General features: G+C 44.1%; 54 protein-coding genes, 1 tRNA gene and 1 pseudogene (1 of these 56 running past the window's edge). 22 read left to right on the top strand and 34 right to left on the bottom strand.

Annotated elements, in window-relative coordinates:
- Window positions 1–1,139, bottom strand: the 5' portion of a protein-coding gene (locus tag KUG37_RS09050) for a DUF3336 domain-containing protein (protein WP_216934273.1). Its footprint begins 373 nt before the window's first position; 1,139 of the gene's 1,512 nt are visible here — the first part of the coding sequence; the start codon lies at window positions 1,137–1,139; the stop codon falls past the left edge of the window.
- Between the two features lie 190 nt (window positions 1,140–1,329).
- On the opposite strand from KUG37_RS09050, the gene KUG37_RS09045 reads away from it, so the two are divergent.
- Window positions 1,330–2,202: an ATP-binding protein gene (locus KUG37_RS09045; RefSeq protein WP_216934275.1), complete on the top strand. Its 873-nt coding sequence runs from the start codon at window positions 1,330–1,332 to the stop codon at window positions 2,200–2,202.
- An 83-nt stretch (window positions 2,203–2,285) separates the two neighbouring features.
- On the top strand, window positions 2,286–2,606 hold the full coding sequence (locus KUG37_RS09040) for a DUF6176 family protein (protein WP_216934277.1): 321 nt from the start codon (window positions 2,286–2,288) through the stop codon (window positions 2,604–2,606).
- A 114-nt stretch (window positions 2,607–2,720) separates the two neighbouring features.
- Here the strand turns inward: KUG37_RS09040 and KUG37_RS09035 are convergent, their stop codons facing one another.
- The 3 genes and pseudogenes from KUG37_RS09035 to tsaD all read right to left on the bottom strand — a co-directional run bounded on the left by KUG37_RS09035 (window position 2,721) and on the right by tsaD (window position 6,411).
- Complete coding sequence (locus KUG37_RS09035; protein WP_216934279.1) at window positions 2,721–3,767, bottom strand: hypothetical protein; 1,047 nt, start codon at window positions 3,765–3,767, stop codon at window positions 2,721–2,723.
- A gap of 470 nt (window positions 3,768–4,237) precedes the next feature.
- Window positions 4,238–5,191 (bottom strand): annotated as a pseudogene (locus KUG37_RS09030) (diguanylate cyclase).
- A 203-nt stretch (window positions 5,192–5,394) separates the two neighbouring features.
- Window positions 5,395–6,411: a tRNA (adenosine(37)-N6)-threonylcarbamoyltransferase complex transferase subunit TsaD gene (gene tsaD, locus KUG37_RS09025; protein ID WP_216934281.1), complete on the bottom strand. Its 1,017-nt coding sequence runs from the start codon at window positions 6,409–6,411 to the stop codon at window positions 5,395–5,397.
- 147 nt (window positions 6,412–6,558) lie between these two features.
- Between tsaD and rpsU the strand changes: the two genes are divergently transcribed.
- Together rpsU and KUG37_RS09015 are read left to right on the top strand one after the other, a co-directional pair.
- Complete coding sequence (gene rpsU, locus KUG37_RS09020) at window positions 6,559–6,774, top strand: 30S ribosomal protein S21 (protein WP_001136722.1); 216 nt, start codon at window positions 6,559–6,561, stop codon at window positions 6,772–6,774.
- Between the two features lie 33 nt (window positions 6,775–6,807).
- Window positions 6,808–7,254 (top strand): GatB/YqeY domain-containing protein, encoded by a 447-nt coding sequence (locus KUG37_RS09015; protein ID WP_216934283.1) that lies wholly within the window; start codon window positions 6,808–6,810, stop codon window positions 7,252–7,254.
- Window positions 7,255–7,327: 73 nt separating this feature from the next.
- Here KUG37_RS09015 and KUG37_RS09010 read toward each other — a convergent pair whose 3' ends face one another.
- The 13 genes from KUG37_RS09010 to KUG37_RS08950 all read right to left on the bottom strand — a co-directional run bounded on the left by KUG37_RS09010 (window position 7,328) and on the right by KUG37_RS08950 (window position 20,273).
- The gene (locus tag KUG37_RS09010) at window positions 7,328–7,684 is read right to left on the bottom strand and encodes a hypothetical protein (protein ID WP_216934285.1); all 357 of its coding nucleotides are present in this window, start codon (window positions 7,682–7,684) and stop codon (window positions 7,328–7,330) included.
- 106 nt (window positions 7,685–7,790) lie between these two features.
- Entirely contained in the window at window positions 7,791–9,233 is a 1,443-nt protein-coding gene (locus KUG37_RS09005) for a M48 family metalloprotease (RefSeq protein ID WP_216934287.1), read from the bottom strand.
- Window positions 9,234–9,349: 116 nt separating this feature from the next.
- Window positions 9,350–10,315 carry a D-glycerate dehydrogenase gene (locus KUG37_RS09000; protein WP_216934289.1) on the bottom strand — a complete coding sequence of 322 codons (966 nt, stop codon included), beginning with the start codon at window positions 10,313–10,315 and terminating at the stop codon, window positions 9,350–9,352.
- 21 nt (window positions 10,316–10,336) lie between these two features.
- Window positions 10,337–10,981: a hypothetical protein gene (locus KUG37_RS08995; RefSeq protein ID WP_216934291.1), complete on the bottom strand. Its 645-nt coding sequence runs from the start codon at window positions 10,979–10,981 to the stop codon at window positions 10,337–10,339.
- Window positions 10,982–11,185: 204 nt separating this feature from the next.
- A complete protein-coding gene (locus KUG37_RS08990; RefSeq protein ID WP_216934293.1) occupies window positions 11,186–13,075 on the bottom strand; it encodes a M48 family metalloprotease in 1,890 nt (629 codons plus the stop codon).
- Between the two features lie 89 nt (window positions 13,076–13,164).
- Window positions 13,165–14,700, bottom strand: a complete 1,536-nt coding sequence (gene purF, locus KUG37_RS08985; protein WP_216934295.1) for an amidophosphoribosyltransferase — start codon at window positions 14,698–14,700, stop codon at window positions 13,165–13,167.
- Between the two features lie 24 nt (window positions 14,701–14,724).
- Window positions 14,725–15,306, bottom strand: coding sequence for a CvpA family protein (locus KUG37_RS08980; protein WP_216934296.1), 582 nt, complete (start codon window positions 15,304–15,306; stop codon window positions 14,725–14,727).
- Window positions 15,307–15,311: 5 nt separating this feature from the next.
- Window positions 15,312–16,313, bottom strand: coding sequence for a quinone-dependent dihydroorotate dehydrogenase (locus KUG37_RS08975; protein ID WP_216934297.1), 1,002 nt, complete (start codon window positions 16,311–16,313; stop codon window positions 15,312–15,314).
- A gap of 90 nt (window positions 16,314–16,403) precedes the next feature.
- The gene (gene gspM / locus KUG37_RS08970) at window positions 16,404–16,883 is read right to left on the bottom strand and encodes a type II secretion system protein GspM (protein ID WP_216934298.1); all 480 of its coding nucleotides are present in this window, start codon (window positions 16,881–16,883) and stop codon (window positions 16,404–16,406) included.
- Window positions 16,883–18,022, bottom strand: a complete 1,140-nt coding sequence (gene gspL / locus KUG37_RS08965; protein ID WP_216934299.1) for a type II secretion system protein GspL — start codon at window positions 18,020–18,022, stop codon at window positions 16,883–16,885. The genes gspM and gspL overlap by 1 nt, the downstream gene beginning before the upstream one ends.
- A gap of 30 nt (window positions 18,023–18,052) precedes the next feature.
- Entirely contained in the window at window positions 18,053–18,508 is a 456-nt protein-coding gene (sixA, locus tag KUG37_RS08960) for a phosphohistidine phosphatase SixA (protein ID WP_216934300.1), read from the bottom strand.
- Between the two features lie 76 nt (window positions 18,509–18,584).
- Window positions 18,585–19,658: an NAD(P)H-dependent glycerol-3-phosphate dehydrogenase gene (locus tag KUG37_RS08955; protein WP_216934301.1), complete on the bottom strand. Its 1,074-nt coding sequence runs from the start codon at window positions 19,656–19,658 to the stop codon at window positions 18,585–18,587.
- Window positions 19,659–19,691: 33 nt separating this feature from the next.
- Window positions 19,692–20,273, bottom strand: a complete 582-nt coding sequence (locus KUG37_RS08950; RefSeq protein ID WP_216934302.1) for a nitroreductase family protein — start codon at window positions 20,271–20,273, stop codon at window positions 19,692–19,694.
- 259 nt (window positions 20,274–20,532) lie between these two features.
- Between KUG37_RS08950 and KUG37_RS08945 the strand changes: the two genes are divergently transcribed.
- Window positions 20,533–20,913: a hypothetical protein gene (locus KUG37_RS08945; RefSeq protein ID WP_216934303.1), complete on the top strand. Its 381-nt coding sequence runs from the start codon at window positions 20,533–20,535 to the stop codon at window positions 20,911–20,913.
- 58 nt (window positions 20,914–20,971) lie between these two features.
- Here KUG37_RS08945 and rhlB read toward each other — a convergent pair whose 3' ends face one another.
- Window positions 20,972–22,123 carry an ATP-dependent RNA helicase RhlB gene (gene rhlB / locus KUG37_RS08940; protein ID WP_216934305.1) on the bottom strand — a complete coding sequence of 384 codons (1,152 nt, stop codon included), beginning with the start codon at window positions 22,121–22,123 and terminating at the stop codon, window positions 20,972–20,974.
- Between the two features lie 101 nt (window positions 22,124–22,224).
- The gene (locus KUG37_RS08935; protein WP_216934307.1) at window positions 22,225–22,440 is read right to left on the bottom strand and encodes a cold-shock protein; all 216 of its coding nucleotides are present in this window, start codon (window positions 22,438–22,440) and stop codon (window positions 22,225–22,227) included.
- Between the two features lie 382 nt (window positions 22,441–22,822).
- On the opposite strand from KUG37_RS08935, the gene KUG37_RS08930 reads away from it, so the two are divergent.
- From KUG37_RS08930 to KUG37_RS08910, 5 genes are all read left to right on the top strand, one after another.
- Entirely contained in the window at window positions 22,823–23,056 is a 234-nt protein-coding gene (locus KUG37_RS08930) for a sulfurtransferase TusA family protein (protein WP_216934309.1), read from the top strand.
- 136 nt (window positions 23,057–23,192) lie between these two features.
- Window positions 23,193–24,062 carry an RNA polymerase sigma factor RpoH gene (rpoH, locus tag KUG37_RS08925; RefSeq protein ID WP_216934311.1) on the top strand — a complete coding sequence of 290 codons (870 nt, stop codon included), beginning with the start codon at window positions 23,193–23,195 and terminating at the stop codon, window positions 24,060–24,062.
- Between the two features lie 119 nt (window positions 24,063–24,181).
- Window positions 24,182–24,547 (top strand): DUF423 domain-containing protein, encoded by a 366-nt coding sequence (locus tag KUG37_RS08920; protein WP_216934313.1) that lies wholly within the window; start codon window positions 24,182–24,184, stop codon window positions 24,545–24,547.
- A gap of 35 nt (window positions 24,548–24,582) precedes the next feature.
- The gene (gene thiS, locus KUG37_RS08915; RefSeq protein WP_216934315.1) at window positions 24,583–24,780 is read left to right on the top strand and encodes a sulfur carrier protein ThiS; all 198 of its coding nucleotides are present in this window, start codon (window positions 24,583–24,585) and stop codon (window positions 24,778–24,780) included.
- A gap of 14 nt (window positions 24,781–24,794) precedes the next feature.
- Complete coding sequence (locus tag KUG37_RS08910; RefSeq protein ID WP_216934317.1) at window positions 24,795–25,577, top strand: thiazole synthase; 783 nt, start codon at window positions 24,795–24,797, stop codon at window positions 25,575–25,577.
- Window positions 25,578–25,631: 54 nt separating this feature from the next.
- Here KUG37_RS08910 and KUG37_RS08905 read toward each other — a convergent pair whose 3' ends face one another.
- Window positions 25,632–26,243: a glutathione binding-like protein gene (locus tag KUG37_RS08905; protein WP_216934318.1), complete on the bottom strand. Its 612-nt coding sequence runs from the start codon at window positions 26,241–26,243 to the stop codon at window positions 25,632–25,634.
- A 217-nt stretch (window positions 26,244–26,460) separates the two neighbouring features.
- Between KUG37_RS08905 and KUG37_RS08900 the strand changes: the two genes are divergently transcribed.
- Both KUG37_RS08900 and trmB read left to right on the top strand, forming a co-directional pair.
- Entirely contained in the window at window positions 26,461–27,906 is a 1,446-nt protein-coding gene (locus KUG37_RS08900) for a SulP family inorganic anion transporter (protein WP_216934320.1), read from the top strand.
- 151 nt (window positions 27,907–28,057) lie between these two features.
- Window positions 28,058–28,774 (top strand): tRNA (guanosine(46)-N7)-methyltransferase TrmB, encoded by a 717-nt coding sequence (gene trmB / locus KUG37_RS08895; protein ID WP_216934322.1) that lies wholly within the window; start codon window positions 28,058–28,060, stop codon window positions 28,772–28,774.
- 124 nt (window positions 28,775–28,898) lie between these two features.
- Here the strand turns inward: trmB and KUG37_RS08890 are convergent, their stop codons facing one another.
- From KUG37_RS08890 to KUG37_RS08870, 5 genes are all read right to left on the bottom strand, one after another.
- Complete coding sequence (locus KUG37_RS08890; RefSeq protein ID WP_367947470.1) at window positions 28,899–29,693, bottom strand: Rossmann-like and DUF2520 domain-containing protein; 795 nt, start codon at window positions 29,691–29,693, stop codon at window positions 28,899–28,901.
- 64 nt (window positions 29,694–29,757) lie between these two features.
- A complete protein-coding gene (locus tag KUG37_RS08885) occupies window positions 29,758–30,555 on the bottom strand; it encodes a thioesterase family protein (RefSeq protein WP_216934325.1) in 798 nt (265 codons plus the stop codon).
- Between the two features lie 63 nt (window positions 30,556–30,618).
- Window positions 30,619–31,290 (bottom strand): class I SAM-dependent methyltransferase, encoded by a 672-nt coding sequence (locus tag KUG37_RS08880; protein ID WP_216940374.1) that lies wholly within the window; start codon window positions 31,288–31,290, stop codon window positions 30,619–30,621.
- Between the two features lie 328 nt (window positions 31,291–31,618).
- A complete protein-coding gene (locus KUG37_RS08875; RefSeq protein ID WP_216934327.1) occupies window positions 31,619–33,307 on the bottom strand; it encodes an AMP-binding protein in 1,689 nt (562 codons plus the stop codon).
- Window positions 33,308–33,404: 97 nt separating this feature from the next.
- Window positions 33,405–34,040 carry a TetR/AcrR family transcriptional regulator gene (locus KUG37_RS08870; protein ID WP_216934328.1) on the bottom strand — a complete coding sequence of 212 codons (636 nt, stop codon included), beginning with the start codon at window positions 34,038–34,040 and terminating at the stop codon, window positions 33,405–33,407.
- Between the two features lie 147 nt (window positions 34,041–34,187).
- Between KUG37_RS08870 and KUG37_RS08865 the strand changes: the two genes are divergently transcribed.
- The 8 genes from KUG37_RS08865 to KUG37_RS08830 all read left to right on the top strand — a co-directional run bounded on the left by KUG37_RS08865 (window position 34,188) and on the right by KUG37_RS08830 (window position 43,671).
- Window positions 34,188–35,360: an isovaleryl-CoA dehydrogenase gene (locus tag KUG37_RS08865; protein WP_216934329.1), complete on the top strand. Its 1,173-nt coding sequence runs from the start codon at window positions 34,188–34,190 to the stop codon at window positions 35,358–35,360.
- 34 nt (window positions 35,361–35,394) lie between these two features.
- Entirely contained in the window at window positions 35,395–36,996 is a 1,602-nt protein-coding gene (locus KUG37_RS08860; RefSeq protein WP_216934330.1) for a carboxyl transferase domain-containing protein, read from the top strand.
- 12 nt (window positions 36,997–37,008) lie between these two features.
- Window positions 37,009–37,803: an enoyl-CoA hydratase/isomerase family protein gene (locus KUG37_RS08855; protein WP_216934331.1), complete on the top strand. Its 795-nt coding sequence runs from the start codon at window positions 37,009–37,011 to the stop codon at window positions 37,801–37,803.
- Between the two features lie 19 nt (window positions 37,804–37,822).
- A complete protein-coding gene (locus KUG37_RS08850) occupies window positions 37,823–39,817 on the top strand; it encodes an acetyl/propionyl/methylcrotonyl-CoA carboxylase subunit alpha (protein ID WP_216934332.1) in 1,995 nt (664 codons plus the stop codon).
- Window positions 39,814–40,716, top strand: a complete 903-nt coding sequence (locus KUG37_RS08845) for a hydroxymethylglutaryl-CoA lyase (RefSeq protein ID WP_216934334.1) — start codon at window positions 39,814–39,816, stop codon at window positions 40,714–40,716. The genes KUG37_RS08850 and KUG37_RS08845 overlap by 4 nt, the downstream gene beginning before the upstream one ends.
- A gap of 96 nt (window positions 40,717–40,812) precedes the next feature.
- A complete protein-coding gene (locus tag KUG37_RS08840) occupies window positions 40,813–41,517 on the top strand; it encodes a CoA transferase subunit A (RefSeq protein ID WP_216934336.1) in 705 nt (234 codons plus the stop codon).
- Between the two features lie 2 nt (window positions 41,518–41,519).
- Entirely contained in the window at window positions 41,520–42,158 is a 639-nt protein-coding gene (locus KUG37_RS08835) for a CoA transferase subunit B (RefSeq protein WP_216934339.1), read from the top strand.
- Between the two features lie 100 nt (window positions 42,159–42,258).
- Window positions 42,259–43,671 (top strand): short-chain fatty acid transporter, encoded by a 1,413-nt coding sequence (locus KUG37_RS08830; protein WP_216934340.1) that lies wholly within the window; start codon window positions 42,259–42,261, stop codon window positions 43,669–43,671.
- 55 nt (window positions 43,672–43,726) lie between these two features.
- Here the strand turns inward: KUG37_RS08830 and KUG37_RS08825 are convergent, their stop codons facing one another.
- The 4 genes from KUG37_RS08825 to KUG37_RS08810 form a co-directional block, all read right to left on the bottom strand.
- A complete protein-coding gene (locus KUG37_RS08825) occupies window positions 43,727–45,223 on the bottom strand; it encodes an OmpA family protein (RefSeq protein ID WP_216934342.1) in 1,497 nt (498 codons plus the stop codon).
- 182 nt (window positions 45,224–45,405) lie between these two features.
- Window positions 45,406–46,641, bottom strand: coding sequence for a dihydroorotase (locus KUG37_RS08820; protein ID WP_216934345.1), 1,236 nt, complete (start codon window positions 46,639–46,641; stop codon window positions 45,406–45,408).
- Window positions 46,642–46,651: 10 nt separating this feature from the next.
- Window positions 46,652–47,668, bottom strand: a complete 1,017-nt coding sequence (locus tag KUG37_RS08815; RefSeq protein ID WP_216934347.1) for an aspartate carbamoyltransferase catalytic subunit — start codon at window positions 47,666–47,668, stop codon at window positions 46,652–46,654.
- Window positions 47,669–47,894: 226 nt separating this feature from the next.
- Window positions 47,895–48,200, bottom strand: coding sequence for a hypothetical protein (locus tag KUG37_RS08810; RefSeq protein WP_216934349.1), 306 nt, complete (start codon window positions 48,198–48,200; stop codon window positions 47,895–47,897).
- A 272-nt stretch (window positions 48,201–48,472) separates the two neighbouring features.
- Between KUG37_RS08810 and rlmKL the strand changes: the two genes are divergently transcribed.
- Window positions 48,473–50,677, top strand: coding sequence for a bifunctional 23S rRNA (guanine(2069)-N(7))-methyltransferase RlmK/23S rRNA (guanine(2445)-N(2))-methyltransferase RlmL (gene rlmKL / locus KUG37_RS08805; RefSeq protein ID WP_216934351.1), 2,205 nt, complete (start codon window positions 48,473–48,475; stop codon window positions 50,675–50,677).
- Between the two features lie 97 nt (window positions 50,678–50,774).
- Here rlmKL and clpB read toward each other — a convergent pair whose 3' ends face one another.
- The 3 genes from clpB to crp all read right to left on the bottom strand — a co-directional run bounded on the left by clpB (window position 50,775) and on the right by crp (window position 55,519).
- Window positions 50,775–53,354: an ATP-dependent chaperone ClpB gene (gene clpB, locus KUG37_RS08800; protein ID WP_216934353.1), complete on the bottom strand. Its 2,580-nt coding sequence runs from the start codon at window positions 53,352–53,354 to the stop codon at window positions 50,775–50,777.
- A 235-nt stretch (window positions 53,355–53,589) separates the two neighbouring features.
- Window positions 53,590–54,639 (bottom strand): NADP(H)-dependent aldo-keto reductase, encoded by a 1,050-nt coding sequence (locus tag KUG37_RS08795; protein WP_216934355.1) that lies wholly within the window; start codon window positions 54,637–54,639, stop codon window positions 53,590–53,592.
- Window positions 54,640–54,811: 172 nt separating this feature from the next.
- The gene (gene crp / locus KUG37_RS08790) at window positions 54,812–55,519 is read right to left on the bottom strand and encodes a cAMP-activated global transcriptional regulator CRP (protein WP_216934358.1); all 708 of its coding nucleotides are present in this window, start codon (window positions 55,517–55,519) and stop codon (window positions 54,812–54,814) included.
- A 147-nt stretch (window positions 55,520–55,666) separates the two neighbouring features.
- On the opposite strand from crp, the gene KUG37_RS08785 reads away from it, so the two are divergent.
- Window positions 55,667–56,089 carry an OsmC family protein gene (locus KUG37_RS08785; RefSeq protein WP_216934360.1) on the top strand — a complete coding sequence of 141 codons (423 nt, stop codon included), beginning with the start codon at window positions 55,667–55,669 and terminating at the stop codon, window positions 56,087–56,089.
- 89 nt (window positions 56,090–56,178) lie between these two features.
- Here the strand turns inward: KUG37_RS08785 and KUG37_RS08780 are convergent, their stop codons facing one another.
- Complete coding sequence (locus KUG37_RS08780; RefSeq protein WP_216934362.1) at window positions 56,179–57,216, bottom strand: metallophosphoesterase; 1,038 nt, start codon at window positions 57,214–57,216, stop codon at window positions 56,179–56,181.
- Between the two features lie 332 nt (window positions 57,217–57,548).
- A tRNA-Val gene (locus KUG37_RS08775) sits at window positions 57,549–57,625 on the bottom strand.
- Between the last annotated feature and the right edge of the window lie 46 nt (window positions 57,626–57,671).

The following is a 57,671-nucleotide window of genomic DNA, read 5'->3' as shown; positions in this document are numbered from 1 at the left end:
CAACTCAAGGTACCCTTACGGAAACGCGAAATATCATCTTGCATAAATGGCACGATGTGCGGGTTAGTCTGACTGGCAATGGTATAATTGATATTATACAGGCGTGCCATTTTTTCCTGCGGGAAATCACTGCGTACACTGCCATCCACCCAGCGGGTTGACCCCATATAAGGCGTATATTGACCATCGTAACGCTTGCTGGTCAAACGGACAGGTGGAAACAGAATGGGCACTGCACAAGAGGCTAGCACTGCGCTCCAGACCAGCACATCCGGAGATGTATAGGCATTCATGATACGTGCATCCTGTGCCGCATCATAAGGCGCGACTGCAATGTTAATATGCAGGCCTGAGTTTTTTAAAGCTTCCTCAAAGGTCAGATCCCCTAAGTTTTCGACCAGAAATTTTTTCAGATATTTCACATCGGCCAGACCACCATTACCTTTCAGCAATTCGCTCATGGTACGGAAATGAAATGCCTCATGGAAGAAATTATGCCCTTTTAGAATATCGACATATTGTGATGGTTTGGACACGCCCAACATCGCGGTCATGATCGCGCCCGCACTAGACCCCGACATGACTTTTGGCAACAAATCCTGCTCCATCAGAGCCTTACATACCCCAGTATGAAACAAGCCCAAAGTCGAACCACCAGAAAACATCAAGGCTGGCTGTCCATAAGCACGCTGACAATGTTGAAAATATTCAATTTTTTCTTCAACACTCAGGCAGATACAGTCTGTTGAAGCAATATAGGCTAAGCCTTGGCTGACTTCTTCGACATAATCTTCAATAATTCTTTTGGTGCCGACATAGGCTTCGGTAAACAAGAGAGGATGGGCAATATTGGCAATATCGTAGCTTAGGCCTTCGCGCAAAATATACATCAGGTCACGGGTACGCTTTTGTTGTCGATAGCGTCTTAATTTACCCAGACGATGTGTAATTACTTCCGCATCAAAGTAGGGTGAGCTGTTATCAAGTTTCCATTCCTGCGCACCTGATTCTTCATCTATTTTCAGGGCAATATATTTCCATTCCTCATAGGACTCAGCCTGTTGCAGCTGCTGCTTGAGCTTTTTAATACGATAGGCCTGATGTGGATTCACATCCTGAGTAAAATCTTTAAACAGCATCTGCCTTCTTCCCTATATTTATTCTTGATACAGCTCGTACCCAGAGCCAGAAAATGTGTACAAACTTTCTATCCTCTACAATAACGAAAATTCTCTACTTTAAGCAAATTATCATACTTTCCCGGCTTTGACTGTGAATTTTGCAGTGGTACTATCTTAGGCATAATTTTAAATCTGTAATGCTTAGATCATGGCGAAAATTGAGTTACCTGACCATATTATAAATACCCTTTCGACTGTTCTGCAGCAGCTTCAGCAAAGCCTGCCCGAACTTAAAAAAACTCCTGATTTTTCTGCTCATGCCTATAAATGGCAACATGGTGAACTCAAGCCTATTCATCAGCTTAGACAGATGGAACTGTCCGATTTAAAAGGTATAGAGCGACAAAAAGAAAAAGTCATCCAGAACACTTTGCAGTTTTTAAATAATTTACCCGCCAATGATGTCTTGCTGACCGGCTCCCGGGGCACAGGCAAATCTTCTATTGTGCGTGCCCTGCTGACTGAATATGCAAACCAGGGTTTACGCCTGATTGAAATTGAACGGGATGATTTGTCTGACCTGCCTCAAATTCAGCAACTCATTGCAGACCGACCAGAGAAATTTATTGTCTATTGTGATGATCTGGCATTTAATGCCGAAGATGAAAATTATCGCAGTTTAAAAAGTGTTTTTGATGGCTCATTACAATCCGGTTCCAGCAATTTTCTGATTTATGCGACCAGTAACCGTCGTCATTTATTACCAGAATTTATGCATGAAAATACGCCTGTTACCCGGGTTGATGTTCCGCAATATACCGAGCTACATCCTCAGGAAGCCATTGAAGAGAAAATCTCGTTATCTGACCGTTTTGGTTTATGGTTATCCTTCTACCCAATGGATCAGAATCTGTATCTGGAAATTGTAGAGCATTATCTTAAAAAAGCAGGAATGGAATTGACCCCGGAAACCCGTGCTGAAGCCTTACGCTGGTGTCAGGCACGTGGTCAGCGTTCAGGACGTGCTGCTTATCAGTTTTCCAGGCACTGGATCGGGTCAACTCAACTTAATGCCTCTTAAAAAGCTTAAAAGCGACCGATTTAGGTCGCTTTTTTTATACAGATCGTTTATATAAAATCAGGTCAATCAAGAAAATAAAAAATATGGATGTTGGTGCAGTTCTCATTCAACTTAAGCCCTTGCACATGCAGCAGGTTCATGACTGGCAGCGCACTTTAAAAGCACGTCAAGCCGAAGTCATTGAAACCCTCAAGGCTGAACAGGTTCATGTAGAGTCTTGGTTTTATCTGCAACTTCACGGTCAGGACTATCTGATTGCATATATGCGCGCCGACAGCATTCAAAAGGCACAAAATATTGCGAAATTCAGCACTTTCCCGATTGATCAAGTACATAAACAGTTTAAAACCTCATGGCAAGCGGTTTATCCTGCTGAATTATTGTTAGATGCTATATCTATCTGAATTTTTACTTAGAGCATTTGAAGAGCTTTGCAGCAGGTTTTTTCAGCGAAAGGCCGATGAATCAAAAATAAAAAGGCTTCGCCCACATGCGAAGCTTTTTTTTAATATTCTGGATTATTTTTTATCACCAATAATGGTAGACCAGAGCAGGTCATCAATCTCGCTACCATTGAAATAAACAGTGGCCTTCAACGATTCTGGCTGGTTCTGCTTGACTTCAATTACCTGATCATATCTGTCAGTAATTTTAAGCATCCCCTCTTTCGGCAAATGCTTATAGTTATTTAATAGAGTTTCCTCCATCTTGAATGGGGTCGTGGTATCAAAATTAAAACTGTAACGATAATCTGCCAGATCAGGCTGCCCGATAATCGTGCCACGACTGCTTAAGGTACGAATACCATTGCTACCGCTACCATAATCATCGACCAGACTATAATTATAATTACGTACCTGCAAATATTCTTTGCTCTTTGTATTGAACGCTGTTCCAGAAGCCCCCGCCTGATCCGTCTCTGCTATACGCTGGAATTCCAAATGGTCAATTTGATAAGACTCAGATGTCCCCATTGCATCTTTGGTTTTACGATGCACAATCGTGCCAGAAATCAGATAGTCGTCCTTGAGATTAAAATCCACATTCGAACCATAACGGACATTATTAAAACTTAAAGTCGTCGAATCACCGTTCACCGTCTGAGTGATCGTTGAGCCTTTACGATAAGTTTTATCTAGAATAATACAGTTATCTCTATCCGTTTTTAATTTCAGGGTATTGACCGTGCCTGTGGTATTTACTTCCGAGCAGATCAGATTTGGATATTTAATACTATTGATGCCCAGATTATAAATCTTGATGATACGTGCAGTACGCCCATAAGGATAATCTGCAAATACTTCACCAATCATGTGACCTAGAGCAACGTTATAGTCGGTATCATTACTGGTATCTCCAGAAATTTTATCGCGAATTTTATCTACAATATCCTGATCTTCAAACGGGACAAACTCTTCTGAAAGCTCAGGGGAAATACTTTCCTTAGGAACATTGGGAGGTGTAGTAACGGTAGCACTGTCTGAGCCACTTCCGCCACCGCCACCACAGGCACTAAGCAGACCCGAGACAACAGCGAGTCCAAAGAGAGAAATCTGCTTTTTCATAAAATTTATTCCCTAAAATTTCTATGCATTTTTATTTGGTTATTTCTAAAGATTAGCTACCTCGAAAACAAACAGCTCGAACGCTCTGCTTGCCGGTGATATTTCTTTCTGGCAACCAGCTTTTTCCCTTGATAGCGCTTTAACTTTAAACAAAGTAAATTTTTGTTCTGTAATTTTAATGTATATTTCAAATAACACTTATCTTAATAAATTAAACGCTTATTTTGTCCTTAACCCTTACCAGAATCACTTTTCCACATAAGTTAAACGCTTTAAATTAGACCCATTTACTTTGCAACAAAGCTTATAGACTTTGTAATCCTTAAGTTAAAAATGTATTAAGTTTTCTTTGCGTGCCGATTTATGCTCAACCTTCATACATGAGTATTAAGAATAATGTTGCAACATACGCTGGCTTTAGCAGATGAAATATTGAATGATTTGCAGGAGATTTAGAGCATCAACTATTCTCAATTTATTACTGATTCATTAGATTTTTTCTGACGCTTATACTCAAACATTTTTTTATCTGCTTGGGCTAGTGCTTCAAACAAACCATGAGTTGGATGACGCATCGCCATACCAATCGCCGCCCCAATATTTGCTTGTGTAAAAGCCTCAATTAAACGTTCGAGCAGACTTTCAGTACCTGCCTCATCATTTTCCACACTGAGAACCACAAATTCGTCACCACCCAAACGAGCGACAATGTCGTTCATACGTACATTTTCCCGAAGTACCTGCGCCGCGTGCTGGATTAACTTATCTCCCTCATCATGACCCAAACTGTCATTCACTTTTTTCAGGTCATTCAGGTCAATAAATAATACAGCGGCTGGATGGCCATATTGTTTACAACGTTCTTCTTCTGCTCGCAGCAGCTTTTCCCAGGCACGACGATTATATAGCTTGGTCAATTCATCTTTACTGGCTTCTTCCTGTAAGAGTTCATGCTGTCGCACCTGCTCAATCTGACGCAATTCCGCCTGCAAGATAGAACTGAGTAATTACCCTAATAACTCGACCAATTGCATATCTTGAACAATAGCTTCTGATTTGGTTTCTGGATCAATCGCACACAGCGTTCCAAACAGACTGCCATCCTCATTGATTAAAGGCTGCCCGATATAGGATTTTATATTCACCTGCTGGTTAATGGGTGCAGTTGCATATAGCGGAATATCTTCGGAACGGGGTGCAATTCTAGGCGCTTTACCTGCCACCATATGAAAGCAGAAAGAGTCAGCCCACTGAAAAACTTGCCCAGGTTGTACATCATAGCCATGGTCTTCAGGTTGCAGTACGATCCAGTCTTGACCTTCTACCCGGGTGATCATCCATAAATTAAAGCCAAAATGCTTATGCAGAAACTTTAATACCGCCTGTCCAGCATCCTGAAAACTTTTGAAATTTATATTTTCCATGCGAAGCAACCTCTGCTGCAAACCTGTAAAATTTGCATGATCTAAACCTGAGCTATTAAACGATTTTCAAGTTTCAATAGAATATTTGAGTTTTAAATAAAGTTATAAGAACATATATTCACAACATCTCATTTCTATTAAGTCTTTATTTAAACAGTCAGAATAAAAAAAGAGGCCTAGGCCTCTTTCTTGCAAGCTGCAATCTATGCCTCTGTCGGATTAGTCAGTTCCGTCATTGGCCAGCGTGGCGTAGTAGTCACTGCCAACCCATCATGCTGTCCTGCTTTTAAACGCTGATAACCTGCAAATGCAATCATTGCACCATTATCCGTACAAAGTGCAGGTTCTGCATAATAAACCGAAGCACGGATCTTGGCTAAATCCGCTTCTAAACGCTCACGTAAACGCTTGTTGGCACTTACACCACCTGCAATTACCAGACGTTTAAGACCCGTTTGCTTCAGAGCTTTGACTGACTTTTTCACCAAGGTATCTACAATGGCTTCCTGAAAACTGGCAGCAATATCAGCATCACGGTTTTCATCACCGAGTTTTTTCATTTGTACAGAAACAGCCGTTTTTAAACCGCTAAATGAAAATTCCAGACCTTGATGCAGCATTGGACGTGGAAAAGCGAAAGCAGCGGGATCACCCTGTTCAGCCAGTTTGGAAATATTGGGACCACCCGGATATGGCAAGCCCATCATTTTCGCGACTTTATCAAAAGCTTCACCGGCAGCATCATCAATCGATTCACCGAGCAGCTCATACTGACCAATACCATAGGCTGCCATGAGCTGGGAATGTCCCCCCGATACTAAAAGCGCAACAAACGGGAACTCAGGCGGGGTTTCCGACAACAAAGGCGCCAGCATATGCCCTTCCATATGATGCACACCAATGGCGGGTTTATTCAGCGCAAAGGCCAAAGTTCGACCAAATAGCGCACCGGTCATCAATGCCCCCATCAAACCAGGCCCACGGGTATACGCAATGGCATCAATTTCTGATTTTTTGATGCCAGTTTGCTCCAGCAACTCATTAATGAGGGGGATCAGTTTGCGTACATGATCACGGGAAGCCAACTCTGGAACCACACCGCCATATTCTGCATGCAGTTTAATTTGGCTATAAAGTACCTGTCCGCGCAAACCCAACTCGCTATCATAAAGTGCAAGCCCTGTTTCATCACACGACGTTTCTAAGCCTAAAACGATCATTAAACTGCCTATAACCTGTATCAATTCTATTGCAGCAACTATTATAGACTTGTGGTATGAGATGTAAATGAGTAAAATACTGACCTTCACTTGTGATTGAGGGCAATTTTGCCTGAGATCTTACCCTAACTAATATGAGGATTCTTCATGCCACAAGTTAAATTGAAAGAAGGCGAACCAGTAGACGTAGCTATCCGTCGCTTCAAACGTTCATGCGAAAAAGCGGGCGTTCTAGCTGACGTACGTAAACGTGAATTCTACGAGAAACCAACTCAAGAACGTAAGCGCAAAAAAGCTGCTGCTGTTAAACGCTACCAAAAGAAATTGGCGCGTGAATCAGTACGTACTACTCGCCTTTACTAAGATTAATTTGTGATTGACTGCCTGGAATAAATAATGACGACTTTAAAAGACCAAATCACGGATGTTTTGAAAGCAACAATGCGTGCCAAAGAAATGTCCAAGTTGACGGTCATACGGGGTCTACAGGCAGCAATTAAGCAAATCGAAGTCGATGAACGCAAAGAGCTTGACGACGCTCAGGTTCTTGCGGTCATTGAAAAGCAAATTAAACAACGTAAAGAATCGGTTAAAGCATTTTCAGGTGCTGGCCGTGATGATTTAGCTAGTAAGGAACAAGCCGAACTTGAGATTTTATCTCAATTTCTACCAGAAGCTATGACTGAGGAAGAACTTGATTCCATGATTGCGCAAACGATTGCAGCGCAACAAGCTACTAGCATGAAAGATATGGGTAAGGTGATGAATTCTCTGCGTCCGCTCATAGCCGGGCGCGCCGATCCTGCACAAGTATCCGCTAAAATTAAAGCGAAACTTGCTTAAACCCCACTTCTCAAATATTTTATCTTTAACGTTGAACTGCCTTTATAAAAAAGCAGTTCTTAGCGTATGCTGATTATAAATGACAATCGACCTGATAGCGTTTCAGCAATTGCATCTCTTTTGAAGACTTCACTTCTGTAATCACATCCTGCTTGCTCATATTTTGAAACTGACGATCCAGATAGGCACGATTCTGATCAGCTGCCTGATATAAACGATCCACATAATGCCCGACAATAGCGCAAAACTTTGCATTCTGCTCAGGACTAAAACCTTGCTGCTGTGGATTCAAACCACTCAAGAATTGACGCGATTCCTTTTTATAGTCAGCATTAATACGTTCTACCGCTTCTATATATTCAATAGCGCTCGCAGCACATACCGCATAACTACACCCCAGCAAAAACATACCTAATACTATTTTTTTCATACGCTGCTTCAAATTCAATCAAGCTTATCTTTAAAAAGATTGTAGCCTGATTTCGCATAAGCTTGCTATATCATCCCGATACAAAAACTTAAAACCCAGTTCAGTTTTAAATCTTATATTGATGTGCCTGCTGCATCTGTTTCAGACGCTGGCGAATTGCGGCCGATAAAGACTGGTTATTCTTGGCGGTGCGCTGTGCATGTAATAATGATTTGATCGCGGTTTCTTCATATCCTGACCAGTATTCCACCTCTGCACGATAGCGCAGCACATTGGCAGCCTTAATCGCCGAATCTGGCTCTGCATTGGCCGCCAGTTGCATCAGCCGCCAGCCATTCACATCGCGTGAATTGGCATTTAGAAATCGCTGCACCAAGGCTTTCGCCTGATCCGGCTGCTTGGCACGAATCAAGACTTCTGCATATTTATAATTGAGGGCACGGTTTTCCGGCATAATACGCGCTGCGGAAGCGACACTTTTGAGGGCTACATCCAGTTGATTCTGCCCCAGATAAATATCAGTTTGAAATAAAACCTGTAAAGGATGCATTTGGTTATGCTTTTTCGCCTGATCTAGGGCAGTTTGCGCCGCTTGGAAATCACCTTGCTGTATATGATAGGCAGTCAAGGCAAGCTGACCTGCAAAATTATTCCGCTGGTCCATCAATATAAGCTGCTCTGCATCAGTCTGACGGGACAATACCCTGCTATACCACTTGATAATTTCAAAGTCCTGGTCATTGAGATTACGTTTCACCGCAGGAAGCTGGTTGGCACGTAAACGGGCCTCGCTCATACGTTCGGTGGTAAGTGGATGCGTGAACCAGAAATCTGGCAAAAAGCTTAACCGACTACTAGAGCGATGCATGACTTCAAAAAAGTCTGCCATGCTATGCGGGTTATAGCCGGAACGATACATATATTGCATACCTATCCGGTCTGCTTCACGTTCCTGATTACGGCTATAGGTAAGCTGTTTATCCACCAGTGCTGCCTGAGAACCCATCATGACCGCGGCACCTACATCACCATCTGCCTGAGAAGCCACCAAAGCACCGACAAGAATTCCCGCCAGTGCCAGCAAACCCTGCCCCTTAAAGGCATCTTGGGAGCGACTGTAATGACGTTGTGTGACATGTGCAATTTCATGCGCCATCACACCTGCCACTTCATCCATGTTGCGGGCTGAATTAATCAGACCTGCATTAAGGGCAAAGAGCCCACCTGGAACAGCAAAAGCATTAATTTGCGGGTCATTAATCACCAGCAAACCGATGGGCTGTTGCAATTGAGTTTGACTGAGAATATGGGAAAATACAGAAAGCAACTGGTCTTCTAGCCATGGATTCTGCATTACTGGCATTTGTTTATGTACTTCACGATAGACTTTTTCACCGATCATTTTTTCTTTTTGCTGATCGAGCAGACCCACACCCGTACCAATATCAGGCACAGAAAATTGCACATTTGCCTGATTAAAATCATGGTTAGAGCTGTGCCCTGTCACCATACACAGACTTAAGCCACACGCTAGCGCCAATCGTTTCAATGAAAAATCTCTAATCCTGCCGATCTAATTTGTCTTGAATATAGCATTGAACAATGAGCAGAGACGCAAGAAAATGTTATTTTTTAATACCATTTAAACTACACATGAGATGCGTTTTAAAATTCCGGATTGACCACATAACGTGGTACTCGCCCTTCCAAAGCATCTACCAGATTCCGATAAGCCAGTTCCGCCATTTTCTTGCGGGTCGCTGCAGTAGCCGAACCCACATGTGGCAATGTGACTACATTGTCTAACTGGAATAATTCTGATTCTTTTAACGGCTCTTTCTGATATACATCCAGACCCGCAGCAAAAATCTTCCTGGCCTTTAAAGCATCAATCAGTGCCTGCTCGTCAATGACCGAGCCACGTGAAATATTGATCAATACTGCATGTGCTTGCATTTTTGCCAGTTCTGCCGCTGCAATCAGTGCCTTGGAATCCACATTCAAATCTACTGCGACAACCACAAAGTCAGAACGCTGTAACAGTTCTTCCAGCTGGCAATATTGCGCATTTAAGCCTTGTGCAATTTCCGGTTTTTCACGGCGATTATGATACAGAATATTCATATTAAAACCGTAAAAACCACGGCGTGCAATCGCAGCCCCAATATGACCGAGACCAATAATTCCCAGGGTTTTTCCAAAAATATCCAGACCAAATTGCGCTTCACCAACAGTACGCTGCCATTGCCCCTGCTTGGTCCATTGATCCAGATAAGTCACTTTGCGCGCAGCTGACATCAGCAAAGTAAAAGCCAAGTCAGCAGTGGTCTCAGTCAGTACATGCGGGGTATGACTGAGATAGATTTTCTTTTCATTTAAATAATCCAGTGCATAGTTATCATAGCCGACACTGACACTGGAAATGATTTTTAACCGGGTAGCACTGGCCAGATTATCACGATTCAATAAGCGACCAGCACCAATCATGCCATCGGCATCCTGAACCTGCTGCAAAATCTGTTGATTCACATCACCCAGCTTTGGTTGTATATAGCTAACCTGATAATTTTGTTCGAGCTTGTTTTGAATATCAGCATCAATTTGACTAAATACAACCACTTTTTGTTTCATCTTTTTTATTCCACAGCAAGATTATTCCAGACTGACAGACCTATTTTGCATAAACTGCCATAAACGTTTTTTTAGAATCGGCTGATCCAGCATTTCTTGTAAAGAGGCTAGCTGGATTATTTTCGTATTTGAAATATGCACTACAGGCCCGAGAAAAATAATGTTTTTCTCTGCACTCATCCCATCCAGAAAACCCTGGATATAGGATTCTACGCCGCGCCCATCCTGGACATTGGCCCAGGGAAATGGCCAGTTCAGCTCATAAAACTCACCTGAAACTGCACGCTGAATATTTCCCCATAAATTCTGGGTGTCTTCGGTCATTTCAGTTGCATCAATCACGATACTGCAATGCACCAGACTTAAAGCCTGTAAACTAAATGGCGGGATCTGTACAATTTCACGATGTTCCTGAACAGGGACAGCTTGAGTCGATACCGCAGGCGGCGTTTCAGCCTTAAGCGCAACGGTTGGCTCTGGCTCAGAAATCGGCAGATCGGCCATGAGCTCTACCAAAGCAGGCTGAGGCAAGACGATATCGGTGTGGAATTCAGGTGCAGCCTGGTCACGCCAGATCGAGACCTGATGCGGCTGACATGCGCTGTCCCTAGGAATCCAGAGATCGATTCCTAATGTTGCCAGTATGTCACGCTGATGCCCAATCATCTTTTCATCATCACCAATTTCAGGCTGAACATTTTAGCCGGATTGCCTGTGCTTTGCCGAACTTTTTCAGCTTTTCTTTTTTATCTTGATGGATTCTAGTACAAAGTTTATCTGTCTGCTAAAAAGTGTATTTTTAATAAACAATTATACCATTCCTGCTGTTATAACAGATTTAGCGTCAAGCTGCGCGTTCTCGTTTGTTTTCTACATAATGGTTAAACTGTTCTTCTTTAATATTTGCTGAATAACCTGCCCGCCCTCGAAACCTAAGCGCCAATACAACAGCTCCATCACATCCAGCTCATCCTGAGTCACGATACGGTCACTCCACAAACAGGCTTCTGCAATCCCTAAAATACTGAGACGATCGCGTAACAACAGCCCTGCAATATCATTCAAGATTTCAGCAAGATCAATCGGCTCATCTGAAATTTCATTATATAAGTCCACTTCCTGAGCTGTCAAAATCCGGTTTAAAATCCGTTCCCGTACCTCAAGCTGGTTACCGCTATTAATCTGCTGCACATGCAGCAAGGCATCAATCAAACGTACGATTTGTGGCTTGACTTCATCGAGAGCAGTCGGAATATGCGCAGGCAGCAAATTTAACTCATCTTTCACATATTCCAGCAACAATGCATCCAGCAGACCAATTTCACCATCTTCCTGAATAATCCGTGCCAGCTTCATCAAAAACTGGCGTGCGACAGTGGTCGGCATGCCACCAATATTCTTACAGGCTTGCTGGAAAATAGAAATATGTACCCGCCCGTCCAGATTTAGCAATGAATCTACAATGGCACGACTGACCTCAGCCTCAGTCGGAATAAATTCACGATATTGACGGATCATTAAAATGGCAACCATGACTTCACGAGAGCCGGTCGCCGTCTGCAATGCACGTTCAATCAGTTCTGGACGCGGCATCTTGAGTCGAAGTTCCGGATTCAGCGGCTTAATCGCATCTTTAATCGCAAAACTAATCGGAGACAGCCGTAACAAAGGTAAAGGTTGTGGCGAACTCCAGCTCACTGTAGTTTCAGGTACAACTTCTTCCAAAGAACGAAATAAACTGAACAAAGGCTGATTCTTCAGTTTTTTCAGGTTCTCAAGTTGTAAATCCTGAATCAGGGCAGGATTTAATTCATAAATTCGCTGATTGATATTTGGATGAATATTCAGCCAGTTTTGTGGACTTAAAGAATTGGCAAAGCACATATGCGAAATCGATTCGGCATATTCACTATAAATCTGCGAGCCGGAATGATGCACATGAATTCTAAGTAGAGTCTGGATATTGGCATCATTTTGAATCAAGCGTTGGGTTTTCTGGTCATTTTTATAAGTCCGGCCACCCAGGGAAATATATTTAATAAAGCGGGAAATCAATACACCCAAACTGCCAGTCAGCCAGATCACCGCACCGACTGCAACATAAAAGGTTTCAAACCTGTTTTCCCGTGGACTGCCTGTTCGATAAAAACCGGATTTAGCAATTTTACTACCCCACTGACTAAAAGTGGTTAAACTGCTATACAGAATTTTCAAGCGGGTATTTTCCGCAGTTTCACCGGCCAGGATTTTATTAAATTCATGACTGAGCAAACCATACAGCTCAACTTTATCGAGTGTCTGTATTGCACCCCAAGTCAGGATAATCGCGGTGTCCCGCGGGCTAAACCCTGCTGTCAGTGCATTGACACCAACTTCATCGGGCAATACATACACTGCCGGAGTTTCAATCAGAAAAGTCTCAGCCAGCTGCTGGTTAATGTGCAGTACAGCACTTTCTTCGGGAATACTGTCCATCGGGCTGAGACGGCGCGCACCCATCTGCTTCGCCAGCGAATAACCGCCATTCCGAAAAATATAAAACTCATAGATGACCGAAATCATCATCACAAATAACAGCAAGGCAATCAGATAAGGACTTAGCGTATGCCAGAAGATTGATTGGGTGGGATCAATATAAAAAACAAATAGGCCAACAACGGTATTAATAATAAAAACAGTCAACAGAATCGCAATCAGGCAGAAACTTACAGGCAGTACTATATTTTTGTTTTTTATAAAATCGTATCCTACGTTTCGCAATGCAGAACCCTAAAATGATTATTTTCAATGAGATCATCATAAAACAAAAAAGCGGGAAATTCCCGCTTTTTCATAACGATTTTAACTGCTTAAACTTCACGTACGCCAGTCAAATCTACTGAAGCTGCATCAATATTGACATCAATATAGCTGCTTTCTTTCATGGCGCTGTCACTACGTTTTTGCTGTAGATCATCTAGATATTGCGCATCAATACCACCCGAAACATAGATACCATCAAAGACTGAACAGTCAAAGTCTTTCACGTCCGGTACTTTGGTGGTTCTTACCGCATCTTTCAAATCTTCCAGATCCTGGAAAATCAAACGGTCAGCACCAATAATTTCACGGATTTCTTCAACGCTGCGTTCCGAGGCAATCAATTCAGATTTCGCCGGCATATCAATACCGTAGACGTTTGGATATTTGACCATCGGGGCGGCAGAAGCAAAAAATACTTTTTTCGCGCCAGAATCACGCGCCATCTGGATAATTTCATTACAGGTGGTGCCCCGTACAATCGAATCATCTACCAAGAGTACATTTTTACCTTTGAACTCAAGCTCAACCGGGTTTAGTTTTTGACGCACCGATTTTTCACGCAATTGTTGACCTGGCATAATAAAGGTACGCCCGATATAACGGTTTTTCATGAAACCTTCACGGAATTTCACACCCAGCATATTGGCAAGTTCTAGGGCCGAAGTACGTGAGGTATCCGGAATCGGAATCACCACATCGATATCATGCTCTTCCCCCCACTCGCGCAGAATTTTTTGCGCCAGCTTTTCACCCATTTTCAAACGTGCTTTATACACCGAGATTCCATCAATAATGGCATCCGGACGGGCAAAATAAACATATTCAAAAATACAAGGACGATACTTAGCATTTACTGCACATTGCTTGGTAAAGAAATTACCTTCCAAATCAATAAATATTGCTTCGCCCGGCTGAATATCACGCTCCACCTTAAAGCCCAGCGCAGTAATCGCGACCGATTCAGAGGCAATGATATACTCCATACCCTGTTCAGTTTCACGTGAACCATAGATCAATGGACGAATACCGTTTGGATCACGGAAGCCCACCAGACCCTGTCCGGTAATCATCGCTACCACGCCATAAGCGCCTTTACAACGCTCATGCACACGTGTTACCGCATGGAAAATATCTTCTGAAGTTGGCACCAATTTGCCATGTTTTTGCAATTCATGCGCCAACACGTTTAGCAGTACTTCTGAATCAGAATCCGTGTTCATATGACGCAAGTCAGTTTTGAACAGATCATCATGAATTTCTTCGGCATTGGTCAGGTTACCGTTATGCGCCAAGGTAATTCCATACGGTGAGTTCACATAAAATGGCTGTGCTTCTGCACTGCTCGATGAACCGGCTGTTGGATAACGCACATGACCAATACCGTAATTTCCTTTCAAGGCACGCATATGACGGGTATGAAATACGTCACGTACCATCCCATTGTCTTTGCGCAGAAATAAACGTCCTTCATCACATGTCACGATCCCAGCTGCATCTTGTCCACGATGTTGTAACATCGTTAATGCATCAAACAACATTTGGTTAACGGGTGATTTACCAGCTATACCAACTACTCCACACATAGCAACCTCGCAGACAAGCTAGGATTAATAAAAAGGATTATTTGTAGACTCATCTGCAGCTCCAGATTTGGAAGATGTTTCAGATGATACCGCTGAAGGTTTCGATGCCCCTTCAGGCTTGATATGTTGTAGTGCGCCATTCGCGGCGTCTTTCGACATTTGAGTCGCCCAAGGCGCATAAGGCAATAAGGCTTGAATAAACTTGGACTGTTTCCAGTGCGGCGAGCTTTCTACCCACGGGCCAATCCCCTGCATGGTAATCAATACAATCAGCAAACCTTTCAGGCTACCGAAGACACCACCCGCCAGACGGTTAAGCGGACCCAGTTTAAGACTCTTTAAAATACGGTTTAAAAGCGCAGTGACGATCCAGGTCAGAACCACAATCAACAGGACGATAAAGGCGAAGGCTGCTATCTTTTGTACGACTGGATCTGTACTCAGAGCAACCATCGACGGCGCAAGTAGCGTTGAATATTTTGCCGCAACAATCAGGGCAAAGATCCATCCCACTAAGTTCGCAAAGGCTTTAATAAATCCTTGACGCAAACCGTTGAGCCCTCCAATGAGCAAGATAATCAGCAGAAAGATATCAATGACATTCATAGGATTTAAAGTGCGTCTACACAATCTTTTACAAGTTTAGGTCCAGTATAGATGAGACCACTATAAACTTGTACAAGGCTGGCACCTGCCTGCTTCTTGGCAACAGCATCTGCACCTGAAAGAATACCACCCACACCAATCAATGGAATTTGTCCTTTTAATACCGCAGCAAATGCAGCTAGACACGCAGTACTTTTCTCAAATACCGGTGCACCGGACAAACCACCTGCTTCCTCTGCATGCGCCAGACCTTCCACCCCTTCACGTGACAGTGTGGTATTGGTCACGATCAGGCCATCGATCTTGAATTGCAATAACTGCTTGGCAATAAAGGCAATATCGCTGTTACTCAGATCAGGCGCCACTTTGAGTACCAAAGGTACATAATGCTGGTATTCCTGAGCCAATTCAAGCTGACGGTTTTTCAGCGTTTCCAGCAGTTCGGTGAGTGCATCACCACTTTGCAGGCTGCGCAGGTTTTTAGTATTGGGAGAAGAAATGTTGACGGTAATATAAGAAGCATAATTGTAGACTTTTTCTAAACAGATGAGGTAATCATCTGCTGCTTTTTCTACCGGAGTATCAGCGTTTTTACCGATATTGATGCCGAGAATACCTTTGAATTTTGCAGCCTTGACATTTTCAACCAGCTGATCCACACCATCATTATTAAAGCCCATACGGTTAATAATGGCTTTGGCCTGCGGCAAACGGAATAAACGTGGATGAGGATTACCGGCTTGCGGTCGTGGGGTAATGGTACCAATTTCAATAAAACCAAAACCTTGACTGGCAAGGGCGTCAATATAAGCACCATTTTTGTCTAAACCTGCCGCAAGACCTACCGGATTGGGAAATTCGATTCCCATACAGGTCACAGGTTTCGCAGCAACATTTTGACGCATCAAGCCCATTTTATGGGATGATTTCAATAGTGATAATGTCAGCTCATGTGCACGCTCTGGTGCTAAAGAAAACAACAAAGGGCGGGCTAGAGAATACAACATATCCAGAAAAGTCTACTGCTTTTTAAGTCGGCATATTATAGGCATAGGCTGACAAAAAAACCATGCTTTGCAAATCTTTATTTTTACCGCTTACTGTATGATCGCAGTTAATTTAATCTGTCCAGCCTCATTATTTAATTCCATTTTCTCGATACTTAGCCCCATTTGTGCCAGTTGCGTCAGGAAATTTGCCAGCACTGCATAATTTTCATGCATGACTGCCAATTGAATTTTTCCTTCCATTTGCTGTGAAGCCACCGACAGTCCTTGCTGCTGTGCAGCCCGCTGGACTTTCTCAGCAGCATCCAGCTGTATATCTCCAGCCGGCTTCATGGTCACTGCATTACTTTGCATCCAGACAATGGTATCTTTTAGCTGATTTAAACGTTTCTGCTGAGTATCTGCCGCCTGATGCATATACCAGAGTGCAGAACTGACTGTAGCCACAATCACAAAAATAGTGGTAAAAATTACCAGTACACGCTCACGTGTCGACAGGCTGTCCAGATAATCACTCAGTTTTTCGAAAGACTGATCCATACGATTTTGTAGCGCTTCAATGGCTTTCATTATTGGATCCTCACCAGTCCGATGGCACCTGTTCCGCTGGCCTGAATATTCCCCAGCTCCACCTTAAAGCCCTGCTGGTTCAATTGCTTGGTCAGTGCATTTAGCGCGTCTGATGAATTAGCCTTGAGCTCCATATTCAGCACAGAAGCATCATAATTTACCCGCTGTGCCACAATCTGGTTCTGCATCAAGACCGGCCCCACCTGACTAATCAACTGTAATGCACGCGTATCTGCGATCTGGCTTTGACGCAATTGTCCCTCAAACTGACTTTTTATATTCTGCTCGGTGACCGGATAGTTTTGACCAAACCAGTATTTAAACTGGTCGATGGCCTGCATAGCGGTCTGATCCGCCACTTTCTTATACTGATACCAGCGTACTGCATCATAACTAAACTGCACCACCAGAATACCCAGAAAAACTGCTGCACAGGCTTTCCAGTAACCTGAGATAGCAGCATCAGATTTTGCTTTAGGCAGGACGTTAAAAGGATGCTGTTTCGGTTTTTTCAGTACAGGAATACTATACTGGAAAGACTCCAGTTGCTCCTGGGTGGTGAGGGCTTCAAGACTCCGCAACTGTTCCTGGCTCAGATTGCTTACCTTATAGCTGAGACCCGGGGGCTGATAATCCAGATAAAGACTCAGATCATCCAGCGACTGGCCCATATATTCTGATTCACGCACCAGCAAACGCCCACCGATTTGGGCAATCACCCGCTGATTGGCATCAGGAATCGGCAACACCAAAAAGTCCGGCAATAAAGCTGCCACCTTGACTGGAATCAGGTTGAGAGAATGCTGCAAAGTCTCCAGAGTGGAATTCGCAATCCCCATAATCGTGATCTGATCCGGTTGCTGAAAATGATGCAGCACTTTCATGGCATCTACAGGCAGCACCACGTATTCTTCAAGCAAATATTTAATGCCATCATTGCCCATTTTCTTATACTGGCTCTTGGGCAAGGTCTGCTGCAAAATTTGCACATGACGGCTCGGAAAAAACACCACCGCCTCTTCACTTTGCTGCTCTTGTATATCCTGAATCAGCTGCTCAAGTGTGGCTGCTGCATTCCAGAATTCCCCAGTTGACCATTGCCAAACCCCATCGGCTTCTGGCATCCATAAATACAACATTGATTGTGTTCTGCCATTTTAATTAATTTTTTATAGTGTAGGAATAAAGCTTTTAATCTGTGTGGATAAGCCCGGTGCAATCACTGCCTGATCATAAACACGTGCTTCTGCCAATGCATAGGGATGAAAAGATTCAGCCAGCAGAATGGAAGAAATATGTGCCACCACATTCATATGACATACTACTGCAATCGACTCATAAGGCAGTTGTGACAACCATTCCACTGCGACTTTGGCATCATCATCGGGTTTAATCGTATTACAGATGACCACCGGCACATCCTTAAAATACTGCTGCAAATGTGCCAAGGTTTCCTGCGCACGCAATAACGGACTCACCACAAATACTTCAGGCTTAATCAGTTCTTTCAGGAACTGCGCCGTTTGCTCAGCCTGTTGATGACCACGCTCCGTCAGTGGACGTTTGGTATCATTACCATTGACCGGTGGAGCAGCCTCACCATGTCGAACTAAAGTCAGTTGCATTTGATTTCCTTATATTCTTTTACCTGCATGATAAGCAGCGGATATGACAATCTGCAGACAGTCCATTTGTTATAGATCAGACTTGATGATGTGGCAAGACAAATTCGACATCGCTACGATGACCATTTTTCATTAATGACAATGCAATATTGAGTGGCGGTGCACCTTCAAAAATCACATCATACAAGGCAGAGGTAATCGGCATATACACACCGAGTTCCTCAGAGCGTGCCTTGACCTGTACAATGGTATTGATCCCTTCTGCAGTTTGACCCAGTTCAGTGGTGGCCTGCACCAGCGTTTTACCTTTACCAAGTGCATAACCGACTTGGTAATTCCGGCTGAGTGGACTGTTACAAGTTGCAAATAAGTCACCGACACCTGAAAGCCCAAGGAATGTCAGCGGATTGGCACCGAGTCTTACCGCAAAACGGCTCATTTCGGCCAAAGCACGGGTCAGAATCATACTCTTGGTATTTTCACCCACGTTATACGCTGCTGCCATACCCATCGCCACAGCATAAATATTTTTTAATGCACCACCGAGTTCTACGCCATTCACATCATCACTGGCAAACACACGGAACAAGGCACTATGTAAGGCTTGCTGTACTGCATAACGTACCAGTTCAGAATGACTGGCTATCACTGTTCCCGCCGGCTGACCTGCTACGATCTCTTTAGCCAGATTAGGTCCTGATAACACACCATAAGGCACTTCCGGCAATTCTTCGCGAATAATATCGCTCATAAAGCTGAAGGTCAGTGCTTCAATCCCTTTGGTCAGGGAGATTACCGCCTGCGACGTGATAAAAGGTTTAATTTGCTGCAGGACTTCCCGGAAGGAATGACTCGGAATCGCCACTAAAATAATATCGCGATTGCGTACTGCCTGTTCCAGGTCTGAAACAGCCAGCAGATCTTTTTCTAACTGAAAATCTGGCAGATAGCGTTTATTGATATGCGTAGCATTAATATCTGCCGCAGCTGCTTCGTCACGAATCCAGATCATGGTATTGCAACCATTACGCACTGCGGTATTGGCCATTGCAGTACCAAAACTACCCCCACCCAATACCGTTACTCTTAAAGCTGTTTTATGATCAACCGCAACTGGCTCTACCAGCTCTGAAAAATTTAATTCTGACATCTTATTTTTTAATATCCTGTTATACCGTACAAACTAGCTGTTCTGATTCCAATAACTTACAAAATCACTGGTTTGAATCTCTGCGCGCGCTGGAATTGCTTTTGCTGCAGTACCAATATAAATAATCCCCGAGACCAGGTCGTCTTTTGAAATTCCCAATGCCTGCTTAAACAGGCCAGACTCGACTACAGCGCCACTGCGCCACATGGTCGAGAAACCCTGCACCTGGAGTGACAGCAGAAAATTTTGAATAGCTGCACCTGAACTGAGAATTTGCTCAAAATGCGGAACTTTAGGGTGATCCTGCAAACGGGTTAAGGCAAGAACCAGTAAGGGCGCACGAAATGGATGATTCTTAACCCGCTCAATCTGAGCTGTTTCAGTTTCACCTAAATCGACGAGTGCCTGCGACAATAATTCTCCAAAGGCTTCACGCTGCTCATCTGGAATCACGACAAACGTGGTAGGTTTGAGTCGATGATGATCGGGGGCAGTTAATGCCGCCTGAAAGGCTTTTTCCAGTTGTTCTGCATTCGGTGCCGGTGCCAGCAGATGACCAATCGATTGCCGTTGGTGAATATTTTGATGAACGATGTCAATCACAGATTCCGTCATTGCCTTGTATATCTACACTTAATAACCATACTCAAGATTAGCATATTCAACGAAAAATACGCTAGAAACTTCATCACGATTCCGCCTGATTGAAACATCTTAAAAAATGAAGTTGCGTGGTTTTTTAATCCTGCACCACTCTATTTTTCACTTAAGTCCCATAGAGATATACTAAAAATTGCCAAACCTATACAACAGCTACAAAATCTGCGCTGCTTGCTGTGTTGAAATAAGCACAATGTGAATTATGTGAGATTTCATGATGAAAAAAACAATTGCTTTCAGCGGATTAGCTATTTCTGCCTTATTGCTTACTGCTTGCGCATCAAACCCGACTGCATTGGCAATACAAAAGGAAAACAACCAGTTTGAAGTGACCGGATTAGGTAAAAACCAACTGACTTCAAAAAACAACGCGATTATTGCAGCCAATAAAGCCTGTGGCTCTAGATCAACCCCGATTATTGTGGATGAAAAGACGGCCTACAATGGTGCCTTAAAAGGTGTGGTCGATGAACAGACCGGCCAGATGATTCAGGCAGCAGCCACCGTCCTTGGCAATATCGCAGGGACCAATACCGGTTTGAACCAGAATGACGATTATCAGACTGTACTCACATTCCGCTGTCAGGCTAAATAAGCCTTGAAGCATGGCACAATAAAAAACCGCTCTTGAAGAGCGGTTTTTTTGGTCTGGCTTAGCAGTAACCTTCCATGCGGGTTAAAGGCAATTTTTGACCAATGGCTTTTTCAATTTCTGGAAGATAGAACGCATCATCCTCAGACAAGAAGCTGATACTCACACCTTGCGCACCGGCACGTCCTGTACGACCAATACGATGTACATAATCATCCGAATGTTCTGGCAAGGTAAAATTTATCACATGTGACACATTATCTACATGGATACCACGCCCTGCCACATCAGTCGCAATCATAATATTATGCTGACCATTTTTAAATTGATCTAACATTTTCGTGCGTTTATCTTGCGCAATTTCACCAGACAACATCACCACTTTATAACCATCCCGTTTTAAATGATCATAGAGTTTGCGCACCTGATCTCGGCGGTTAGCGAAAATCATGACTTTCTCAATTGGTTCATCACGCAAAATTTCTTGCAGCAGTTTATATTTATCTGATTTTGCCACCATATAAACCCGTTGCTCAACATCAGCATTGGTTTTCTTTTTCGGTTCAATTTCAACTGTAACCGGCTCAAATAGCCATTGTTGCGCAAGATTTAACACATCATAGCTAAATGTTGCAGAGAACATTAAAGTCTGGCGCTGCTCTTTACGTGGCGAGAAACGTACAATCCGCTTAACCGAGGGAATGAAACCCATATCGAGTAGACGGTCTGCTTCATCAATTACTAAAAATTCAATTTGATCGAGCCAGACTTCTTTTTGCTCAACAAAGTCAATCAAACGACCTGGTGTCGCGACGATAATATCGACAGGCGCTTTATTCAGTTGATTTTTTTGTTTGTCAAAATCCACACCGCCTAGCAAGGTCACTACATGTAGACCCGCATATTTCGCCAGATGCTGTGCATCGCTTTCAATTTGCAATGCCAGTTCACGGGTCGGTGCCAGAATCAGGGCACGCGGTTCACCACGATAACGCTGTTCCTGAATCGGATTATTCAACAGGTCATTCATGATACTAATTAAAAAGGCGGCAGTTTTACCTGTACCTGTCTGTGCACGGCCAATTGCATCATGTCCTGCCAGCGTGAATTTTAAAACCTTCTGCTGGATAGGCGTCATGGTGGTAAAGCCTAAAGCATCAATCGCTTTTTGTAGATTGGGGTGTAAATTTAAGGTTTCAAAACCAGATGACATAAAGCGGTGCTCTAATTGGATAATCACTAAGATAGAGATAGTATAAACAAAAAACGCCCCAAATTATATTGGAGCGTTTTCTTTTTAGCTTAATCCGAAGATTAATCTAATGGTTGAACTTCTTCTGCTTGGAAGCCTTTTTGGCCTTTAACAACACTGAATTCAACACGTTGGCCATCACGAAGTGAACGGTGACCGTCACCTTGGATAGCACGGAAATGAACGAATACGTCATCGCCGCCGTTACGTTGAATAAAGCCGAAGCCTTTAGTGTCGTTAAACCACTTAACTACGCCTTGTTCGCGAGTAGCTGTCATAAGTTAATCCTCATTGAAACTAAAAGAAGGACCATCCGGTGTTGCAAACAGCAGAGCAAACAAGTTTGAAAATATTATTTTTAAGCTTGTAATCATTCTGTAAAACTATCAACAAAATCCCGGTTACATCCATTTATGTAATAGGATGAAAAACAATCACTTTGTTTATTCAAAGTCCCAAATACGCAACGAGCTTAACATGGGTTTATCACAATTAATAGATTTTTTTTAGCATGTTCTGTTTGATTTAGTTATTTTTTTAATCAAAATTGTCAAAAGACTTCATAAAGTCATTTACATCTCATTTTTTATTAAACCGGTTTGGTTCTGGCATCATATTTGCTATTATTTATAGCTGTTCTACTCGCTAAACAAAACCGCAATGTCCGAAGATCCAGCGCTATTCAGCCTTATAGATGCCATGGGAAAACCGTGTCCGATGCCGCTCTTGATGTTAAAGCGTGCACTAAAGGCACGGAATCAGAAAATATTCCTGCTCAAATCATCTGATCCGCATAGTCAGACAGATGTCAGCCGTTATTGCCAGCTGCATCAGCTTAAGTTTGAATTTAAAAAAATTTCTGATACAGAGTATCACTACTTGATTGAATCTTAAAAATTTTCAATTAAACTGCTTCTCTTCTATTTCGTATAATTTTTTACATTTCTCTACCCAAATATCCATTATTTGCGGAGAGATTGGATTAAGATAAAACCTAGTTTAGGGTTATCCCTCACTTCAAGGAGAACACATGAGTGACAGCCGCAATCAGTTGATGCCCCTGTCATTATCGGCGCCAGGTGTCAACCTCGGTGCTTATATCAGCACTGTCAATCAGATTCCGATTTTAACGGCCGAACAAGAAAAAGAGTTGGCAGAACGCTATTACCATGACCAGGATTTAGAAGCTGCAAAAATGCTGGTCATGTCACACTTGCGTTTTGTGGTGCATATTGCACGTAGTTATGCAGGTTATGGTCTGCCACAAGGCGACCTGATTCAGGAAGGCAACCTGGGTTTGATGAAAGCTGTAAAACGTTTTGACCCGAACATGGGCGTACGTTTGGTGTCATTTGCCGTGCACTGGATCAAAGCGGAAATTCATGAATACGTAATCCGTAACTGGCGTATTGTAAAAATTGCTACCACCAAAGCGCAACGCAAACTGTTTTTTAATCTGCGTAGCCTGAAAAAATCATCGAAAAAGCTGACGCTCGCAGAAGCCCAGTCGATTGCCAATGATTTAAATGTCACCCCAGAACAAGTTCTGGAGATGGAAGGCCGTCTGACAGCTTATGATGCTGCTTTCGATGCCTCAAGTGATGACGATGATGAAGGTTCAACCCATGTTGCACCAGCGTTATATCTTGAAGATAACCGTTATGATCCGGCGCGTCTGATTGAAAATGAAGACTATGAGGAACAAAGTACCTCTGCCCTGCACGAAGCCATGGATCAGCTGGATGACCGTTCACGCAATATCTTGCAGCGCCGCTGGCTAGATGACGAGAAATCGACCCTGCATGAACTTGCAGCTGAATATAATGTTTCTGCAGAACGTATTCGTCAGCTGGAAAAAAATGCCATGGAAAAAATTAAAGTGGCGATGTCATCCAATTAACACCAAATTTTGTTACTGATTTACTTCAAAAAAGCCTTCCTTGATGAAGGCTTTTTTATGTCCGCATTTTGAATTTATGCTAAGGTTGAGCGTAAAGTTTATCAGGAAGATCAATTCAAATGTGGATTGCGATTTCAGCACTCAATTTGGCACTTGCAGTCATGCTCGGTGCCTTTGGTGCCCATGGTTTAAAAGCGCGTGCGACTGAAGTACAGCTTGGCTGGTGGCAAACGGCAACAGATTATTTTTTCTATCATGCCTTAGGATTACTGATCCTTTCCCTGCTGGCGAAAGTCATCCCTGCACTGCCCATTCAGTGGAGCTTTGGGCTGATTCAGGCCGGGATTTTATTATTCTCTGGCTCACTGTATATCATGGCCTTAGGTTTACCCCGCGGTTTAGGTGCTATTACACCCATTGGCGGTGCTTTAATGATTGCCGGATGGTTAATTCTGGCCTGGAATGCTTTAAAATACGCCAGATAAGTATGAACATCACTGAATCATGGAGGGTGGCTGGAATGATGATTTACATCAATGGTGAAGTACAGGAAACTCACTGCAAGAATCTGCTGGAACTGATTCAGAGTATGGCGCTTGAGGGTAAGCGTTTTGCAGTTGAAGTAAATGAAATAATTATTCCTAAAAGCAGATTAGGCGATACGCCGATTTGCGATACAGACAAAATAGAAATTATTCACGCAGTCGGTGGCGGCTGATATTCGGGACAATTATGCAAGATTTATTACAGATTGGTTCACGCCAATTCCAGTCTCGCCTTCTGGTAGGCACAGGCAAATACAAAGATTTAAATGAAACCCGGCAGGCCATTGAAACCAGTGGCGCAGAGATTGTCACTGTGGCCATTCGTCGGGTCAATATCGGACAACATCCGGATCAGCCGAATCTGCTGTCAGTGATTCCTCCGGAAAAATATACCATTTTGCCCAATACTGCAGGTTGTTTCGATGCCAATAGTGCCGTTCGTACCTGCATGCTGGCACGTGAGCTGCTGGATGGCCACAATCTGGTCAAACTTGAAGTTTTGGGTGATGAAAAAACACTTTATCCGAATGTGACTGAAACACTCAAAGCTGCGCGTACCTTAATTGACGATGGCTTTGAAATCATGGTTTATACGTCGGATGATCCGATCGTGGCGCAAGAACTGGAAAGCATGGGCTGTGTCGCCATTATGCCTTTGGGCAGCCTGATTGGCTCAGGACTGGGCATTCTAAACCCACATACCCTGTCAATCATTAAGGAAAATGCCAAAGTGCCTGTCCTGGTCGATGCCGGTGTAGGTACTGCAAGTGATGCAGCGATTGCGATGGAACTGGGTTGTGATGGTGTACTAATGAATACAGCCATTGCGGCAGCGCAAAACCCGGTATTGATGGCCTCTGCGATGAAAAAAGCGGTAGAAGCCGGGCGTGAAGCCTTCCTTGCAGGTCGTATGCCGCGTAAGCGTATGGCCAATGCCAGCTCACCGGAAACAGGTTATTTCTTTAAATAAAGTTTGAAGAGCAAAAATAAAGGACTCAATCGAGTCCTTTATTTTTGCTCTTGATCAAGGAATCAGACCTTCATCACGCATAGCAATTTGCACAGACTGACGTTCTGCCACTTTATTGCGGATATGAATAATATTCGTATAAGGACTCAGGTCATGCCCAATCTGGTTCGACCAGTTGGTTAGTACAAACAGATAAGCATCTGCAGGGCCAAAGTTATCATCGACCAGATAATCATTGTCTGATTCACCAATGGCTTTATCGATATAATTTAATAAATGGTCAATTTCTGCATAGGCCTTTTTCTTTTCATCATCAGATAACTTGTCACCAAAGAACACCGCATAGGCATCATGCAATTCCGAATTCAGATAACCTAACCACTCCAGCACTTTGGCACGTCCCATGCCCGATGGTGGAATCAGATCTTGTTTTGGATCGTGTTGAGCAAGAAACGGTAGAATTGCAACATTTTCTGTCAGGATCAGACCAGGGTTGATCTCTAGCGCTGGCACATAACCCTTAGGATTAATCTCGTAATAATCCGTACCTTTTTCTGTTTTATGTGTTTTTAAATCAACACGTTCCAAATCAAAATCAACATTAATTTCATTTAAGATAATATGAGCTGCCAGTGAGCATGCACCTGGCGAATAGTAAAGCTTCATTTCTGATCCTTGTTATACACTTCTCAATGTTTTAAATCGCTTCTGACAAACTTTCAAGTGATCAAACCTGTAAATTGCAAAAAAGCGTAACTGTCATCTCAGGACACTTACTCATTCAATATTCAGGATATTTCGGGCTTTTGCAAGTCAATCTTGTGTAGATTTTTATCTGTATCTGTTTAAGATACGCAGGTTTTCCACATTTAGATGATTTTTCGTGATTAGCCTGAAAAAAGAAGAATGGTTTTCCAATATCCGGACAGATGTACTAGCAGGTCTGGTGGTGGGACTTGCCCTGATTCCTGAATCAATCGCCTTCTCTGCGATTGCCGGTGTCGATCCGCAAGTCGGTTTATATGCCTCTTTCTGTATTGCAGTATCAATTGCCTTTTTTGGCGGCCGGCCTGCCATGATTTCTGCGGCTACAGGTGCTATGGCACTTTTGATGATTACGCTGGTCAAGGAGCATGGTCTGCAATATCTGCTGGCTGCCACGATTCTGACCGGAATCATTCAGGTCATTGCCGGTTATTTTAAAGTGGCCAAACTGATGCGTTTTGTGTCACAGGCTGTAGTCTATGGATTTTTAAATGCATTGGCGATTCTGATTTTTGTGGCACAAATTCCTGAAATGAGCCAGATGGATAGCACCGGTTATCTATTTATTGCACTGGGTCTGGCGATTATCTATGTGTTTCCCTATGTGCCTAAAATTGGCAAAGCCATTCCCTCGCCCCTGATTTGTATTATCGTACTCAGCGGCCTGGCGCTCTTCTTGGGTGCAGATATGCGTACCGTAAGTGATCTGGGACAATTTCCCGATACTTTACCCGTATTTCTGCTTCCAGAGATTCCGCTGAATCTGGATACCTTGCAGATTATCCTGCCTTACTCCTTGACACTGGCAACTGTCGGTTTGCTGGAAAGCATGATGACCACCACCGTGATTGATGAGGTAACCGGCACTGAAGGTGATCGGCATCAGGAATGTCGCGGTCAGGGTATGGCCAATATCGTCAGTGGCTTTATGGGCGGGATGGCCGGTTGTGCCATGATTGGCCAATCCATTATCAATGTCTCTTCAGGCGCACGAACTCGGCTTTCAACTCTGGTTGCAGGAGTCTTTTTACTCTGCCTGGTGGTATTCCTGAAAGACTGGCTGGCTTATATTCCGATGGCGGCTTTGGTTGCGATTATGATTATGGTGTCCTTGACTACATTTCAATGGGGTGCAATCAAGCAGTTCAATAAACATCCGCTGGAATTTAATACCTCGATGATTGCCGTGATTATTGTTGTACTGGCAACGCATAATCTGGCACTCGGTGTATTTGTCGGCGTGCTGCTCTCTGCCCTGTTTTTTATCAATAAACTGGAAAGAACTGTACATGTCTATACACATCTGAACTCTGCTCATTCACGCAGCTATGTTATTTCCGGACAGATTTTCTTTAGCAGTTCAGAAAAATTTTATCAGTTCTTTGATTTTAAAGAAAAACTTGAGCATGTTGAGCTGGACCTGACCCACGCGCATATCTGGGATGTGACTTCAGTGAACATGCTGAATAATGTGATCCAGAAGTTCAAAGCGCAAGGCATAGAGGTAACGGTGATCGGTTTAAATGAGGCCAGTAGCACACTGATTGACCGTTTTAGTAGCTGATGCACGATAACTGATAAAAGAGCCTCAATAGGCTCTTTTATTTTATCTAGAAGATCTTGCCGATTTTTATGGAGAAATACCGAGAAAAGTTTGACTTGCTCGGCTCAGGACTTAAAATACCGCATTCTGAATTTTTAGATTTGCCAAAGTTATGTCGAACGATCAATTAGACCAGCAAGTCGTAGAGCTGGAAAACTTAAGCGAGCACCGTGAAATCGTGACGTTTATGCGCCGCTCAATGCCGCTAAACACCTCTCAACGTACTGCGCTTGAACAATATGGTCACTTAATTTTGGAATATCCGGTTGGCGATTTGCGCCAGCATTTTGAACATCCAGAGCGCCCTCTCACTGTAGAGATTGGTTTTGGTATGGGGCGTTCCCTAGTACTAATGGCCAAAGCCAATCCTGAGCGCAACTTTGTCGGAATTGAAGTGCATGTACCCGGCATTGCACAGTGTGTCTATGAAGCAGGTATGGCTGGTGTAACCAACTTACGTGTTCTGGATGCCGATGCGATTCAGGTGCTGCGTGAAATGCCAGACAATAGCATTAATACCGTGCAATTGTACTTCCCTGATCCATGGCAGAAAAAGCGTCATTTCAAGCGCCGTTTTGTATCTCATGACCGTATGCCATTGGTTGAGCAAAAGCTGGAGCTGGGCGGCACTTTCCATGCAGCGACTGACTGGGAACCCTATGCAGAATGGATGCTTGAAGTTCTGGAAGAACGTCCACGTCTGGAAAATATAGCGGGTAAAGGCAACAGCTACCCACGTCCGGACTGGCGTCCGCAAACCAAGTTTGAGCGTCGCGGGATTGAAGCCGGTCACAAGATTAATGACTTTATCTTTAAAAAGATTTCTTGATCTGAGACTCACAAAAGCGCTGACCTGATCAGCGCTTTTTTATGGGGAAAATTTGTCGTTAAGCTCTAAAATATGCTGAAAAGCCCTGTGCCGTTAATCAGAGCTTAAAAAGAAAAATAGCCTTTTATTTCTGATGACGCTTAAGAATTTGCTGGCTCAGCAAAGCATACACTTCCACCAGATCACCACGTTGCGATTGCTCGAGCATCGCCTGATGCATGCTGAGAATATTCCGGTCACCCCGCATCGCTGGGCCGGTCTGCATCTGTTTTGGATCATTTTGAGTGGCTTTATTGGCTGTTTCCAGCATCAAGGGATACAACAGGCTAAAATCGACCTGTTCGGCATCTACCACCTGCTTGGCCATGTCATAACAATAATTGCTAAAGTTACAGGCAAATACCGCAGCCAGATGCAAGCTGAGACGTTGACTGGAATTATAAGCATACACACGATAGCTTAGGCTATTTGCTAATTCTGATAACAGGGCTTGGTCCTGCTCATGCACCGCTTCAATAAACAACGGCGTCTGCTGCCAATCAATCTGGCGTTCCAGACTAAAGGTTTGTAGAGGATAAAATACGCCTACACGCACATGCACTTTTTTCAGTACATTGAGATGGGTACTACCAGAGGTATGCACGATCAGGTTATGCGGCAAATACGGATGAATCTGTTCAATCACGCTAGCAATAGACTGGTCACTAACGGCAATAATCACCAGATCGACATGATCCGATAGCTCCTCAGCTCTGGCGACTGCCTGTGCCTGACATTGTTCCGCCAGTTGCTGGGCTTTTCCCAGGGTTCGGCTATAAATCTGCACAATATCGTGTTGAGCTGATAATACGCAGGCAAGATGATAAGCCACTCGCCCTGCCCCGATGATACTGATCCGCATCTTGTTGGTCTTCCTGATGAATTGTGCACAGCATGCCAATAAAAAAAGGACGAAGCAATTCGTCTTTTTTTTGGTGCAGTTTTTAGAATTTACGCAAGGTTAAAATCTGTTCACTTCGGCCAAAAGGCCCATGTATATCATGCAAAATACCACTGGTCAGGCCGATACCATCTTCACCATATTGCTGTACCACTTCCAGTCCTAGCCACTCACCTTGCGGCAGACGGTACATATGAATCTGCAAGTCCAGATTCGGGAATCCCCATCCGGCATTCGGATTCTGACGCGGCACGATGCCATTGGCTGTATCAACCATACCAAGCAAATGGCTAAAATCTGTCGTTGGCTGACCTTCCACCATGTCCAGCGAATTTCTGAGCCAAACAATTCCTTTCCCAGCCCGATGATCGACATGTGCGCGAGTTTCAATACTCTGAATATAACCACCCGGCCAGCAACGCATCCCCTCCCAAACCGGCAGGTCTTCAGGATGCTGAACAGGAAAGTCTTCCAGACCGGCAATCGCACGAGTATCGGAAGTCATCATTTTCCAGGCACGTGCCACAATACAGGTTTTACCGTTAGCGCACATTTCCGCTTCAATCAGCTCGATGGTCTTGCCCGGACGAATCATACGCGTGGTAATTGAAAATTCACCAAATGCAATCAGTCCAAATATATCCAGGCTTACCCGACCAATCCGCATCTCTGTACGTGGCTGAAACTGTTCCAGTTCTGCACAGATAATGCCAGTCGCGGGCGCCATATGCTGCTCATGCGGATTCCAGGCTCCTTGTGCATGAATATTGGATTCATAATAAGCAGTGCTGCTGCCATCTACATGCTGTTCACGATTGATGAAACGATAATAGGCCGACATTGTTTTGTACACTTCCTTGAATTTTCTTTTGAAATCTAAAATTAATTTTTAAGATGGATATACTTACTTGTGTATTAAAAAACCATAATAATTCATGATTTGACAGTAAATTATGCTACGTTTAAATCCGACTTTGGTTAAAAGCGCTGTTAAATCTTGGCCGGAGATTAAATGAAAATCTTGCTCTAATTGCTCAATCATTCTTTCACTTTGTTTCGCATTTAAGCCGGTATGCTGTGCCAGTTGCTGCATAACTTTCAATTCAGTTGCATCTTCATGCTGCATCAGATCATAGGTGAGTAAAAAACCCTTTGGCTTTAAGCTCTGGCAAATATCCTGAAAAAAATCCGTTTTGTGTGCTTGGGGAATAAAATGCGCCACCAAAATGGCAAGAGCCGCATCGAACTGATGATCTTGATTTAAGTTTTGCGTATCTGCCTGAATAAACTGAACACGCTCTTTACCATTACATGACTCAATATTTTTCTGCGCCTGCTCCAGCATCGTGTGCGAGGGATCAATAGCGGTAAAGTACCATTGTGGATGCCGCTGTAATAAATAAGAAAGCTCATACCCCGTCCCACAACCTACAATCAGAATATGTGCTGTTTCGGGTAAATGGGTCATTAGAATGGCATCAATCTGCTGATGAACCAGTTCATAACCTGGAATCAATTTGCGAATATGGGTGTCATATCCGGCAACCACTTCTTCACTCTGAAAATCTTTTGCCATATTTTTACTCTAAATTTCACCTTTTAAGATACTGGCCTGGGTGATCTTTTTAAATGTAAATGCAGAAATCGAAAAGCCTATAAAGCTTCTGATCGTTTTTCGAATTATTCGTCTCAATCTAATCACATGACAGGCGACATGGAGGTCGCCATTTTGCTGAGAGACATGGAAGTCTCTTCAGCAAAATAAAGGGCCTTTCTTACTTTTGGCCCATCAAAAGTAAGAAAGGCCTGCACGTTGATATTAAAAACATCATTAAAATTGATGCAGTGCAAGCATTAAAAACTGCTTTTTTCTTGACCCTATTTGATAATTAAATCAATACAAATTATGCGATTTCTTTTAAGTTGAGTTCTTCACGCATAAATTCACGCAATTTAAACTTCTGCGCCTTGCCAGAAGCTGTCATCGGGAACTCTTGGAAGAAACGCACATAACGTGGCACTTTATTGTGTGAGATATGCTCGGCACAGTATTGGCGAATTGCCTCTTCAGTACATGGATCGTTTTCATGCAAAATAATGCAGGCACAAAGTTCTTCACCATATTTATGGTCTGGTACACCAATGACCTGGACATCTGAAACCGCCGAGTGGGTATAAAGGAAGTCTTCAATTTCTTTAGGGAACAGATTTTCACCGCCACGAATTACCACATCCTTGATTCGCCCCTTGATTTTGACAAAGCCTTCATCATCCATTTCAGCAATATCACCGGTATGCATCCAGCGTGCTGTATCAATCACTTCCGTAGTTTTGTCCTGATCTTCCCAATAACCGAGCATCACCGAATAACCACGCACACACAGCTCACCGAGTTGCCCGCGCGGTACAACCTTGCCCTCTTCATCGACAATTTTAACTTCAAGATGCGGATGCACCCGACCCACGGTGCTCACCCGACGCTCGACACTGTCTGCGGTCGAACTCTGTGCACTGACCGGTGCGGTTTCAGTCATGCCATAGCAGATGGTGATTTCGGACATATGCATCCGTTCAATCACGCGCTGCATGATCTCCTGCGGACATGGGCTACCCGCCATAATGCCGGTACGCAAACTGGACAGGTCAAACTCATCAAACTGTTCATGCTCAAGAATGGCAATAAACATGGTCGGCACCCCATAAGCCGCAGTACATTTTTCCTGCTGAATGGCTTTTAGAGTTTCCAGCGGATTAAATACCGCCGATGGATAGACCATAGTCGAGCCATGCGTGATACAGGCCAGATTCCCCATCACCATACCAAAGCAGTGGAAGAGTGGTACTGAAATACAAACCCGATCTTCTGGACTTAAATGAATGGCCTCACCGACAAAATAGCCATTATTTAAAATATTATTATGGGTCAACATGGTACCTTTCGGATTGCCCGTTGTACCCGAGGTAAACTGGATATTGATGGTTTCATCAAACTGTAATTCACTCGAAACTTGCTGTAATTTTTCTACGGCTTTGGCGCTCGGTTCAAGCAATAAGTCTTGGAAACGATGTAGACCGGTATGTTCTTGATCATCGATTTTAATCACATGTTTTAAATGTGGCAGTCGCTCTGCATTGAGTAATTTATTTTCAGTCTGCGTTAGCTCGGGCGCAATTTTGCTCAGGATTTCCTGATAGTCAGTAGTTTTAAACTGAGCAGCAATCACCAGTCCCTTACAGGAGACCTTGTTTAAGACATATTCCAGCTCATTACTTTTATAGGCTGGATTCAGATTTACCAGAATAATCCCGGCCTTAAATGCGGCAAACTGGGTAATGGTCCATTCCACACAGTTCGGCGACCAGATGGCCAGACGGTCACCTTTTTCCAGGCCCAGTTTCTGCAAACTGCAGGCAAAAGCATTCACTTGCTGTTGCAGCTGCTGATAGGTCAGACGCACATTCTGATGCAAGCTGACGATTGCATCAGAATGTGCGTACTGTTCGCATGCCTGATCAAATTTTTCACCAATAGTCATGCCCAATAAGGGTTGACTGCTTGTTCCATAGGCATAGCTTAACCGTACTTGTGTCATTGAATCGATCTCCTTGATTCTTTGTAATTCTGATTTTCAACTCTATTAATTGTTTTTTGACAACGACAACCCTGTCTTCCTGCCTGTTTTTTGTGTTTTATGCTCCTGCTACTCCCTCCTGTCGACGTACTGCATTGACACAAAAATCGGCAATCTGTTTGACAAAGTGTTCCTTATAATTTTGATCAAACATGACATTACGAGACGGATTCAAAGGTTCAATTACCACAAAGGTCATAGCACCAACCACGCCCAGCGCTACGGTATTTAAATCTTCAAACTCAAACTCGCCATTGACTTTTCCTTCAGCCAAAATTTCCTTAATGCTTTGTTTGATCAGCTGTTTACTGCGAAAACGCTCATGTTCCATTTCCGGATCGACCGGTTCAAACATCAGTGAATACGCTAATTGGGGGCTATTCATAGCTCGTTTCACAAAAGTTGTAACAGATTTTTGCAATTTCTGTTTTGGCGATAAATCCGAAGCGGCAATATGATTTAAAATTTCAATCTCAAGCCGAATCGCTTCCGACAAAACCTCAATCAAAATCTGATTTTTATTTTCGAAATATCGATACACCAAGCCTGTAGAAACGCCTACGCGTTCTGCAATCGCTTGAATCGACGCCTCTTTAAAGCCCCCTTGAGTAATCAGCTCACGAGCAGATTGCAAAATCGCCAGGCGATTTTGTTCCATTCGTTCCTGCATCAATGATGATCTTTTATAACTCATAAAATTAATCTCAACAAGATAAAATGAATTGTAAATCATTTTGTGAATATTGATTCACTTTTTTAAATTTTCGATGTATGTTAAATAACAAGCACAACAAAAATGCTTTTTTGGATACAACAAATAGAACCATAGGATGGATGATCAATGAATTTACAAAGCTTGGATTTCGGTTTGGACGAAACACTTATTGCACTTCGTGATTCAGTGGCGGCATTTTGCGCCAAGGAAATTACCCCGATTGCTCAACAAGTGGACCGTGACAATGAATTCCCTGCTCACCTTTGGAAAAAATTTGGCGATATGGGCCTACTCGGTCTGACGGTCAGTGAGGAATATGGCGGTTCGAATTTCGGTTATCTGGCACACATCATTGCCATGCAGGAAATTTCCCGCGCTTCAGCATCCATTGGTTTGTCATATGGCGCACATTCTAACCTATGTGTGAACCAGATTAAGCGAAATGGTACTGAAGAACAGAAACAGCGCTACTTACCAAAACTGGTGTCTGGTGACTATGTTGGTGCATTGGCCATGTCCGAGCCAAATGCAGGTTCCGACGTCGTCAGTATGAAACTGAAAGCGGAAGACAAAGGTGATCATTACCTGCTGAATGGTTCGAAAATGTGGATCACCAATGGCGGTGATGCCGATGTACTGGTGGTATACGCAAAAACTGATTTACAGGCCGGTGCCAAAGGCATGACCGCGTTCCTGGTCGAGAAAAATATGCCGGGGTTCAGTCATGGTACGCACCTAGACAAACTCGGCATGCGTGGTTCAAATACTTATCCGCTATTTTTTGACAATGTCGCTGTACCCAAAGAAAACGTACTCGGCGGTGTCGGCAACGGCACCAAAGTCCTGATGAGCGGCCTCGACTATGAACGTGCCGTTTTAAGTGCTGGTCCACTGGGCATTATGGATGCCTGTATGGATACCGTGATTCCATATATTCATGATCGTAAACAGTTTGGTCAGGCACTTGGTGAATTCCAGTTGATGCAAGGCAAAATTGCTGACATGTATTCAACCTGGCTGGCCTGTAAAGCCCTCGTGTATGCAGTTGGCGCAGAATGTGACAAGGCAGAGCATAGCCGCAGCTTACGCAAAGACGCAGCCAGCGCAATTTTATATGCAGCTGAAAAAGCCACCTGGATGGCAGGTGAAACCATTCAGACCTTGGGTGGCAACGGTTATATCAATGAGTTTGCTGCAGGGCGTTTATGGCGCGATGCCAAACTTTATGAAATTGGTGCAGGCACATCGGAAATTCGCCGTATGTTGATTGGCCGCGAACTGTTCAATGAAACAGCCTAAAAATAAACCATGAGCATAAACAGGGATGTTCAGCATGAATCGATTAAAAAGCAAAATTAATATTCGTAGTGAAGAATTTAAAAATAACCAGACAGCAATGCTAACCCTAGTCGATGACCTGAAACAGAAAGTACAGAAAATCGCCTTGGGTGGTGGTGAAACTGCCCGTCAAAAGCATTTAGATCGCGGTAAATTATTACCAAGAGAACGTATTGACCATCTGATTGATCCTGGCACGGCATTTATTGAAATTGGACAACTGGCTGCCTATCAGGTGTATCAGGATGACGTTCCTGCTGCGGGTGTAGTCGCTGGTGTCGGTCAAGTAAATGGCGTGACCTGCATGATCATTGCCAATGACGCTACGGTTAAAGGCGGAACCTATTATCCGCTGACCGTGAAAAAACATTTACGTGCCCAGGAAATTGCCGAGCAGAATCATCTGACTTGTATTTATCTGGTCGATTCTGGCGGTGCCTATTTGCCACTACAAGATGAAGTCTTCCCGGATCGCGATCACTTCGGACGTATTTTCTATAATCAGGCGCGTATGTCGAGCCAAGGCATTGCACAGATTGCAGTGGTGATGGGCAGTTGTACGGCAGGTGGTGCCTATGTGCCTGCCATGTCAGATGAAACCATTATTGTGCGCAATCAGGGAACCATTTTTCTGGGTGGTCCGCCTCTAGTCAAAGCTGCAACCGGTGAAATCGTTTCAAGTGAAGACCTGGGTGGTGGTGATGTGCATACCCGCATCTCAGGTGTAGCCGATCATCTGGCCGAAAATGACCAGCATGCCCTGGAAATTGCCCGCAATATAGTGGCTAATTTAAACAAAAAACCAAATCCATTACCTGAACATGTGGAAGCACCTTTGTTTGATGCTTCAGAGCTGTACGGTATCGTACCAACAGATTCGCGTAAACCTTTTGATGTACGTGAAGTGATTGCCCGGATTGTCGATGGTTCACGTTTTGACGAATTTAAGGCTCGATTTGGTACCACGCTGATTACGGGATTTGCCAGCCTATACGGCATGCCAGTCGGAATTATTGCCAATAACGGGATCCTGTTTTCCGAATCTGCACAGAAAGGTGCACATTTTATTGAGCTTTGCTGTCAGCGTAATATTCCCCTGCTGTTTATCCAGAACATCACCGGTTTTATGGTGGGACGCGAATATGAAAATGAAGGCATTGCTAAAAATGGCGCCAAACTGGTGATGGCAGTGGCTAATGCCAATGTGCCTAAACTGACGCTGGTAATTGGCGGTTCTTTTGGTGCCGGTAACTATGGTATGTGCGGTCGCGCTTATTCACCACGCTTTATGTGGACCTGGCCAAACTCGCGTATTTCAGTGATGGGCGGTGAACAGGCCTCCAGCGTATTATCTACTTTAAAACGTGATCAAATTGAAAGCAAAGGCGCTAACTGGTCTGCAGAAGAAGAAGATCAGTTTAAACAGCCGATTCGTGATCAATACGAACGCCAAGGTCATCCTTACTATGCTTCAGCGCGTTTATGGGATGACGGTGTCATTGATCCTGCTCAGACTCGTGAAGTGTTAGGTCTTAGTCTAGCTGCAGCCCTGAATGCGCCGATTCAACCAACCAAATTTGGCGTGTTCCGCATGTAAGAGGTGACAAAAATGACATATCAATTTTTACAGCTCGAACAGCAGAATCAAGTGGCAACAGTCTGGATCAATCGTGCTGAATTGCACAATGCCTTCAATACTCAGGTCATTGAAGAATTACAAGACTGCTTTCAACACCTAAATACCCGTGATGATGTGCGTGTGGTGATTCTGGCTGGGCGTGGCAAAAGTTTCTCTGCCGGTGCTGACCTGAACTGGATGAAACAGGCCGGTCAAGCTTCACAAGCAGACAACGAAGCAGATGCTTTAAAACTGGCGAAAATGCTGCAAAGCCTAGCGACTTTGAAGCAGCCCACCATTGCCCGGGTACATGGTATTGCTTTTGGCGGTGGCATGGGGCTGGCTTCTGCCTGTGATATTTGCGTGGCCAGTACCGATGCCAAGTTTGCTACCTCCGAAGTGCGCTTAGGTCTGGCCCCTTCGACCATCAGCCCGTATGTAATTCGGGCCATTGGTGCCCGTCAGGCTTCACGTTATTTCCTGACGGCCGAGCGAATTTCTGCGGAACAGGCCAAAACGATTGGACTGGCACATGAAGTCACTCCACCGGAACAACTCGACAGCAGAATTGATGAGATTGTTGAAGCACTCTTACTCGGTGGTCCAGCAGCACAGAACTCCTCAAAACAACTGATTCAACTGGTTGACCAGCAAGCTCTGACCGAAGATCTGCTACTTAAAACAGCACAGCATATTGCCCATGTTCGCCAGGGAGATGAGGCAAAAAATGGACTGAATGCATTTTTAAACAAACAAAGCCCGGCCTGGATCAAGACCACGGCATAACAACAAGAAGGATCCTACTATGTTTGAAAAGATTTTAATCGCCAACCGTGGTGAAATTGCCTGCCGTGTAATTCGTACAGCAAAAAAATTAGGTATTGCCACCGTTGCGGTGTATTCCGATGCCGATGCTCAGGCACAGCATGTCAAACTGGCAGATGAAGCGATCTATATTGGTGAATCGCCAGCAGCACAAAGCTATTTGCAAATTGAACGTATTATTCAGGCAGCCAAAAGTACAGGTGCACAGGCAATTCATCCAGGTTATGGCTTCCTCTCTGAAAATGACCAGTTTGCCCTGGCCTGTCAGGACAACAATATTGTCTTTATTGGTCCTCCAGTCGAAGCCATTTTGGCGATGGGTCTTAAAGCCACCTCTAAAACGCTGATGGAAAAAGCCGGTGTGCCTTTAACTCCGGGTTATCACGGCAGCAATCAGGATGCAGATTTTTTAAAGCAACAAGCAGACAGTATTGGTTATCCCGTGCTGATCAAAGCCAGTGCTGGCGGTGGTGGTAAAGGCATGCGTCTGGTGGAGCGCAGTGAAGATTTTCTTAGCTCGCTTGCTTCATGCAAGAGTGAAGCACGTTCCAGCTTCGGCAATGAAGATGTACTGATTGAACGCTATGTGATTCAGCCACGCCATATTGAAGTGCAGGTTTTTGGTGATACTCACGGCAACTATGTACACTTCTTTGAGCGTGATTGCTCGGTGCAACGTCGCCATCAGAAAGTCATGGAAGAAGCCCCAGCCCCGAATATGCCTGAGCACAAACTTGAAGCGATGCGTCAGGCTGCGATTGATGCTGCACGTGCAGTAGATTATGTCGGTGCTGGCACCGTAGAGTTTATTGTGGAACAGGACGGTACTGCCTATTTCATGGAAATGAACACCCGCTTGCAGGTTGAGCACCCGGTCACCGAAATGATTACCGGTGAAGACCTGGTAGAATGGCAATTACGGGTGGCTTTTGGTGAACCTCTACCGAAACAGCAACATGAATTACAGATTCACGGTCATGCACTTGAAGCTCGTGTTTATGCAGAAGAACCAGAAAAAGGCTTTATACCGGCGATTGGCCAGATCAGCTATTTACACTATCCAGAGCAGAGTGACTGGGTACGTGTTGATAGTGGCATTGTCGAAGGCGATGAAATCAGCACCTATTATGATCCGATGATTGCCAAACTGATTGTCTGGGGCAAAAATCGTGAAGCTGCTCTAACCCAAATGCATCATGCACTAGGCCATTTCCATGTCGATGGTCTAGGTAACAATATTGCCTTCCTGGATCGTTTAGTTCTCTGTGATTCTTTTAAAAATGCACATTTGGATACCGGCCTGATTCAACGTGAAGAGGAATTCTTGTTAAAGCCTTCTACTGATATTAATTCAGATTTGGTGGTGAGTGCTGCACTGATTGAGCTGCTGGCACGCCAAGCTCAAAACCCGGTTACGAACAATTCAGTCTGGCAGCAGAAGTCATTTTGGCGCCTGAATCTGCAAAATGCATATACCGTGCAATTACAACGTAATGGTATTACGCTTAACGTTCAGTTTAGTGCTCAGGATCAGGGCTTTGTCGCCCACTACAACGGTCAGCAGATTCAGCTCCAAGGCCAGTTCATTGATGCGCATACTTTAGCGTTACAACTGGCGGGCAAACAGCAAAAACTGGCCTTTAGCCAAACTGAACATGGTATTACCCTGTTCCAGAATGGTCAGACGCATAAATTCGATTACATCAAGCCGGATTATCATCAGCATGATGATCAAGGGGCAGAAAATAACCTGACTGCACCCATGCCAGGTGTGATTACACAAGTACTGGTAGCGGCGAATGACAAAGTCAAAAAAGACGATGTACTGATGACGCTGGAAGCCATGAAGATTGAATACTCGATACGTGCACCGCATGACGGCATCATCGCAAGTTCATATTTCCAGAAAGGTGACCAAGTCAAAGCCGGTGATGAGCTGGTTGAGTTTCAGCCACTGACGGAGGAAGTTGCATGACTGATTTCGTCAAAATTGTAGAAGTCGGGCCACGGGATGGCCTGCAAAATGAAAAAACACCTTTAACTCTAGATGATCGAAAAAATCTGATTCTGGACCTGATGAAAACCGGCTTACAGGCGATTGAAGTCGGCTCCTGTGTCTCGGCCAAATGGGTACCGCAAATGGCCGACAGTGATGCCTTGTTTGCCAGCTTGCCCCAAGATCCAAATATCCAATTCAGTTTGTTAACACCCAACTTAAAAGGTTTTGAAGCCGCTTTGGCGGTGGGTTGCAAAGAAGTTGCTGTTTTTACCGCAGCTTCTGAAAGCTTTACCAAAAAAAACATCAACTGTTCAATTGATGAAAGCTTTGAGAAGTTTGCCGATGTGATGGCAGCCGCCAAAGCCCATAAGGTTCGAGTTCGGGGTTATGTCTCGTGTATGGTGGACTGCCCTTATGAAGGTGCAATTGATCCGCAGCAGGTGTTAAAAGTCACCCAGCGTTTACTGGATATGGGCTGCTATGAAGTGTCGTTGGGCGAAACTATTGGTACAGCAACGCCGGATCGGGTGCAAAAAGTTTGGGATGCTTGCTTGGATCAGATAGATGCCAAAGTCTTGGCAGGTCATTTCCATAATACCTATGGCATGGCCATCGCCAATATTTACCAGTCACTGCTACAAGGCATTCGCATATTTGATTCATCGATTGCTGGTCTCGGGGGCTGTCCTTATGCCAAAGGCGCTTCAGGCAATGTCTCGACTGAAGATTTGTATTATCTGCTGTCGAAAATGGGCTATGAAACTGGTATTCAACTGGATGCCTTAATGCAGGCCAGCCGTAATATTGGCGCAGTCTTAGAGCGCAGTAATCCATCTAATTATGCCAATGCCTATTGGCAAACAATCGGTGCTTAAAAAATAAGCCTGCTTGAGCAAAATCGACTCAAGCACCATAGGGATATATAACACGCAGCTCAGCTCTGCGATACATAAAAAAATAGAGGTGACAAGATGTCAAACAAGGTCTATGACAGCGCTCAAGCTGCCTTAAACGGTATTGTGCAAGATGGACATACCCTTGCGGTGGGCGGTTTTGGCTTATGCGGTATTCCGGAAGCTTTGATCGCAGCTTTAAAAAAAACAGGCGCTAAGCAACTAACCTGTATTTCCAACAATGCCGGCGTTGATGGTTTTGGCCTGGGGCTATTGCTGGAAAGCAAACAGATTAAAAAAATGATTTCCTCTTATGTGGGTGAAAATAAAGAATTCGAACGTCAATATTTAAATGGTGAACTGGAAGTCGAACTGACTCCACAAGGGACTTTGGCTGAAAAACTACGTGCTGGCGGCGCAGGTATTCCAGCATTTTATACTGCGACTGGTGTAGGAACCGTCATTGCTGATGGGAAAGATGTTCGTGCGTTTAATGGCAAAGAATATATTTTAGAAGAATCCCTTACTGCCGATGTCGCCTTAGTCAAAGCTTATAAAGCCGATAAAGCCGGCAATCTGATTTTCCGCAAAACTGCGCAGAACTTTAATCCAGTATGTGCCATGGCCGGCAAAGTCACCGTTGTGGAAGTAGAAGAAATTGTCGAGATTGGTGAACTGGATCCCGATGAAATTCACCTACCCGGTATTTATGTGAATCGAATTGTCTTAAATACCCAACCGGAAAAACGTATTGAACAAATGACCTTAAAGGCGGAGGCTTGATCATGGCTTGGACACGTAATCAAATGGCGCAGCGCGCCGCACAAGAGCTTGAAGATGGTTTCTATGTCAATTTGGGCATTGGCCTGCCAACGCTGGTTGCTAACTACATTCCAGAGAACATCAACGTCTGGTTGCAGTCCGAAAATGGCTTGCTCGGTATTGGCGAATTTCCGACTGCGGAAACCGTTGATGCCGACCTGATTAATGCCGGCAAACAGACCGTAACTGCCCGTAAAGGCGCTTCTTTCTTTTCCAGTGCCGACTCATTTGCCATGATCCGTGGCGGTCATGTCAATATCGCCATTCTGGGTGCCATGGAAGTGTCTGAAAATGGCGATCTGGCCAACTGGATGATTCCGGGTAAAAAAGTCAAAGGTATGGGCGGTGCCATGGATCTGGTCGCCGGCGTGCAGAAAGTCGTGGTCTTGATGGAACATTGCGCTAAAGATGGCACAGCTAAAATTGTCCCGCAGTGTAGCCTGCCGCTGACCGGCCAGGCAGTGGTCAACCGCATTATTACTGATCTGGGAGTACTAGATGTCACTTCTGACGGGATTCGGCTGATTGAGCTGGCACCCGATGTCAGTTTTGAGGAAATCCAGAAAGTCACAGGCGTAGCATTACTCCGTAACGCGGCTTAATCCAACCAGCCCTTAAAAACCAAGCGTTTTAAGGGCTACTTTTTAGCTTATCGATGCTTCATCTCAAAAACAATAAAAGCAGAATAAATGGATTTTAATGATGCAAACTCAACAAAATATCTTGCAGCGCTTCGCCTTACGCGTCAGCGACTGGTCAGAAAAATGGTTCCCTGATTCTTATATTTTTGCCCTACTGGGCGTCATCATTGTTGCAATTGCAGCAATCGGAATCGGTGCACCGGCACAGGATGTCGCGATTTCCTTTGGTGATGGATTCTGGAGCCTGATTCCCTTTACCTTGCAGATGTGCATGCTGATTGTGGTCGGTTATGTGGTCTCGGTGTCCAAACCGATTCAACTTCTGATTCAGAAAATGGCGCGCCTGCCGCATTCAGGACGTGGTGCGATTGTGCTGGTCGCTACAGTCAGCCTGTTAATTTCCCTGATTAACTGGGCCATGAGTACCGTACTGACTGCACTTCTAGTGATTGCCCTGGCACAACGTAAAGAACTCAACATGGATTACCGTGCTGCCGCAGCAGCAGCGATTATCGGGATGGGCGCCACCTGGGCACTGGGCATCAGTTCCTCTGCCGCACAGTTACAGGCCAATAAATCCAGTCTGCCTGAACCGATTTATAATCTGACCGGGGTAATTCCCTTTACCGAAACTATTTTTCTGCCACAGTCTATGATCATGACTGCGGTGCTGATTGTGGCTTCTATCGCGATTGCCTACTGGTCAGCACCCAAAGGTTCAGCTATTAAAACCATTGAACACTTTCCAATTCAGATTGAAGAAGAAAAACCGGAAGTACCTACCGAAAAACGACCAGGTGACTGGCTGGAAAATTCACCGATCTTAAGCATTATGATTGTGATTCTGGGTGCAGTCTGGATGTTTAATGAGTTTTCCAAAAGCAATCCGATTCTGGCCATTTCCAGTTTAAATACCTATAACTTTATCTTCCTCATTTTAGGCGTGGCCTTACACGGTACACCACGAAATTTCCTGAATGCGGTATCCAAGGCTGTACCGGCTATTTCAGGCGTACTGATCCAGTTTCCGCTATATGGCAGTATTGCCTTTATGATGACCAATGCGCTGAACTCTGCCGATCTGTCGTTGTCACATTATATTGCTGAATTTTTCGTTTCGATTGCCTCGAAAGAAACCTTTGCCATTGTGATGGGCTTATATTCGGCAATCCTGGGTTTCTTCATACCTTCCGGCGGCGGTAAATGGATTATTGAAGCACCTTATGTGATGCAGGCTGCGCATGATCTGAAAGTACACCTAGGCTGGTCGATACAGATTTATAATGCAGCAGAAGCCCTCCCCAATCTGATTAATCCTTTCTTTATGCTGCCGATGCTGGGCATCTTAAAGCTAAAAGCCAAAGATGTGATTGGTTTTACCGTGACCCAACTGGTTTTCCATATCCCACTGGTGCTGTTCCTGCTCTGGTTCCTGGGACGAACCTTAACCTATAGCCCACCAGTATTTTCTTAAATTGATACAAATAAAAAAGGACGAAGATTCGTCCTTTTTTAATTTAACAGTCAGCTTAGTTTACTTTCTTTTCAACCACGCCGTCACTATCGACTTCACGCACAGTACCAGTTTCAGTATTTACCACTTCAAATGTTACACGTCGGTTCTGAAACTGTCCGTCAGGCGTCGCATTGGGTTCAACTGGTTGAGCCTCACCCATTCCAACTGCCTGTAATTGTGCAGGATCGACCCCTTGTTCAACAAGGTAGCTGGTCACCGCTTGGGCACGCTGTTCAGACAGTACCTGATTCGCTGCTTCGCTGCCTTGAGCATCGGCATGCCCTTTGACTTTCAGAATGACATAAGGCGCTTGTTGCAATAGTGCAGCGGCCTGATCCAGCACCAATTTATTTACCTCTGGAACTTCGCTAGATGCCGTATCAAAATTGATGATCTGTAAATTCAGTGCAGTCGCTACATCCAGCGCTTTCACATTATCCGTCTTGATACCGGCCAAGGCTTGTTCTGCTTCGTTATTGGCAGTATTAATCACTTCATTACTATTTAGAGGTTGTTGGGTAACGACTGTGACATTTTTCGCCAGACTGCGAATTTGTGCTGCCAGACGCTCGGCTTCTGCATTCGTTGCTGCACGCACTAAAACCTGATTACCAACCCAGTCAAGTGACACATTTGGCATTCCTTGAATTGCTTTCAAAACCGATGGAATCGTATCCTGATCAACAAATTCTGAATGATAAACGTCACTGCTCAACGCACCGCAACCAATATTATAGTTAAAGATCTGTTTAATCTCGTTTTGCAGAATTTCCATATATTGCGGATTATCCAGCCCTATCTGGCAACTTATAATTTCACCATTATTGCCGGTACTCAATTGTAAAGAGGCGGGTTGGGCTGTGGCAACTTCACTGGTCGCCTGAGTGTTTGCCGAATCTTCAGCATCCTCCTGCATACAGCTACGAACGAAAAACAGGATCAAAGCCGCCAGGATCAGAAAAATAATAAATGGCCATAAAAAACCTTTTTTTCTCTCTTCCTGAACCACAATGACGGGTTCTGGTTCGAGCACAGGTTCCTGATTTAAACTGTGCCCAGCCAATGGTGAAACACCAAGCGCTGCGAGAATAGGTCCAGCCCAGACAGGTAATGCGCGCTGGATCGAATCGGCATGGGTTTCCAGCAAGTGGCTAATGGCTTCTGGACTTGAAGCACCTGCTTCAGTCTGTAAAAAACTCATGGTCGGTACAATTGACCGATTCAGGGTCTGTTCTATTTCTTCTTGCGGCGCGCTCTGATCAAGTTGATCCAGAAACTCTTGCTTTAATGCCGGATTTGCATTGAATAATTCATGGATTTTGGGATTGAGTTGCTGGCTAAGATTATCAATCCAGGCCGGCCGGGCACGCAATATACTTAAAAATACCGGATAGAATTGAGCCAGAGCTTGATCTTTGGCAAATAAATGCTCGGTTTCACCTTGAAGCACAATCGCTGTAACATCGCTTTTTAAGCGTTCCATAAAGTCTATATGCATAATAGTCACCATTATTTTGATTTTTCTAATGTTTAATATTTAACCAGTGTAACGATCCCTATTTTTTGAAAATGTAAATAATTGTATGAATATCATAACGTTTCACTATTTTTATTGAGTACTCATTTTACAGAAACAGAATTTACAGAAATAAAAAAGTCAGCCGAAGCTGACTTTTATGAAAGTTGTATCATTTAAGCGATATAGGTTCTGACAACTTTACCTAGCACTTTTTGATTAATTAAGGGGGTATTTTTACCTTGCGACACGATGCTTTCTTTGCTTAAGGTCCATTCCAGTTCTGGATCTACAAGCACCCAGCCTGCTTCATTAACCCAGCGCTCTGCCATTTGTGCAACACGTGCCGGAGCCAGAGTCACTTTTTCTACCCATTCCAATGGACTTAATAATCCTTCACGAATCAATTGTAGACCAAAAGGCACATAGGTATCAAAAGCAGTAAAGCCTGGCTGCGTTTCTGCAAATGGCGCCATTTTAGCAGAGCTGCTTAGCGGTTCATGATGGGTACAAATCGCATCAATCACACCAGATTTTACGCCTTGGCGCAGCAGTTCTTTATCTTGTTCCGCACGCAATGGTGGACGTACATGTGCCAGTGAATTAAAACCATCAATCAAGGCATCGGTCAGGTGTAACTGATGCATTGCCACATCACAGGTCACCGGCAAGCCTTTTTCCTTGGCAATCCGGATCAACTCCACCGAAGCGCCGCAAGACAAGAGACCAAAATGCGCACTCACCTTGGTCACTTCAACCATCAACAGGTATTTGGCAATCGCCACGGTTTCAGCCAGTGCGGGAATCATTGGCAAGCCCTGACGTGAAGCAATAAAGCCTTCATGCACACAGCCGTCTTTAGCAATTTGCGGTTCTTCTGCATAGAACACCACGGTCAGGTTTAAACCTGCAGCATATTCCAGGGTACGCAGTACCACGTCATCATTGGCAAAAGGCGCGTTGGCATTGGACACAGCAGTACAACCACCTTTTTTCAAACCGGCCATGTTTGCAGGCTGATTGCCTTTCAATCCCTGAGTTTGTGCGCCAATCACTTCCAGATAGATACCACCATCCAGCATGGCTTTTTCAACCAGACCATGAATCAGGGCGCCATTGTCTTGTACGATCGGCTTTGAATCTGGTGGAGTGAACACGTGTAAAATACCATTTTCACGTGCCGCCTTGCCTTCTGACTTGAGTGTGCCGTGTTGCTGCTGGCCTGGTTCACGTAAACGCGCGCACAGATCGACCATGGTAGGCATTAACCATTTGCCTTGACCATCAATGGTTTCAGAGACTTGAGACGTTTCCGTAACGAATTTGCCATTTTCCAGATACACGGTCTGGATAGAATCAGTGTTTTGGATCGGATCAAGAACACGGACATTTTCAATTTTTACAATAGTCATGACTTATTCCTTAACCCGAAATCGCTTCAATCAAACCCTGTTCCTGAAGTTGGCCCTGCATCGATAGAGCCAACACCGCCATACGCACTGCAATGCCATTGGTCACCTGCTTCAAAATCACAGATTGCGGACCATCGGCAATACTGGAGTCGATTTCAACTCCACGGTTCATTGGTCCCGGATGCATTACGATACAATCCGGTTTGGCCATGGCCAGACGTTCCTTATTCAAGCCATACATTTTGTAAAATTCGGCTTGCGATGCAAGTGCTGGAGAATCAATACGCTCATTTTGAATACGCAGCGTAATAATCACGTCGCAATCTTTGATGCCGTCTTCCATATTGTTAAATAGACGAACGTCATCGCCATATTCTTCAAAGCCCAATGGCAGTAAAGTATTCGGTGCAACCACCCGGATATCTTTGCAGCCTAATGTTTGCAAGGCGGCCACATCTGAACGCGCGACACGCGAATGTTTGATATCACCAATAATGGCAATGGACATCTCTTCAAATTTTTTATTGGTTTCCCGGCGAATAGTAAGCATGTCCAGCATCGCTTGAGTCGGATGCGCATGACGCCCATCACCGGCATTAATAATTGCCACCGTTGGACAGACATCCTTGGCAATAAAATGTGCTGCCCCTGAAGATGAATGACGTACCACGAAAATATCGGCCGCCATGGCTTCCAGATTCCATAACGTGTCACGCAGGGTTTCACCTTTAGAAGTACTTGAACGGGCAATATCAATATTGAGAACGTTGGCAGAAAGACGCTTGGCAGCGGCTTCAAAGGTGGTGCGGGTACGGGTAGAGTTTTCGAAGAACAGGTTCATGACCGTTTTGCCTTCCAGCAAATTATTGGTGATGAGCTGATTTTGGTCATTAAAAAAGGACTGCGCTGTGTCCAATATTTTTGTAAGAGTTTCTTTGGAAAGACCTTCGATGGTCAAGAAGTGTTTTAGATTACCTTCTTTATTGAGTTGAATCTGGCTCGGTGTATGCAATGCCGCCAAGTGCATGAGAGATTCCTTATGCGTTAAGTCAACATATTATACAGAGATTGGCGAGTCTTAATAGTTGGCAGCAGGGCCACTTGTATAAAAACCAGCTGGATAATAAAAATAGAAATTGAAATTCCTATGTATTTTTTCAATAAGATAATTTAACCCAATTTGCATCCTGCTGATTTTAAGTGCAAAACAGACGGGTGCTTCAGTCTGGCACATTCACACCCATAGCACAGCGTTAACGCAGCGCACCAATATACCGATGTGACACCTGTGCACGGTAGATATCTTCTTCGTCCGGTTCGACCAAGATCAGTCCATCCTGATGGATCGGGTTCACAGATTCTGCTTGTGAATCCTCTCCTGTTTCAGCAATATTCAATACACTTTTCAGGCGCTTGACCAGATGACTCAAATCCGGATCTTGGGTCTGCTCTGCCAGTTGAATCACATGCCGGGCATAGTCCAGGTTCTCTGCCAGATACAGTGCATCAATCACCCGACCCGAAACCCGCCTTAAACGTGCATAAATTAAAGTGGCCACTGAAAAAGCGTCATGGTTGTGTAACTTGGTTGTCTAGCATTGGATGTCCCTCAGCATAAAATTAGGTACAAGGCTGTCATCGCTCCCCATCGAGTAACAGCCTTGTCCGATTTAAGTAGAGCAAAATGCGTACCAGTTCATCGATTTATAACGTGAATATTATTTTCTCTATTACATGGCGCGGCCTTTCAGAGAAAAGAAAAAGCTTTCAATTTAAAAATACGGTAAACTTAGCGCAGTTTTTTATTTATCTTTTTTGGTCTCTCTATTATATGAATACCTCTCCACGTTTAAGCAATTACTGGGTCACCTGTGCCGATGGTCTGGAAACCTTATTAGAAGAAGAACTACAAGGCTTAGGTGTTCAGAATATTGAGCGTTTTCCAGGCCGTTTAATCTTTAACGGCACCCTGGAAAATGCTTATCGTATTTGCATGTGGTCACGCCTGGCTTCACGTGTATTGCTGCCGATCCACACGCATGAAATTGAGTTTTCTCACGATGCCCGTGATGTAGCAGAAGAGCTATATGAAGGTGCAATCAGCTTTGACTGGTCGCTTATTTTTGCACCACAAAGTACATTTGCCATCCGACTGCATGTCGAACGTGATATCAAGGTGAATACCCAGTTTGCAACTTTACGTGCCAAAGATGGTGTCGTAGATTCATTCATGGAAGCTGTGGGCAAACGCCCAAGCATCGACACCAAACAGCCAGAAATTACCATGTATATTCTGGCAGGCAAGAAAGAACATACTTACTGCCTGGACTTGTCTGGCGATTCATTACATAAACGTGGGTATCGCCACTTTATGACCGATGCGCCAATCAAGGAAAACCTGGCTGCTGCGATTCTGCAAAAAGGTCAACTCAAACAGATTAATCCGGACATCATTGTCGATCCAATGTGTGGTTCAGGTACATTTATTATCGAATCACTGATGATTTTGACTGACCGTGCGCCTGGTCTGGTACGTCGTTTCGGTTTTAATGGCTGGAATGGTCATGACCATGAACTCTGGATGAGCATCAAGGCAGAAGCAGCTGAACGCCACCAAGCGGCAATGGAAAATCCATTACCTCAATTCTATGCCTTCGATGCGGACTGGGAAGCAGTAAAAGCAACACGTCAAAATATCATCGCAGCGGGTTTTGAAACTGCTCTCGACAATATCATGATCGAAGAGCGTACTTTAAATGACTGGCCGGATTTCCATGCGGAAGGTAAGAAAGTATTCTTCGTGACGAATCCGCCTTATGGTGAACGTCTCGGCGATAAAGCTCACAACCGTTCTTTATACCTCGGTTTATCAGCTTTACTGCAAAAGAATTTCCCGAATCAAAAAGCAGCGGTGATTGCATCGCAAGTGGAACAGGCCGATGTGCTGGCTTTCAATGATCCGCAAATCCTGCGCTTGATGAATGGTAAATTGCCGATTTATATCCGCTTCGGTACGGTTAAACCGGCTGCGGTAGTGCGTCCATTTTTAGAAACATGGCAGCCCCAGCAGTTTGAAGCGATTGAAGGAGCAATGGAGTTTGCCAACCGTCTAACCAAAAACATGCAAGCTCTAAAAAAATGGGCAGTCAAGGAACAGATCCATTGTTTACGTCTGTACGATGCAGACTTACCTGATTTTAATGTCGCAGTAGATTTGTATGGCGAGCGTTTGCATGTACAAGAATATGCGCCACCTAAAACCATTGATCCTGAAAAAGCCAAGAAACGTTTTAATCTGGCACTGCAAGCGATTCGTGCGGTTACCGGTTTAGGCCGTGATGCGATCTTTATCAAGACCCGTTCACGTCAGGAAGGTAAGAACCAGTACACCAAGCAAAGTACTGCGTCTAAACGTTTTATCGTTCAAGAAGGCAAAGCCAAGATTCTGGTCAACCTGACAGACTATCTGGATACCGGTCTGTTCCTGGATCACCGTCAAATGCGTTTACGTATTGCTAAAGAGGCGAAAGGCAAACACTTCCTGAACCTGTATAGCTATACCTCAACAGCAAGTTTACATGCTGCTCTGGGCGGTGCTGCGAGTACGACCAGTGTCGATCTTTCAAATACCTACTTAAACTGGTCGAAAGAAAACTTTGTTCTGAACGGCTTAACGGTAGATCATCCTGATGAACAGCACCAGTTCTTTGCATCTGACTGTTTTGAATGGCTGAAAGAAGGTCATGAACAATATGAGCTGATCTTTATTGATCCGCCAACGTTCTCGAACTCGAAGAAATTCTACGGTACCTTTGATATACAGCGTGACCATTTATCCTTGCTGAAGCGCGCCATGAACCGTTTAACCAGTGATGGTACCCTGTACTTCTCCAATAACTATCGCGGCTTTGAGATGGATGAAGAAATTCTGGCGTTCTATGATGTCGAAGAAATTACCCAGGAAACCATTGGGCCAGATTTCAAGCGTAATCAAAAGATTCACCGCGCCTGGAAAATCACCCATCCTCAAGTATAATTAATGCTTGATTGGGGCTAAAAAATCCAGTCAAAAATAAAAGACCCAGTTCAATTGAACTGGGTCTTTTTATGGAACATATAAACTGGATCGAGACTTAACTGAGTTTCATTTTCTCAAAAACCAGCTCTCCATGTTCAGCTTTGACCAGAATCGTATCACCCGGCTGGAATTCTCCTGCTAGAATTTTCTGAGCCAGCCCATTTTCAATACGTTGCTGGATCGCGCGTTTCAGTGGACGTGCACCATAGAGCGGATCAAAACCGACCTCAATCAATTGCTCAAAGGCAGTATCATCTACCGACAAGCGCATATCCCGTTCGGCCAAGCGTTGACGTAAACGGTCCAGCTGAATATCGGCAATACCACGAATCTGGTCTTTATCTAGTGCATGGAATACGACAATTTCATCAATACGGTTAATAAATTCCGGACGGAAATGCTCAGATACCGCATTCATCACCACTGTACGAACTTCCTCGCGTGTTGCGCCTTCGCCTAACTCACGAACGTCTTGTGAACCCAGATTCGAAGTCATCACAATCACGGTATTTTTAAAATCGACTACACGGCCTTGGGAGTCAGTCAAACGACCATCATCCAGCACTTGTAGCAGGATGTTAAACACATCTGGATGCGCTTTTTCGACTTCATCGAATAAGAGTACGCTATATGGTTTACGGCGCACGGCTTCGGTAAGTACCCCGCCTTCTTCATAGCCCACATAACCTGGAGGTGCACCGACCAGACGGCTTACCGAGTGTTTTTCCATAAATTCGGACATGTCGATCCGGATCATGGCATCGTCACTATCAAACAGGAAGTTTGCCAAGGCTTTGGTCAATTCTGTTTTACCCACACCTGTCGGTCCAAGGAACAGAAATGAACCACTTGGCCGGTTAGGATCAGACAGGCCAGCACGTGAACGTCGCACAGCATTGGATACGGCCACCACGGCTTCATCTTGACCCACTACACGTTTATGAAGAAATTCTTCCATATGCAGCAATTTGTCACGTTCGCCTTGCAGCATCTTCGCGACAGGAATACCGGTTGCCGCACTGACGACTTCCGCAATTTCATTCTCGGTGACCTTGTCACGCAACAGTTTTGGCGACTCGCTTTCCTCAGCCGCTTCAATGCGCTCTAGCTGCTTTTGCAATTCGGGAATCACGCCATACTGATAACGTGCTGCTTCCGCCAGATCACCTTCACGCTGTGCCTTGTCCAGCGCTATACGTGCCTGATCCAGCTTGACCTGGATATCTTTATTGCCTGCCACCAAGGCTTTATCTGCACGCCAGATTTCTTCCAGATCCTGGTACTCTTTCTCGACCGTTTCAATCTGTTGGGTCAGATGCTTGATCTCGCCTTTGGCACCGCTATCCTCATCTTTTTTCACGGCTTCAAGCTGCATTTTCAATTGAATCAGACGGCGTTCCAGTTTATCTAAAGCTTCAGGTTTGGAATCTAGTTCCATTTTAATACGGGATGCCGCTTCATCAATCAGGTCAATGGCTTTATCGGGCAACTGGCGATCGGTAATATAACGATGTGACATTTTTGCCGCTGCAATAATCGCAGAATCCAGAATTTGTACACCATGATGCGTTGCATAACGATCTTTCAGACCACGGAGAATGGCGATCGTGTCTTCCACGCTCGGTTCATCCACCAGCACTTTTTGGAAACGGCGCTCAAGGGCAGCATCTTTTTCAATATACTTACGGTATTCATCCAGAGTCGTCGCACCTACACAGCGCAATTCACCACGTGCCAATGCAGGTTTCAGCATATTGCCGGCATCCATCGCACCATCACTTTTACCGGCACCCACCAGCGTATGCAATTCGTCAATAAACAGGATGACTTCGCCTTCATGTTTGGCAATATCTTTTAGAACGGCTTTTAAGCGTTCTTCAAACTCGCCGCGGTATTTTGCACCGGCCAACAAAGAACCCAGATCTAGCGATAAAACACGCTTGCCTTTGAGTCCTTCAGGTACTTCACCATTGATAATACGCTGTGCCAGACCTTCGACAATTGCCGTTTTACCCACCCCTGGCTCACCAATGAGTACCGGGTTATTTTTAGTACGGCGTGACAAGACCTGAATGGTACGGCGGATTTCATCATCACGTCCAATCACAGGGTCAAGCTTGCCTGCCAAAGCACGTTCAGTTAAATCGATGGTGTACTTATTCAGTGAATCACGCTGATCTTCATGATTATTGCTCATGACTTTTTCATCACCTCGAAATTGATTGATAATCTGACGTAAAGTTTCTGCCTTTACTCCAGCACTGTTTAATAATTTTTTGGTATTTCCTGTTTCTGCCAGTGCCAACAGCACCCAGTCTGTTGAAAGGAATTCATCTCCGGCTTTTTGGGCATAACTGTCTGCCAGATGTAAAACTTTTGCCGCTTCAGGACTGAGATTAATATCTGCGGACGGATTGGTCAGCGTTGCAGCATCACTGAGTGCTGTTTCCAGTTTGGTTTGCAGCTCCCGCAGATTCGCTCCGGCCTGTTGCAGCAAGCTGACATTGGAGGCTTCATCCATCAAGGTAGCCAAGATATGAATCCCCTCAATAGAGGTATGATCCCTGCTCATTGCCAACGATTGGGCATCAGAAAGAGTTTGCTGTAAGCGATTGGTAAATTTTTCAAAACGCATTCTTGTTATTCCTCAGCACAAATATTCTATTTGAAAAATATATGGGGACGAGCGCTAAAAAATTCAATTCATTTATATATATTTTTCAAAAACTTAATTTATATTATGAGACAAATATCAGTAATAATATTGGTATAGTTCTAGTGGTTTTCAAGAGTAATAATTCAAATTATTTTATTTAAAGTTCAGCTCAAGCCTAGGCTAATAAAATACCCTCATTTCGAGGGTATTTTATTTAAGGTGCGGGATTCGGCTGCTGGCGGTGAATATCGTCAATACCTTTAAGGACATCGTCCGACAGATCAATTTCAAATGCCTGAATATTTTCTTTGAGCTGATCCAGGTTGGTCGCGCCAATAATGGTACTGGTCACGAAGAACTGCTGCTTGATAAAGGCCAAAGACAATTGAGTGAGACTTAAACCATGCTGTTCTGCCAGCTGGGCATATTGCTCGGTCGCCCATTCACTTTCCGGATTACTATAGCGACTAAAGCGCGAGAACAATGTTACCCGCGCATTTGCAGGACGCGCACCATGACGGAATTTGCCGGTCAGATAACCAAATGCCAGAGGTGAATATGCCAATAAGCCCACACCTTCATATCGGGCAATTTCTGACATGCCGATTTCATAAGTACGGTTCAGCAGATTATAGGGATTTTGTACACTGACAAATTTACTTAGACCCAGTTTTTCTGCCAGATGCAGAAATTTCATCGTACCCCACGGGGTTTCATTGGAAAGCCCAATATAACGGATACGGCCATTTTTAATTTCATCCTGCAAGGCGATCAGGGTTTCTTCAAGATCGGTCACTGCACGATCTTCTGCCGCTTCAGCATTGCCATAACCCAGCTTGCCAAAGAAATTGGTTGGACGTTGCGGCCAATGTAATTGATACATATCAATATAGTCCGTTTGCAGGCGCGACAATGACTGGTCAATCGCTGCTGAAATTTCATCTGTAACAAACCGGGTTTTTCCATCACGGATATGGCTACCGCCTTGTGAAGGTCCAGCAATTTTTGAAGCTAAAAAAAGTTTGTCACGGCCACCGCGGGAAGCTATCCAGTTCCCAATGATGCGCTCGGTGGCACCTTGTGTTTCAGGTTTAGGCGGAACAGGATACATTTCTGCGGTATCCCAGAAATACAGTCCCTGATCCAGAGCATAATCCAGTTGTTGAAAAGCCTGTTCTTGCGTGTTCTGTTCACCAAAGGTCATAGTGCCCAAACAAATTTCTGGTAAAAGAATGCCAGTATCCGCCAATGGTCTGAATTGCATAAAAACTTCCTGTGAATTTTATTCAGTGAATTGATATCAAGTGGGCTTATAGCCTATCGAAATTATAGAGGTGACTTAAATCATCTTTTCTGAGAAGCTTGTTCTAAATTTTTATGCATTGGCTAATAACGATAAAAAAAGCAAATCCGGAGATTTGCTTTTTTTATCTGGATTATTCGTTGATGGCGCCGGCTGTGACGGTCTCAGGCTCTGCGTCCAGAGAAACGTCAAAAATCAAAATGGCTTTACCATCAGTTTCAATCATGCCCTGCTCTTCAAGAGTCTTGAGTACACGCCCCACCATTTCGCGGGAACAGCCAACAATACGGCCAATTTCCTGACGGGTGATACGGATCTGACGGCCATTCGGCAAAATCATCGCTTCAGGCTGGGAAGACAGGTCAATCAGGCAACGGGCAATACGGCCTGAAACATCAATAAACGCCAGATCAGTCACTTTACGTGTGGTATTTTTCAGGCGGCGTACCAGCTGAGCAAATACTGCATAGCTCAGATCAGGATATTGCTTGCTAATTTCATGAAAGTTTTCATAGGTAATTTCGGCAATTTCACACACATCGCGGGTACGAACTTCCGCAGTACGTTGTGGATTTACCTCGAATAGGCCCATTTCCCCAAAGAAGTCCCCTGGATTTAAATATGCAACGACAATTTCACGATCATCATCTTCACGAAGAATAATAGATACAGACCCCTTCAGAATTAAATACAAAGATTTAGATTCTGATCCTGCATCAATGATCGTAGTACGTTTTGGATAACGATTAATATATGCACGTTTTAACAGCGCTTTCACGGATTCAGGTAATTGCCCCGGAGAAAGCGCATCAGTGCTTAATTGTGAAAAGTTTGAAGTCATGCTTACGGTTCCGATTATGGATAATTTATAGATCGCACAAGACCTAATGTGAACTTGTCACACAGTAGGATTGAAATTCCGTATCAACCCAATTTATGTTAGTGTACAGTTACTTGACAAATTTATAGCTTTTTTTAGGTAGTTGCAATGCAAACAAGCGTTCATTGGTTAGAGAATGTTGCTTTTGAAGCAAAAACTCAAAGTGGTCATACAGTTATCATGGATGGCTCAGCGGAATACGGCGGTGAAAACCGTGGCCCCCGTCCAATGGAACTGCTTTTAACCGGTCTGGGTGGTTGTGCATCTTTTGATATTGTCACTATTTTAAAGAAAGCCCGCCAGGACATTATCGATGTGCGTTGCGAATTAAAGGCTGAACGAGCGGATACAATTCCGGCAGTTTTCACGAAAATTCATTTACATTTTGTCGTCACCGGCAAAGCCATTAAAGAAAAACAGGTGGCAAAAGCCGTAGAACTTTCTGCTGAAAAATATTGCTCTGCCAGTAAAATGCTGTCTGATGGTGGGGTTGAAATTACCCATGATTATGAAATTATCGAAGCAGAATAAAACCTAGACTTTATGAAAAAAGCGGCCAGAAAAGCTGCTTTTTTTATATCAGAAAATTGCTAATCAGAACTTATATTCTTGGTCTTTTCTCAGAAGCGTTGAACTGAATACTGAGTGCCATCTTCAAAACTCAGGATATTTTCTGGAAATCTTAAGGCGCCAAGTCGATGTCTGAATGCAACTCCCTGTTGACGATCGAGATAACGTTTATCCACCGAATAGTCCACACAAAATACGTTTTTTTGCTGTCCGTACCATTGCAATGCATCAATCGATTCAAATAAACCGGTTTTTTCTTCAGTAGTTTTAAAGTTCCGCCAATAATGTCCAGTCACTACTGGAATTTGATCTGTATAACTGTCCCACCATGGCACACGGTCGATCATTCGCCACCTTCCACCGGCATAGATGGGTTCTAAGGCGATCTTTTCCGCACCGGAAGTAATGACCCGAACAGGATTCTGCATTTGCTCACGCAGCTCTTTTTCTGCGAGATGTGGAAGTAATGGCAAGCTTGCAGCTGGGTCTTTAAACTGATGTTGATAGCGTAGTTGTTCTTTCTGAATTAATGCATTGATACCTAAAGTTTGCAGATCTAATGCTGTGCGCTGGACAAAATAATCATACGCTTCTCCAAGCGAAGAAAAACTAGAACTATGTAACTGATCAATTGATGGCTGATGCCAGCATGCATGCACAACACGCAGCTGATCCGATTCCAATGCCACCGGTAAGCTATTTAAAAAATCCAGAATCCATTGTCGATCCGTAGCTGAAGCTCGGATCGATTCAAAAGATTGAATATCATCCTGATGTGGTGAACCAAAAAACCAGCCATTGCCTTCTCGCAATGTATTGGTTAAAAGGTTGAGTTCATGATTGCCAATCACACATTGTGCATAGCCTTGATCTACCAACTGTTTAATCCGTTTAATCACCGCAATACTGTCTTGCCCCCGATCACACAGATCACCGACAAAAATCAGTTTTCGCTGTTCCGGATGGCGGCCATGCCGGTCATATCCCAATACCCCGATTAGTTGTTCCAGCGCGGCAATCTCACCATGAATATCCCCTACGACATCAACGGGACCAGTGAAAGCCTGCTGTATAAATGAATACTTCATTTATGCATCCTGCATTAAGTCTAAAAACAGAATAAACCCCTTTGATTATGCTTTAAATTTATTTAGATCGGAATAAAAGACGAGCCATAATTTAAACAATTTGCTGATCAATACTTTAAACTTAATTTAAATCTTAAGCTTTATGAAAGCTTTGATTTTGGTGTTAAGAGTATTTGCAAATACCGTCTCTCCTCTTATGAATGCTTTGAAGAGGATGCTCTTATATTTAATATTTAGTTCAGTCGTGGCGGAAATATGAATGAAATAAAAATTAACATATTTTTATAAGGCAATAAAAAAAGCCCATTCAAAGAATGGGCTTTTGGGAATCTTGGTAGGTATATCCAGACTCGAACTGGAGACCTCTACGATGTCAACGTAGCGCTCTAACCAACTGAGCTATACACCTAGGATGCAGGCATATTATAAATTTTTTCTCCTTAAGACAAGCCTTT

It is taken from the genome of Acinetobacter sp. BY419 (assembly GCF_019038395.1).
GTDB lineage: Bacteria > Pseudomonadota > Gammaproteobacteria > Pseudomonadales > Moraxellaceae > Acinetobacter.
This window is presented reverse-complemented; position numbering and strand designations above follow the sequence as displayed.

Bases quoted from the DNA above. Each gene is read 5' to 3' on its own strand.
- KUG37_RS09045 (WP_216934275.1), top strand. From the start codon at position 1,330: ATGGCGAAAATTGAGTTACCTGACCATATTATAAATACCCTTTCGACT.
- KUG37_RS09040 (WP_216934277.1), top strand. From the start codon at position 2,286: ATGGATGTTGGTGCAGTTCTCATTCAACTTAAGCCCTTGCACATGCAG.
- KUG37_RS09035 (WP_216934279.1), bottom strand. From the start codon at position 3,767: ATGAAAAAGCAGATTTCTCTCTTTGGACTCGCTGTTGTCTCGGGTCTG.
- tsaD (WP_216934281.1), bottom strand. From the start codon at position 6,411: ATGATCGTTTTAGGCTTAGAAACGTCGTGTGATGAAACAGGGCTTGCA.
- rpsU (WP_001136722.1), top strand. From the start codon at position 6,559: ATGCCACAAGTTAAATTGAAAGAAGGCGAACCAGTAGACGTAGCTATC.
- KUG37_RS09015 (WP_216934283.1), top strand. From the start codon at position 6,808: ATGACGACTTTAAAAGACCAAATCACGGATGTTTTGAAAGCAACAATG.
- KUG37_RS09010 (WP_216934285.1), bottom strand. From the start codon at position 7,684: ATGAAAAAAATAGTATTAGGTATGTTTTTGCTGGGGTGTAGTTATGCG.
- KUG37_RS09000 (WP_216934289.1), bottom strand. From the start codon at position 10,315: ATGAAACAAAAAGTGGTTGTATTTAGTCAAATTGATGCTGATATTCAA.
- KUG37_RS08995 (WP_216934291.1), bottom strand. From the start codon at position 10,981: ATGATTGGGCATCAGCGTGACATACTGGCAACATTAGGAATCGATCTC.
- purF (WP_216934295.1), bottom strand. From the start codon at position 14,700: ATGTGTGGAGTAGTTGGTATAGCTGGTAAATCACCCGTTAACCAAATG.
- KUG37_RS08980 (WP_216934296.1), bottom strand. From the start codon at position 15,306: ATGAATGTCATTGATATCTTTCTGCTGATTATCTTGCTCATTGGAGGG.
- KUG37_RS08975 (WP_216934297.1), bottom strand. From the start codon at position 16,313: ATGTTGTATTCTCTAGCCCGCCCTTTGTTGTTTTCTTTAGCACCAGAG.
- gspM (WP_216934298.1), bottom strand. From the start codon at position 16,883: ATGAAAGCCATTGAAGCGCTACAAAATCGTATGGATCAGTCTTTCGAA.
- gspL (WP_216934299.1), bottom strand. From the start codon at position 18,022: ATGTTGTATTTATGGATGCCAGAAGCCGATGGGGTTTGGCAATGGTCA.
- sixA (WP_216934300.1), bottom strand. From the start codon at position 18,508: ATGCAACTGACTTTAGTTCGACATGGTGAGGCTGCTCCACCGGTCAAT.
- KUG37_RS08955 (WP_216934301.1), bottom strand. From the start codon at position 19,658: ATGTCAGAATTAAATTTTTCAGAGCTGGTAGAGCCAGTTGCGGTTGAT.
- KUG37_RS08950 (WP_216934302.1), bottom strand. From the start codon at position 20,273: ATGACGGAATCTGTGATTGACATCGTTCATCAAAATATTCACCAACGG.
- KUG37_RS08945 (WP_216934303.1), top strand. From the start codon at position 20,533: ATGATGAAAAAAACAATTGCTTTCAGCGGATTAGCTATTTCTGCCTTA.
- rhlB (WP_216934305.1), bottom strand. From the start codon at position 22,123: ATGTCATCTGGTTTTGAAACCTTAAATTTACACCCCAATCTACAAAAA.
- KUG37_RS08935 (WP_216934307.1), bottom strand. From the start codon at position 22,440: ATGACAGCTACTCGCGAACAAGGCGTAGTTAAGTGGTTTAACGACACT.
- KUG37_RS08930 (WP_216934309.1), top strand. From the start codon at position 22,823: ATGTCCGAAGATCCAGCGCTATTCAGCCTTATAGATGCCATGGGAAAA.
- rpoH (WP_216934311.1), top strand. From the start codon at position 23,193: ATGAGTGACAGCCGCAATCAGTTGATGCCCCTGTCATTATCGGCGCCA.
- KUG37_RS08920 (WP_216934313.1), top strand. From the start codon at position 24,182: ATGTGGATTGCGATTTCAGCACTCAATTTGGCACTTGCAGTCATGCTC.
- thiS (WP_216934315.1), top strand. From the start codon at position 24,583: ATGATGATTTACATCAATGGTGAAGTACAGGAAACTCACTGCAAGAAT.
- KUG37_RS08910 (WP_216934317.1), top strand. From the start codon at position 24,795: ATGCAAGATTTATTACAGATTGGTTCACGCCAATTCCAGTCTCGCCTT.
- KUG37_RS08905 (WP_216934318.1), bottom strand. From the start codon at position 26,243: ATGAAGCTTTACTATTCGCCAGGTGCATGCTCACTGGCAGCTCATATT.
- trmB (WP_216934322.1), top strand. From the start codon at position 28,058: ATGTCGAACGATCAATTAGACCAGCAAGTCGTAGAGCTGGAAAACTTA.
- KUG37_RS08885 (WP_216934325.1), bottom strand. From the start codon at position 30,555: ATGTCGGCCTATTATCGTTTCATCAATCGTGAACAGCATGTAGATGGC.
- KUG37_RS08880 (WP_216940374.1), bottom strand. From the start codon at position 31,290: ATGGCAAAAGATTTTCAGAGTGAAGAAGTGGTTGCCGGATATGACACC.
- KUG37_RS08875 (WP_216934327.1), bottom strand. From the start codon at position 33,307: ATGACACAAGTACGGTTAAGCTATGCCTATGGAACAAGCAGTCAACCC.
- KUG37_RS08870 (WP_216934328.1), bottom strand. From the start codon at position 34,040: ATGAGTTATAAAAGATCATCATTGATGCAGGAACGAATGGAACAAAAT.
- KUG37_RS08865 (WP_216934329.1), top strand. From the start codon at position 34,188: ATGAATTTACAAAGCTTGGATTTCGGTTTGGACGAAACACTTATTGCA.
- KUG37_RS08860 (WP_216934330.1), top strand. From the start codon at position 35,395: ATGAATCGATTAAAAAGCAAAATTAATATTCGTAGTGAAGAATTTAAA.
- KUG37_RS08855 (WP_216934331.1), top strand. From the start codon at position 37,009: ATGACATATCAATTTTTACAGCTCGAACAGCAGAATCAAGTGGCAACA.
- KUG37_RS08850 (WP_216934332.1), top strand. From the start codon at position 37,823: ATGTTTGAAAAGATTTTAATCGCCAACCGTGGTGAAATTGCCTGCCGT.
- KUG37_RS08845 (WP_216934334.1), top strand. From the start codon at position 39,814: ATGACTGATTTCGTCAAAATTGTAGAAGTCGGGCCACGGGATGGCCTG.
- KUG37_RS08840 (WP_216934336.1), top strand. From the start codon at position 40,813: ATGTCAAACAAGGTCTATGACAGCGCTCAAGCTGCCTTAAACGGTATT.
- KUG37_RS08835 (WP_216934339.1), top strand. From the start codon at position 41,520: ATGGCTTGGACACGTAATCAAATGGCGCAGCGCGCCGCACAAGAGCTT.
- KUG37_RS08830 (WP_216934340.1), top strand. From the start codon at position 42,259: ATGCAAACTCAACAAAATATCTTGCAGCGCTTCGCCTTACGCGTCAGC.
- KUG37_RS08825 (WP_216934342.1), bottom strand. From the start codon at position 45,223: ATGGTGACTATTATGCATATAGACTTTATGGAACGCTTAAAAAGCGAT.
- KUG37_RS08820 (WP_216934345.1), bottom strand. From the start codon at position 46,641: ATGACTATTGTAAAAATTGAAAATGTCCGTGTTCTTGATCCGATCCAA.
- KUG37_RS08815 (WP_216934347.1), bottom strand. From the start codon at position 47,668: ATGCACTTGGCGGCATTGCATACACCGAGCCAGATTCAACTCAATAAA.
- rlmKL (WP_216934351.1), top strand. From the start codon at position 48,473: ATGAATACCTCTCCACGTTTAAGCAATTACTGGGTCACCTGTGCCGAT.
- clpB (WP_216934353.1), bottom strand. From the start codon at position 53,354: ATGCGTTTTGAAAAATTTACCAATCGCTTACAGCAAACTCTTTCTGAT.
- KUG37_RS08795 (WP_216934355.1), bottom strand. From the start codon at position 54,639: ATGCAATTCAGACCATTGGCGGATACTGGCATTCTTTTACCAGAAATT.
- crp (WP_216934358.1), bottom strand. From the start codon at position 55,519: ATGACTTCAAACTTTTCACAATTAAGCACTGATGCGCTTTCTCCGGGG.
- KUG37_RS08785 (WP_216934360.1), top strand. From the start codon at position 55,667: ATGCAAACAAGCGTTCATTGGTTAGAGAATGTTGCTTTTGAAGCAAAA.
- KUG37_RS08780 (WP_216934362.1), bottom strand. From the start codon at position 57,216: ATGAAGTATTCATTTATACAGCAGGCTTTCACTGGTCCCGTTGATGTC.